We start from the raw sequence: 57,671 nt of genomic DNA, 5'->3' as shown, positions 1-57,671 counted from the left end.
AAACCACTGTGCCACCGATCATCACGCCGGTCTGCCACGACAACCAGGCGTACTTGTCGCCGGCGAACGAGATCCAGATCAGCAGCAACGAGGTGGCGGCGGCCACGAGCAGCGCTCCGAGCCAGTCCACTGACGTCTGCCGTTTGACCATCGGCAGATGCATCGTCTTCTGGAGTACGACCAATGCGACCGCCGCGATCGGGATGCCGATGAAGAAGCACCACCGCCAGCCCAGCCAGGAAGTATCCACAATGGCACCGCCCACGAGCGGTCCCACGACGGTGCCGACGGCGAAGAGACCGCTCATGTAACCGCCGTAGCGACCGCGTTCGCGGGGCGAGACCATGACCGCCATGATGGTCTGGGTCAGCGCCGTCATGCCGCCTGCGCCGACTCCCTGAATCGTCCGCGCCGCGATCAGCTGTCCCGCGTTGGCAGCCAGACCCGCGATGATCGAGCCCACGACGAAAATGACCAGGCTTATCTGCACGAGAAGTTTCTTGTCGACCAGATCCGACAGTTTCCCCCAGATCGGCGTGGTCACCGTCATCGCGAGCAGGGTCGCGGTGATCACCCAGCTGTAGGCGGTCTGGCCCGCATGCAGCTCGGAGATGATCGTGGGCAGCGCGTTCGCCACGATGGTCGAGGACAGGATCGCGACGAACATGCCGGTCAGCAGTCCGGTCAGCGTTTCCATGATCTGACGGTGTGTCATCGGAGCGCCGGGCTCGGCGTGCTTGTTCAGGTCCGGCGCGGAGTTCACCTGGTCGGCGTCCTGCAAATTCTGCGACAAGGCAGGCCTCACTCTCTCGTGGCGCTAGTGCACGCGGCACCGGATTGCCCGCTGAGTGGACCTCACCGCGGACCCCGTCGATAGTTGCTCGGGGCTACCATATCAGATTAGTTGCCCAAGGCAACTAGTCGAAGACGGGACGGCTACGACAGAAGACGTCCAGCCGCGTCGACGACAGGCGTTTCGGCAGCCGCACGCCCGGAGAAATTGTCCGCACCGTGCAGCCAAGGTTTGGTTGCGCTCAAGAAGATCGAGGTGTTGAGGACCACCAGCAGCAGACACAGCGGCGGAACCGCACCCATGATGGCTTTGGCGGTCAGCGAAAGCTCGCCGGGATCCGTTGCGTTGAACGCGTTTCCGAGGACGCCCGCGGCCACACCGCTCAGCAGGAGAACCCCGAAGTACAGTCGGATGATTCCAGTCCGATACGGCAACGTTCCGACCATCACGTAGCAGTACGCGATCTGAAAGACCGTGAGGCCCACCACGATCGGCCACAGCCACGCGATGGTCGATGGCGTTCCGGCCAACCGTGCCAGATGATGTGCGAACGCAAAGGATGCGACCGCCGCCACTGCAATCAGGACCGAGGCGGACACGACAGCGACTCTGTTGACCGAGAGCCGCTCAGTCCATGGGTTCATCCGTTTCCTCCGAGTTGAGAAAGCTCGAGAATGATTGGAATTCGTCGCCGCCGACATCAAACATGCAGCCAGGCAATAACTAACGATGGCGGCCGTGACCGACGCGTTGCCGCCCCGGTCGTGATGAATAGATCGAGATCAGATGGGGCAGTGGGTAATCCAGGTTTGTTGGATTTTCACTGCCGCTGCCGCCGCGCGGGTCTGGCGTAGTTCGGCGCGCGGTTCGGCAACTTCGGCAACACGAGCGACGATCGCACTGGTCACGACGGGCCCCTCCGGGTCTTGTCTCTCCTCGGTGCAGCTTTGGCTCGCCCAGTATGCCCTCTGTATCACACCGACACGCGGAATACCGACATTCGCCGGCTACCGAACTGGATCACGATCCATACCGTAGGTTGCGGCCTCGTGGCTCTGATAGCCTGGCCCGCAACCTATTCGGATGTTCGATCAGGACGTTCTGGCGAGTTCTCAGACCGAAGCACAACTGCCGCAACAGATTTCGCGGACCGGCGAAGTCGGCTCGCCCGTGAAGCCGCCCAGCTCCAGCATCGCGATATCACCCCGACCGTCCCCGATTTCCGGTGTTCGACGCAGGCCCGGGCACCGCGCCGCGCAATGATGGTCGCCGCGCGGGAGTTGTCCGAAAGCGACGGGTTCCGGTCGAGGACAGTGGCCGCGGTCGCCGACCGGGCAGGCGATGCTCACCGAGCCCGACGTGCGCGGCAAGATCGAGATGTTCATCCACGGGTCCGGCGCGGCGGCAAGCGCGGTTGAGACCGGTCGAATACACGACGAGATCGGTCTCGACGAGGGCGACGTCGGCTGTTTCAGGTGTGGTGGGCCGGGAACGCCCAATTCATGGAGGAAGTACTGGAACGTGAAAGCAAATGGGAGGTCGACGAGGTCTTTTCTCTTCCGGCATTGGACAACCTCGTCTCCGACAGTCGTATCGAAACGACGTCGGTCGAATTGACCAGCACCTATTTCGATACCCCCGAGCGAGATCTGCTCGCTCACAATCTCACCCTGCGCCGCCGGGAAGGTGCCGACGAATCCGGCTGGCAGTTGAAAGTTCCCCATCCGAACGGTCGCACCGAATTGCATGCCCCGCTCTCGGAGGAACTGCCGCCCGAGTTCGTCGAGGTAGTCATCGGCGCGGCGCTGGGTAAACCACTGCACGCGGTCACCACGATTCACACGCTGCGGAATCGCCACCGCGTACTCGGGCCGGACGGCGAATTGATAGTCGAAGTCGACGACGACATCGTCGATACGACACCGGCTGAGGGAAGTTCCGTCGCCTGGCACGAGATCGAGGTCGAACTCGGCCCACGGATCGACGCTGTACCCGAGGCGCTGATGGACAGTCTCGCCGAGGCGGGCGCACGCAGGTCGGAATTCCCCTCCAAGCTCTCGCACGTGCTGCCCGCGCAGCCCGGGCCGGTCACCGACACTGCGGCGGAGCGCGCCATCTATGAGTACATGACCGCGCAGATCGACATGATCTTCGCCGGTGACGTCGCTTTGCGCCGCGGCCAGGAACCGATCCACGACACCCGCGTCGCGACGCGGCGCCTGCGCAGCACCCTGCGCGTGTTCGGAAAGCTGTTGGACCGCTCCGCCATCGGTGCTGTCGAGGACGAATTGAAGTGGTATGCGGGGTTGCTCGGCGATGTGCGCGACTGCCACGTCCAACATCGTCGTCTGGCCGACCAGGTGCACAAGCTGCCGCCCGAACTCGTCCTCGGCCCGGTCGCCGCGCGCATCGACGCGACGATTCTGGCCCAACAGGTGCCCAGCCGCAACGCACTCACCGAGGCCATGGACTCGACTCGCTACCTGGAATTGCTCGCGACCCTGCATGCCTGGCAATCGCACCCGCCGTTCGACAGGCGACTTCGCAGACGTGAACTCGTGCAGCGGGCTCGCAAAGCCGCCCGCAAAGCCGATCACCGGCTCGCGACCGCCCTGCACGACCAACGACAGGCGTCATTGCACCGCGCCCGCAAGGCCGCCAAACGAGCCCGCTACGCCGCCGAACTACTCGAGCCCGCGGGAAAATACCCGCGCGCGAAGCCGAACATCAAGTACTACAAGAAGATTCAAAGCGTACTCGGCGACTACAACGACGGAATCGTATCTTCACGATTCCTGTGGCGCACCGCTACGACCGCGGGCACAGCAGGGGGCGAGAACGGCTTCACCTTCGGCCTGCTGTACGCAAACGAAATGCACGCCGCCGATGATGCCCGGCGTAAGGCCTCCAAAATCGCCACGGGGTAGCAAGCGGCAGGAGCGCGGGTCCAGCTGGCCTGTGCGGTCACGAAGTCTCTTGCCGGCCTTGGTCCACGATCCAGGCAGCGATCTGTGCGCGGGAGGTGAATCCGAGTTTGCTCAGGATGTGTTCGACATGCCCGTCCGCGGTGCGTTGCGAGATCACCAGTTTCGCCGCGATCTGCTTATTGGTGAGTCCCTGGGCCACAAGGTCTGCGACCTGCTGCTCGCGTTTGGTCAATGTCAGTTCCGAAGCTCGCGGGCTGGCGGTTATCGGCTCTCCCAGTGCGTAGGCGACTGCGGCGTCTATTCCCATGGCTTGGCCGCGCCGGAATGCCGCATCGAATCCTCGGTCACCGAGCGCACGACGCGCCGTGCGCTCACATTCGTCGTGAAATCTGGATAGCTCCGGGAAAAAAATCGACAAGCCGGCGGAGGCCCGCAACAGATTTTCCACGGCGCCCAGCAGAACGGCCGCGCGCTCACCATCGCGATCGGCGGCGATCCAGGCCAGCCCCTCGAGATCGACGGCCGTGACGAGAGGGCTGCGCGCGGACCGGCTGACTCGCAGCGATTCCTGCAGCAACTGGAGTGCGTGGGACCGCTCGCCCTGCTGCCATACGGCAATGCCCTTCGCCCCCAGGGCGGCCGAGCGAAACAACGATTCGCCACACGCTTCGGTGATGGAAACAATTTGATCGTGATACTCGATCGCCCGCCGTTTATCCCCCTGCAGAGCATGTGCCCAACCGAGCAACACCAACGTAGCGATATAGAGGTGTACCCGCTGGTTCGAGCGGAACACTTCGACGGCACGCTCGAGGCAGGAGATCGCGCGAGCAGGTTCATTTCCATACAGCGCCACGGTGCCCTCGGCCTTGGCGATCAGCGCCTGGTTCAAGGGAATGGGATCCTGTTCGGCCAGTGCGTGCCCTTCGTCCAGTAAGGCACCTGCTGACTGAAAGTCCCGCTGCATCGCGGCTGCGTTACTGGCGTCATGAAGCGCCCTGACACGGTCGGGTATCGACCGTGCGGCGGGGTTGGCAAGGGCGCGGCCGAGCCAGCGTCTGGCCTCCCCCCACAGGCCCCGAAAGCCCCAGAACACAGTAGCCAACACGGCCGAAATGCGTAGCCCAGCCGCGCCCGACTCCGCGCTGTCCTCGGACGTGCAGAACTCGAGCGCGTCCAGAAGGTTGGGTTGCTCGCGGTCGAGCCGGGCCATCCAGTAGGGCTGCCGATCGCTGATCCAGTCGGCCTCGGCATCCAGCGCCAGCCGCTCGTACCAGTCGCGGTGCCGTCGACGCAGATCGTGGTATTCGCCGGACTCTCGCAGCTTCTCCCGACCGTAGTCGCGAATCGTCTCGAGCATCCGGAAGCGCACGGCGTCCTCCAGCGTCTCCCGGTTTACGATCGACTTGTCTACCAGTGAGGACAACGCATCCAACAAACTCTCGAGCTCCAGGTCCGCACCGCACACCTGTTCGGCGGCGTCGAGTTCGAAGCCGCCGGTGAACACCGATAATCGGGCCCACAGCCGCTGCTCGTCCGGTGTGCACAATTGGTAGCTCCAGTCGATGCACCAGCGCAGCGTCTGTTGCCGCTTCGGCGCGGTGCGACTACTGCGGGTCAGCAGCGCGTACCGGTCGCTGAGCCGCGCCAGGATCTGCTCGGGCGACATGGCGCGCATCCGCGCCGCGGCGAGTTCGATCGCCAGCGGCAACCCGTCCAGCCGGGAACAGATACCGGCCACGGCGGCCTTGTTGTCGTCGGTGAGTTCGAAGCCCGGCACAACCGCCGCGGCACGCTCGGCGAACAACGTCAACGCGTCGTATCTGGGCAGTCCCCGCAGCGTCGGCGCACCGTCGTCACCTGGAACGGTCAGCGGCAGCACCCGCAGCACCGCTTCCCCGGCGATGTCCAGCGGCTCGCGGCTGGTGACCAGAATCCGCAGACTCGGACACGCCAGCAACAACGTTTCGACCAGCTCCGCCAACGCCTCCACAACCTGCTCGCCATTGTCCACAACGAGCAACGCTTCCCGGGAACCCAGGAACTCGACCAGCACGTGCTGCATCGGTCGGGCCGAATCGTCCCGCAGGCCCAGAGTGGACGCCACGACGCCGATCAGCAGTGCCGGGTCGCGCACGTCGCCCAGCTCGATCACCCACACCCCTTCGGCGAAATCGCGTCGAGCGTTCGACGCTGCCCGCAACGCCAGCCGGGTCTTGCCCACACCACCGATCCCCGCCAACGTCACCAACCGCGACACCGACAGCAGAGCCTTGATCTCCGCCACCTCGGCGCGGCGGTCGACGAAACTGGTCAACTCCAGCGGCAGCTCACCGGTGCTGCCGCGACCCTCTGTTGGCTGCGGCGTAGCCCATGCCTGCGACGCAGGCGTGTGCTCGCTGTTCGGTGTCCGCAGCGCCATCTCGCCCACCTGATATCCGTGACGGCGCTGTACCTGCCGGATGGCCTCACCTATCCCAGTCGCCGACGGCCGCCGCTGCGGATCCCGGCTCATCGCCGATTCCACCACCGCCGACAAGTCATCAGGAATACCGCTATCCCGCAGATCCGGCACCGGCTGGCTGGTGATCCGCAAAAACTGGGCCACCACCTGCTCACCGCTACGACGCTCGAACGCGGCATGCCCGGTCAGCGCGCAGAACAAGGTCGCACCCAGCCCATAGACATCCGCCGCTGGTGTCGCGGCCTCGCCACCGAGCACCTCCGGGGCGGTGAACGCCGGGGACCCGGTCAAGATGCCCGTCGCCGTCTGGAATCCGCCGGACATGCGCGCGATACCGAAATCGGTCAACGCCGGCTCCCCGTAATCGGTCAGCAGAATATTGCCCGGCTTCACATCCCGATGCACGATCCCGAGCCGATGCGCGCTCTCGAGCGCACCCGCGATCTTCACCCCGATCCACAACACCGTCTCCACCGGCACCCGGCCCTGCCGGCGAACCCACGCATCCAACGAATCCAACGGGTGATACGGCATCACCAGATACGGATGGCCGCTCGCGGTGACACCGACCTGCAGCACCGTGACGATATTCGGATGCCCGGTCAGTCGGCCCATCGCCTGCTGCTCGCGGAAGAACCGCTCCCGATTGTCTTCGTCCAGCTCATCGGTCAGCACCTTCACCGCAACCGTGCGGTCCAGCGCCACCTGCGTACAGCGATACACCACACCGAAACCACCGCGGCCGATCTCCGCGGCATCCTCGAACCCCGACGCACTCAACTCCATCGCGACGGGCATGCTCACGTCACGTTGGGTCCGCGGCGGATCATCGCCGACCATCAGCGGCGTGCGATCCACTCGGCATGTGCACCGAAACCGGGCACCATCTGCTCACCCTTCCGACAATGCCCAGCGTATCGCCAACAAAGGTGAACGGCCCGCAGGTCCGCGTCGCGACTTCCCGCGGGTTCGCCGAGACCGACGGTTCGAATATCGGTCGGTCGACCGTTGGCGGTCGAAGCGGTTGCGAGAATCAGGGCGGCCGAGGCCTGGTTCACCAAATGACGTCGGGGGTGGACAAATGGACACAAGGGCGAAAGGCTGTTGGTGAAGTGCCAGCTACTCGCCGGAGGGATCCGATCCTCTCGGTGCGGGGGCCGGGCTCGACCACTTCGAAGCGAGCGACGATGGATCACAACCTCGGAGCGAGCACACCCGGCGCCGGTGTCGCCCGCGCGACAGCAACGCAGACCGCGTTGACGACTCTGGTTGCCCAGTTCGCCGGGGACTGGAAAGCATCGAGTGAACCGCCCGATTTGTCGGCGCACCTGCCCGTCGAGCCCGCGCTGCGGCGGACCACGTTGATCGAGCTGATCAAAGTGGATCTGCACGAACGGTGGCAGCGCAGCGACGACGCGCTGCGCCTTGCCGACTATCGCGAGCAGTTCCCGGAATTGGGCACTGCCCCATTGCCGCCGGATCTCATCTACGAGGAGATCAGTGCCCGCAGCTGTCGCAACGACGTCGACCTCACCGAGTACGAGCACGACTATCCGACCCAAATGGCCCGCATCACAGAGACTTTCGACGTCGGCGGTCTGCGCAGCACGCTGCTGGCCGACCCCAGGGCGCTCGATGCCCTCGAGGCCATCGGTACGGGCGCCTCGGTCGACGATTTCGATCTGCTGCTGCCGCTGGGCCGCGGCGCCTTCGCGCGCGTATTCCTGGCCCGGCAGCGATCGATGGGCCGGCTGGTGGCAGTGAAGATCTCCCGCGACCGCGGCACCGAACCGCAGACGCTGGCCCAGCTCGACCACGACTACATCGTCCGCGTCTTCGACCAGCGTCAGCTCGCCGAACAGCATCTCAAGCTGATGTACATGCAGTACGTGCCCGGCGGCACCCTGCTCGGCGTGCTGCGGCAGCTGCACAGCACCCCACCGGTACGACGCAGCGGCAAGCTGCTGCTGCAGGCCATCGACGCCGCCACCACGAGCGGCGGTGTGCTCGAGCCGCAGCACTCGCCCGCGCGCGCGGAACTGGAACAGCTCACCTGGCCGGAAACCGTAGCCTGGTTGGGCGCCCGGCTGGCCACCGCGCTCGATTACGCCAATCGCCACGGTGTGCTGCACCGCGACATCAAACCGGCAAATGTGCTGCTGACCGCCGACGGCCAGCCCAAACTGGCCGACTTCAACATCAGCTTCAGCCGCCACCTGCCCGGCGCGAACCCCGTCGCCTACTTCGGCGGCTCCCTGGCCTACATGTCCCCCGAACAACTCGAGGCCTGCCACCCCACCCTGGCCACCACTGCCGCCGATCTCGATACCCGCAGCGACCTCTACTCGCTGGCTGTGGTCCTGTGGGAACTACTCACCGGACGGCGACCGTTCGACGACGGCTTCGGAGCAGGCGAATCCGAGCAATCGTTGCAGGCAATGGTCGATCGACGCCGCCGGATCGGCGATGCGAACCTGGAGGCCGACCTGCCCCCGGACTGCCCGGCCCTACTGCGTCATGCACTACTCACCTGCCTTGCGCCCGACCCCGCCGATCGCTACCCCGGCGGCGCCGAACTGGCCCAGCAGCTGGAATTGAGCCAGGACCGGGCCGCCCGCGACCTGGTCGACCCGCCCGCACACAGCCTGCGAGCACGGCTGCGCATGCGGCCGATCCCGGTGGTGATTCCGGCAAGCATGTTCGGCCAGGTCGCGGCGGGACTGTACCTGTCGGCGCACAACGTCCGCCTGATCCAACTCCAACTGGGCTCCGAGGCGGCCGGGCGGCTGACCCACCTCGGGTACGTGGTGATCGCGATCTCCTATCCGGTCGCCATCGCCGGCCTGCTGTACTGGTGCCGCAACGTCTTTCTGGTACCCGACGGCCTGCGCCGGGGCAAACAATTCGACGAGGCCACCCTCGCCCGGGCGCGCGCCGACACCCTGGCCTGCGGCGACCGAATCGCGGTAGTCGCGTTTATCGGATGGATCCTGGCCATGGGTATCTTCGCGGTGAAGCTGCTGTCGCTGGGGCCGATACCTGGCGGGCTGCTCGCGAATCTGATTGCCTCGAGCCTCGTCGCGGCCGCAGTGGCGGTCGTGTACACGTACTTTCCGGCCACCTTTTTCGTCTTGCGCTGGTACTACCCGGGTTTGGTCGCCGCCGGTCACATCTCCCCCGACGACGCCCCTCGGCTGCATCGGCTGATCCGGCGCAGCCGCGTGTATCTCGGTGTGGCAGCATCGGTTCCGCTGATCGGCGTGTCGTTGGGGCTGATATTCCTGACTCCGCATCAGCAGCACACGGTGATCGGCTCGATAGTAGCCCTCTGTATCGGTGGGCTCATCGCGTTCGCCGTCGCCCTGCGCACCTTCTACGCCCTGCAATCGGATCTGGCGGCCCTCGAGCGCATCGTGAACCCGCATTACCGTACCCACACCTGACCGCTGAACGACCTGCCATTGATCGCTGACACGACACCATGGGGTGATATTCATGCGAACGGACGGAGACAGCTGGGACATCGTGACGAGCGTGGGCCTGACCGCCCTGGGCGTCGCCACGTTTCGCGCACTCGAGACGCTCGATCCCGAGCCGTTGATCCACGACCACTACGCGGCGTGGTTCGTCGAGGCGGCGGGGGAACCGCACTTTCTGCAGATGCTGGACCAACCGGCGTCGGCGGGCTCGGTCGGATTGTTCGGCCGGTTCATGGGGATTCGGACAAAGTTCTTCGACGAGTTCTTCGCTGCGGCGTGGCAGCAGGGTATGCGGCAGGCAGTGATCCTGGCATCCGGTCTCGACGCGCGGGCCTATCGACTGGATTGGCCCGCGGGCACGGTCGTCTTCGAGATCGATCAGCCCCGTGTGCTGGAGTTCAAGGACCGGGTGCTCGCCGAGCACGGTGCCGTGGCCACGGCCGATCGGCGCGCGCTGGCGATCGATCTGCGCGACGACTGGCCCGCCGCGCTCACTGCTGCAGGTTTCGATCCGGGGCGGCCGGCGGCGTGGTCGGCCGAGGGGCTGTTGCCGTTCCTGCCGGGTTCGGCACACGACGCATTGTTCGAACGCATCGACGCCCTGTCCGCGCCCGCCAGTTGTGTGGCCGCCGACGACTTCGGCCGCGGCATGGACCAGCACCACTTCGACCTGGCGGAAAGGTTCTTCGGCAGCAACCCGTTCGGCAATCTGAACGTGCGCGACCTGTGGTACGACGACGACCGCGCCGATCCCGGGGACTGGCTGTCTCAGCACGATTGGTCGGTCCACCGCGTCACCCCCTTCGACCTGGCCGCCGACTACGGCCGCCCGATCACCGACCTGCCCACCGACCTGCCCACCGAACTGCTCGACCGGCTGCGGCAGGCGTCCTACATATCCGCCGAAAAGCGCCGGTGAACCGGGACCTGCGCGGCCCGCTCAGCCGTTGGCCAGCGCACGGTCGGCGAGTGCGGCGATGACCGGCCCGAGTGTTCTGGCGTAACTGACAGTGAGGTGATTGTCGTCGCGGTATACCAGGTTGTCACCGATGATGAGGGGGCAGCTGGCGGCGGTACAGAACAGCGAGGTCAGATCGGCGTACTGGCCGCCGCCGGTGGTAGCTGCCGCCTGCTCAGCCGCCATACCCGCGTCGTCGACGGCGTCCGGCCGCGCCGGTGTGCATACCGCGGCATTGTCGATATGTTCGGACAGGCACGCGGGCACGATGGTATGCGGATCGGGGATCGACCCGAGCACGAGGACCGCCGCTCCGGTCGCTCGCAGCTGGCCGACCAGGCGGTTCAGGCTGTCGATCCAGGCCTGGTCATAAGAGACGAAGCCGAAGTCGGCGCCGTAGCGCCGGGACATGCTCACCACGATCAGCCGGGGGCGTTCGGCCCGCAACCTGGTCAGGATCTGGTCACGCCACTGCTCGCATTCGGTGTACTCCCGGCCCAGATAAGGGCTGGTGATGGGCAAGCCGAGCAGCGGACAGGTGACCTTGGCCATGGTTTCCAGCCGCCAGTGCCGCTGCGCGGCGATCGACTCGAATGCCGGATGCCACATCGCGGCGTGTGAATCACCGACCAGGGCCACGGTCGTGGCCGAGTCCGGATCGCCGGAGGCGCACTCGGCCTGTCCCACGTCACGCCACGATCGCACGCAGCCGTCGACGAATACGCCCGCCTTGTCGCCGGGCGCGTCGGCCAGTGCGGGGGTGAGATTCGAAGGGACAGCGCGGATTTCGGCCGAGGCAGCGACTGCGGCCTGCGTCTGTGCGGTCAGCTGCCGGACTGCCTCGTCGCGCGCGACCGCGCTGAGGGTGGCCGGTGCGGCCGGCGTGGCGAGTGTGAGAGCCGCGGCGGCCGCGCCCCGGCCGACCGGGACGGGAATGAGCATGAGCAGCATCAGTGCCACACCACCGGCGACCGCGGTGATCGCGCCGCCACAGGCGAGGCTGCGTGCGGCCGACCCTCGCAGCGGGGCAGCGAAGCGAACCGGGTTCTCGACCAGCCACAACGTGAGCATGGCAAGTCCGCCTGCCATCATGACCGCGCCCATCGAGCCACTCCGTCCGAGTTGGTGACCGAGCACGCACGGCGCCAGCAGTAATACCGGCCAGTGCCACAGATACCAGGAGTACGACACGCGGCCGACCGCCCGCATCACCGGCACCCCCAGTCCGCGACCAACCCCGAATCGTGTTTCCACACAACCCGATACGATCACCAGTGCGGTACCGAGAACGGGCAGTAGGGCCGCAGTGCCCGGATACGGTGTCTTCCCGTTCAGCTGGGTACACGCAGCAACGATCAGGGTCAGACCGATCCATCCGGCAGGAGCGGCGACCGATTTCGGCAACCGGGACCACGCGCCCGCCGACAACGCGATCATGCCGCCTGCGCCCAGCTCCCAGGCCCGCGTCGGCAGCGAGAAGAACGCCCACGGTGGCAGCGTGCGGGTCCAGGTCAGCGAGAGGGCGAAGGAGAGCGCGGTGACAACCGCAAGAACGACCAGGTAAGGGGAGACAGCGGCCGATCCGACTCCGCGCCGTCGCGCGAACCAGGCCGTGCCTGCGATCAGCGCGGGCCACAACAAATAGAACTGCTCCTCCACGCCGAGCGACCAGAAGTGCTGAAACGGCGACGGAAGCGTGTCGCCGGCAAGGTAGTCGGTGCCGTGCAGCGCGAGCCGATAATTCCCGGCGTACAAGGCGCTGGCGATCCCATCGCCGAGGACCTGGAAAGCCTGCAGCGGCGGCAGCAGTACCGCCGTACCGATCGCGGTGGCGACCACCACGACACCCGCCGCGGGCAGTAGACGGCGGGCCCGCGCGCCGTAGAACCGGAGCAGCCCGACAGTGTCGGCGAAAGCCGCTTCCCGCCAAAGGATTCCGGTGACGAGGAAGCCGGAAATGACGAAAAAGACATCGACACCGACGAATGCGCCCCCGAGCCCGGGCGTGTTCGCATGAAAGAGCACAACGGCCAGCACGGCAACTGCTCGCAACCCCTCGATGTCGGGCCGAAATGTCCCGCGCGGTGTCGCACTGGGCGCCTGATCAGCCCGCCGATTTGCCAATCCGCCGCTCGCCGCCACCGTCATGCGCGGCATTGTTACCGATCACCCCAGTTAAGTCACGGCAACTCACCGCGCACCAAGCTGCCCGATCTCGATCTTTCGCCGCCACAGGCGGACGGGGTTCGAGATCGGGATTTCACTATGGGTCGAGACCACGGCGTGCATGTGCGCCGCGAAATGCGCACTCTCCGTGGCGGATCCGCACCTCACAAGTGGGCTACGCTGCCAAAGCGCGCGTGGGCGGGCTGGTGCTGATGCGGAATGGGCCTCGCCGGACTCGGCCTGAAACGAAACACCACCAGCGCACGCGCGATCGAGGAAGTCAAGGCCGACGACCGTGGTGCGGGAAGCGCGGTCCATCCCCGGAAGGCGGGAAGCAGCATGCCGCGAACGATTCTCTACCCATCCGACGAACTGATCCGCACCGTGACCGCCACCTTGCTCGGAGCCAACGAGCAGTCGGACTCGACTCCCCTCTTTTTCGGCCTCACCCTGGCGGGTCCGGATCAGATCGGCGTTCTCACGGCGCCGACGTCTGCTGATCCGCCGTTCCAGGATTTGGCGACGCTGGTTTTCTCGCGGGCGCCCCGTAAGACGCTGTGGGGTTTCGGATTCCACGCGGAAGCGGCTGTGATGCGGACCGCCGACGCACGGGGCAATCTCTGGTCGGCGTCCCGCGAGCACCCAGGTGCCGATGTCGTGGAAACATTCCGGTCGGCCGATCACGGTGTGCCGGACGATCCGATTGATCGAGAGCTGTGGGTCGCCGCGGTGGCTCTCGCAGCGCTCTGAGTGACTCCCCGCCGAATACGGAATCGCGGGACCGCTCCGCGTTCGGGTGGCTATCGATCCAGCAACCGGTGAGCGCCCCGCCCCGGATGTAACCCGTGTGACGTCATGACGTCGGTGCTTGTGATTTGATAGGGCACAAATACTCCAAAATCGATTCCTTCTCGCTTTGTTCGACACTGGTCCGCCAACGGTGTGCCGGGATCCGGCCGGGTTCGTTGGTTTCGGCAAAATCTGTGGGCTCGACGCGAGAGGACTGTAGTACTCGAATGGATAGGGTTCGTCGCACTGTTCGGGGTCGAATTCGCCGCAGATCGAGTAGCCCACTCTTCATGCAGTTGTTGGGGGCCGCGGTCGAATCCGCGGCCGACTCGATCGCGATCCGCTACAACCCGACCGGCGAACCCGCTGATCAGCGCGAACTCACCTACACGGAGCTGGACGAGTCGTCATCACGACTGGCACGGGAACTGATCGAGCGGGGCGTGGGCCCCGGCGACATCGTCGCCGTCGGCTTCACCCGCTCGATCGAATCCGTGCTGGCCGTATGGGCCGTCGCCAAGACCGGTGCGGCCTACGTGCCGGTCGACCCCACCCTTCCGCCGGAGCGCAGCGAATACATCGTCGCCGACTCTCAGGCGGTGCTGGGGCTCACCAACTCGACGCATCGCACGCGGTTCGGCACCGAGATCGACTGGCTCGACATCGATGATCCGCTGCACCGGGAACGCATCGCGGCCCGGCCCGCACATCCGATCTCCTACGTCGACCGGGTGGGCACACCGACCGAACAGCATCCGGCCTACGTCATCTACACCTCCGGCTCCACCGGTCGCCCGAAGGGCGTTGTGGTGACGCACGCAGGTATTGCGATGCTGGTCGACGCTCAACGAGAGCGCTACACGGTCGATGGCGATTCGCGGGTGCTGCACGTTTGTTCGCCGAACTTCGATGTATCGGTACTCGAGCTGCTGCTGGCCTTCAGTTCCGGCGCGACGCTCGTGGTGGCCCCGCCGACGGTGTTCGGCGGCGCCGAGCTCGCCGACCTGTTGCGCCGTGAACGTGTCACGCACATGCTGATCACGCCCGCGGCGCTGGAGTCGGTCGATCCGGTCGGACTCGACACGTTGCGGGTCGTGGTCGTCGCGGGTGATGCGTTCGGCCCCCGACTCGTCGAGCGGTGGGCGATCACCGGACGGTCTTTCTACAACGCTTACGGGCCCACCGAGGCCACCATTCTCGCCACTGGTAGTGCCGAGTTGGTACCCGGTCAGCCGATCACCATCGGTACCGCCCTGCCGGGTGTCGGCGCGGTGGTGCTCGATTCGCGGTTGCGGCCGGTACCCGCCGAAGTGACCGGCGAACTCTACCTTTCCGGTCCCGCGCTCGCGCAGGGCTACCTGGGGCGGGCGGCGCTCACGGCGGAACGATTCGTGGCGAATCCGTTCAGCGGGGCAGCCGGCAACCCTGGCGCACGGATGTATCGCACCGGCGATCTGGTGCGGCGCCGCATGGCCGATGGCGCGATCGAATATCTGGGACGCTCGGATTTCCAGGTCAAGATCCGCGGCTTCCGTATCGAGCCAGGTGAGATCGACGCCGCACTGACCAGTCACCCCGATATCGAATACGCCGCGACTCTCGGCAAGCTCGCGCCCTCCGGCGCGACCGTACTGGTCTCCTATGTGCTGGCGCGCAACGGCATTTCCATCGATACCGGAGAACTCCTGCGCTTCGCCGGAGCCGCATTGCCCGGCCATATGGTGCCGTCGGCGATCGTCGTGCTCGAGGCGATCCCCTTGTCCGCCAACGGAAAGCTCGATCGACAGGCGTTGCCCGAGCCGGTGTTCGAGGCGGCGGTGTCGCGTGCCCCCGTCGGCGCCGTCGAATCCCGGCTCGCCGAGTTGTATGCACAAGTGCTCGGTGTGCGGGTCGGGGCGGAGGACTCGTTCTTCGCCGCCGGTGGAGACAGCATCCTATCGATCCAGCTGGTCTCACGGGCCCGCGCGGCGGGGATAGTGTTCACCCCCCAGGATGTGTTCGAGCAGCGCACCGTGGCCGGGTTGGCGCGGGTCGCGGTTGTCGGTGCCGAACCCACGCCGAGGCTCGCGGAATTACCCGGCGGCGGTGTCGGGGAGATTCCGCTGACACCGGTGCTGGCCGCCCACCTCGTCGGGGGGAGGTCGTTCGGCCGGTTCACCCAGCACATGATGCTTGCGCTACCCGAGCACATCGACCGAGCGGGTTTGGTTGCCACGCTCGCCGCGGTGCTGGACCACCACGACATGCTGCGCGCACGGTTGCGGTCCGACGACGGGCGATGGCAGCTACACACGCTGCCGCCGGGTGCGGTGGACGTGGACGCCCTGCTCACTCGTGTCGACGTGCCGGTGGGACTGGACATCGATGAGTTATGCGGAACTGCCAGTGCGGCAATGGATTCCGCCCTCGATACGCTCGACCCGGCGGCGGCCAGGATGATCGCCTGCACCTGGCTGACTCGACCGGACGGCCGGGACGCGCTGATCATCGCCGCGCATCACTACGTGATCGATGGCGTGTCGTGGCGCATTCTGATCTCGGACTTGGTGACCGCGTGGGCGCAACGCGACGGTGGCCACCGGATCGCCCTGCCCGACGTCGGCACGTCGTTCCGGCGGTGGGCGCACGGTCTGGTCGAGGCGGCGACCGCCGCGGACCGTGCCGGCGAACTGCCGTACTGGCGGCAGGTTCTGACCGTCGCTGATCCGCTATTGGGCGCGCGGGCACTCGACCCGGTCGTCGACACAGCGGCAACGGTGCGGCATTTCACCATCACGGTGCCGGCCGAGATCACCCATGCGGTCTTGACCGAATTGCCGAGGCTGTATCGCAGCGGAGTCAACGACGGTCTACTCGCGGCGTTGACGCTCGCAGTGCGCTCGTGGCGGGCGAAAAGAGGGGTCGATGCCGCGACCACGCGAATCCGGCTCGAGGGACACGGTCGCGAGGAAACCACCGTCGCCGGTGCCGACCTGAACCGCACTGTCGGCTGGTTCACCAGCATGTATCCGGTGGTGCTCGATCTGTCCGGCATCGACGCCGATGCCGCGTGGAACACCGCCGACGCGACCGCGGCGATGCTCAAGACGGTGAAGGAACAGCTGCTCGCGGTGCCGGACAAAGGCATCGGTTTCGGCATGCTGCGTTATCTCGACACCGATATCGCGGGCGAGCTCGACGGTGCGCTCGGCCAGATCGGTTTCAATTATCTCGGTCGGATTTCCGCAGGCGACTTGCCGGAAGGGCTGACGGATCTCAGTTGGCTGCCGACCGCCGACTGGGGCGCCCCGGAAGCCGACCAGGATCGGGCGATGCCCGCGGCCGCCGTGGTGGATATCAACGCGATCGTTACCGATACCGACGCGGGCGCGCAGATGAGTGCGTCGTTCGCGTACGCGTCCGAGATCCTCGACGAGGCCTCCGTGCGAGAGCTGGCCGAGTACTGGGTGGCCGCATTGACCGTGCTCGCCGGACATGTACACGATCCGGCGGCCGGTGGCCTGACTCCGGCTGATGTCCCGCTAGTGCGGACCACCCAGGGTGAACTCGATATCTGGCAGCGGGAGCACCCGGGTCTGCTCGATGTCCTGCCGCTGTCGCCGCTGCAGCTCGGATTGCTTTTCCTGACACAGCTTTCCGACGATTCGGCAGATCCCTATCTGCTGCAGTTGGCGGTGGAGTTGTCCGGCGTGATCGATCTGGATCGCCTACGGCGGGCGGCGCAAGCGATGTTGGATCGGCATGCGATCCTGCGGGCCGCGTTCAGAACTTCGGTCGACGGCACCCCGGTCCAGATCGTCGCCGACGGTGTGACGGTCCCGTGGCGGATCGTCGACACCTCGGACACCGATCCGGCCTCGCTCCTGGCCGCCGAAGCACGCCTCGGGTTCGATCCGACAGTGGCGCCGCTGCTGCGATTCACGGTGTATCGCACGAACTCCGGCCGCGTACATCTGGTGCTGACCGCGCATCACATCCTGTTGGATGGCTGGTCGATGCCGTTGCTGATGAAGGAACTACTGGTTTCCTATGCGGCCGACGGTGATTCGACTCCGCTGCCGCGAGTCCAGCCGTATCGGGACTATCTCGCGTGGCTGGCGCGCTACGACCGCGACGCCACCGCTCAAACGTGGCGCGCGGCGCTGGCAGGTCTGACGCCGACTCGGCTGGCCACGACCCTGCCGCCGCCCGCGACGCCCGCCGACGGCCACGGGGTGTGCGCCGCCGACCTGTCACCTGCCGAGACAGCGGAGCTGCTGAGGTTCGCCGCGGCAACCGAAGTCACCGTCAATACGGTGGTCCAGGCGGCGTGGGGTCTGGTGCTCGCGGCCTGCGCCGGAAGCGATGATGTCGTGTTCGGCGCGGTGGTTTCCGGGCGGCCGCCGCAGGTCGACGGGGTCGACGAAATGGTCGGCCTGTTCGCGAATACCGTCCCGGTTCGGGTTCGGTTCGACTCCGATGCACCGGCACGGCAACTGCTGATTCGGCTACAGTCCGAACAGGTTTCGTTGCTCGACTCTCATCACATCGGGTTGGCCGATATTCAGCGCAGCGCTGGTGCGGGTGAGTTGTTCGATACTCTTGTGGCTTTCGAGTCGTATCCCATCGACACCGATGGTTTGCGGCAGGCCCACGCGACGATCGACGGGCTGGAAGTCGTCGATCTCCAAGGTCGCAACTTCACGCACTATCCGGTGGCTGTCGTGGTCGAGTTGGGCACTCGACTGCATATACAAGTGCAGTACCGGCGCGACATGATCACCACCGCCACCGCGCAGGCGCTCGCCGCGCGGTTGCGCGGGCTGATCGGCGAATTCGTTGCGACGCCGGAGCGCACGCCGGCGGAAATCAATCGGTTCTTCGATGATCGCGGCGATCTGATCGCGCAGACGCGCTACTGGCGCACCGCGCTCCAGGGGATGCCGGACGAGCTGAACCTGCCCATGGATCGCGCACGGCCTGCCGTCCCCTCTCATGCGGACTCGTGCGTCGAGTTCGAGATCGGTGCTGACCTGCAGCACCGGCTACATCAAGTCGCGCACGACACGACGGTGTTCACCGTTGTACACGCGACCTTCGCGGTACTGCTTGCGCGACTATCGGGGACCGATGACATCGCGATCGGCACCCCCGCCGAAACGGGCGGATCGGTCAACACGGTCGTACTGCGCACCAGGGTGCCGGGTGAAATCTCCTTCGACGATCTGCTCGCACAGGCGAAAGACATTGCCCTGCAGGCATTCACACGAGCAGACCTGCCCTTCGACGAGTTGGTTGCACTGCTGGATCCGGTTCGGTCGGACGCACGTCACCCGCTGGTGCAGGTGATGTTGTCCGCCGGTGACCGGACTCCCGTCGCACGCGGGCCATTCGATCTGTCCCTGCACGTCCGAGAGAACCGAGACAGCGCCCGCATCACCGCGAACCTGTCCTTCGCGCCCGATCTGTTCGACCGGCGCACCGTGGAGATTTTCGCCGAGCGATTCCTGCGGCTGCTGGCGGCCGCCGTGCACCGCCCCGCGGACCCGATCGGTGATCTGCCGTTGCTCGGCGACGACGAGCTGGCCCTGCTGACCCGGGTCCACGACGATGACATGCGGGCGCCCCGGTTGCTGCCTGATCTGCTGACCAGTGGACTTGCCTTGGGCCGGGACCGGGTGGCGGTGCGATACCAGGGCCGGTCGATCAGTTACGGCGAACTCGACGAACAGTCGTCGCGGTTGGCGAGAGTCCTGATCGATCGAGGTGTCGGTCCCGAACTGCCGGTCGCGGTGTCACTGCCCCGCTCCTACGAGATGGTGCTGGCAGCAGTCGCGATCGCCAAGGCCGGTGGTGCGCACCTGCCGGTCGACCCCGCTCACCCCGAGCATCGGGTGCGGCACATGCTGACCGATTCTGGTGCGGCCCTGGGCATTACCGGATCCGACTACGTCGATCGCCTACCCGATGCGGTGGATTGGCTGGTGCTCGATGCACCGGCGACGGCGGTGTTGTGCGCCGACAAGTCCGCCGACACGGTCACCGATGCCGAGCGGATTGCGCCGTTACGGACGCAACATCCGGCTTACGTGATCTACACCTCGGGCTCGACGGGCCTGCCCAAGGGGGTAGCCGTAACCCATGGCGGGTTGAGCGATCTGGTCGATCATTCGGTCGGCCAGTACTGTCTCGAGCCGCACCACCGGTACCTGCATATCTGTTCACCGAGTTTCGATCCGTCGGTGATGGAATGGATGTGCGCGTTCTCGGTGGGGGCGACGTTGGTGGTCGTGCCGTCGGATGTCATGGGCGGACCGGAACTCGGCGAGTTGCTGCGGACCGAGGAGGTGACGCACACGATCATCACGCCGGCGGTGCTCGGCACGGTCGATCCGGCCGGTGCGGACCGGATGGAAGTGCTGTTCGTGGGTGGGGATGTCCTGACCCCGGAGCTCTTGGCCAGGTGGCAGCCGGGCCGCCGGTTGTTCAACGCGTACGGTCCGACCGAGGCGACCGTCATGTCGTCGAATGTGGAACTGGTTGCGGGGCAGCACATCACGATCGGCAAGCCGATTCTGGGCAGCTCGGCGTTCGTGCTGGATTCGCGGTTGAATCCGGTACCACCCGGTGTTACGGGTGAGCTGTATCTGGCCGGCGCCGCGTTGGCTCGTGGCTACTGGAACCGTGCCGGGTTGTCCGCGGAACGGTTTGTCGCCAATCCCTGGGGTGGGCCGGGTTCGCGGATGTATCGCACCGGCGACCTCGTGCGCTGGTACGCGGCACCGGAGCAGCGGGCAGGGAATCTCGCCGTTCCGTCGACGGATTGGCAGCTCGACTATGTCGGTCGCGCTGATTTCCAGGTGAAGGTCCGTGGTTTCCGTATCGAGCTAGGCGAGATCGACACCGTGCTCGGCCGACATTCCGATATCGATTTCGCGGTCACGCTGGGGCGTGAAAGGCCCGGTGGTGCAACGGCATTGGTGTCATATGTGCTGGCGGCGCCGGGGCGGGTGGTGGATCCGGCGGTGCTGCGCGAGTATGCGGCGGGGATCCTGCCGTCGCATATGGTGCCCGCGGCGATTGTGGTGCTGGACCGGGTCCCGTTGACTTCGAATGGAAAGCTGGACCGTCGAGCGTTGCCGGAGCCGGTGTTCCCGACGGCGGTGTCGCGTGCTCCGGTCGGCGCGGTGGAGTCGCGGCTTGCCGAACTCTTCGCGCAGGTGCTGGGCGTGGCGCGGGTCGGGGTGGACGATTCGTTCTTCGCGGTCGGTGGTGACAGCATCATGTCGATCCAGTTGGTGTCGCGGGCCAAGGCGGCGGGGATGGTGTTCACCACGCGGGATGTGTTCGAGCAGAAGACAGCCGCGAGGTTGGCTCGGATTGCCGTGGTCGGCTCGGAGTCGGCGGCGGCGGTTTTGGCGGAGTTGCCCGGCGGTGGCGTCGGCGCGGTTCCGTTGACTCCGGTACTTGCCTGGTTCCTCGCCAACGGTTCGTTCGGTCGGTTCGCCCAGAGCATGGTGCTCGGATTGCCGGAGGGGATCGATCGCGCGGGTGTGGTGGCCACTGTCGGCGCGGCGCTCGACCATCATGATGTGCTGCGCTCGCGCGTGTGGCAGGCGGACGGCTCATGGCGGTTCGAGGTGTTGGGGCGTGGCGCCGTCGAGGCCGACGCGCTGGTCGCCGAGGTCGAGGTGGCCGCCGGTGTCGACGAGGCCGAGCTGAACCGAATTGCCAACGCGGCCATGGATTCCGCGTTGGCCACATTGGATCCCGCTGCGGGCCGGATGATCACCTTGACGTGGCTGCGCAGACCCGATGCGCGCGATGCTGTCGCCGTCGCGGTCCATCACTATGCGATCGATGGTGTGTCGTGGCGCATCCTTATCCCGGATCTGGTGCTGGCGTGGGCGCAGCGCAGCGCCGGGCAGCCGGTGGCTTTGCCCACCGTCGGCACCTCCTTCCGGCGCTGGGCGCACGCCTTGGTGGAAGCGGCTGCCACACCGGACCGTGTCGAGGAACTCGGCTATTGGCAGCGGGTGTTGGCCACGCCGGATCCGCTGTTAGGCGCGCGTGCCCTGGACCCGGTCGCCGATACCTTCCAGACCAGGGGCGTATTCGATATCCGGGTTCCGGTCGAGGTCGCCGACGCGGTACTCGCCAAGGTTCCCGCGCTGTACCAGGGCGGTGCCAACGACAGTCTGCTCGCCGCGCTCGCGATGGCGGTGCGTTCCTGGCGGGCGCGGCGCGGCGTCGATGCTCCGGTCACTCGGCTGCGGCTCGAGGGGCACGGTCGCGAGGAAGACGCGGTGCCCGGCGCTGATCTGACCCGCACCGTGGGTTGGTTCACCAGCATCAGTCCGGTGGCCATCGACCTGTCCGGAATCGACACCGAAGCCGCCCACGCCGGTGGCGAGGCAACCGGGGCGGTGCTGAAATCGGTGAAGGAGCAACTGCTTTCCGTGCCGGATCGAGGCATCGGTTTCGGCCTGCTGCGGCATCTGAATCCGGATACCGCCGACGCGCTGGCCGGTGATCTCGGGCAGATCAGCTTCAACTACCTCGGCCGTGTCTCGACGGGTGCGGTGCCCGATGGCCTCTCGGACTGGTTGCCGACCGGAGAACTGGGAGCTATTGCCGCAGAGCCGAATCCGGACCTCCCATTGTCCGCGGTGATCGACATCAACACGATCGTCAGCGATACCGCGGATGGCCCGCGGATGGTGGCGTCGTTCGCCTTTGCCGCCGCGATTCTCGACGAGGCGGCGGTACGGGAGTTGGCCGAGGACTGGCTGGCCGCGCTCACCGCGATTGCCGACCACTCGACGGATCCGGCTGCCGGTGGTCTGACTCCGTCGGATGTGCCGCTTGTGCGGGTCTCTCAGGTCGAGTTGGACCAGTGGCGGCGGAATCATCCTGGACTGTCGGATGTGCTGCCGCTGTCACCGCTGCAGAATTCGCTGCGGGTGCTCATCGAGCTGCTGGACGGTTCGGTCGACGCCTACATAATCCAGCTGGCGGCACGGCTGACGGGCGAGCTGGATATGGGCCGGTTGCGCCGAGCCGCGCAGACCATTCTGGACCGGCACGCGAACCTGCGGTCGGCCTTCGTACCCACGGTCGACGGGACATCGGTGCAGCTGGTGCTGGACGGGGTCGAGGTGCCGTGGCAGGTTGTCGACGGCGTGTCCGAGGCCGAGCTGCCCGAACTGCTGGTCGCCGAGCGGCGACGCGGATTCGATCCGGCGGTGGCGCCGCTGCTGCGATTCACGGTGTACACCAACGACTCCGGGCACCATGAACACACGGGGATGGCAGCCGACGGAGCTTGCGGAGTCGGCGGGGCGGGTAAACACAGCCACCTCGTGTTGACCGGACACCACATCCTGCTCGACGGCTGGTCGATGCCGCTGTTGATGAAGGAGCTCCTCGTCCTGTACGCGACCGGCGGCGACACGTCACTGCTCGCACCGGTCCGGCCCTACCGCGACTACCTGCGGTGGCTCGCGCAACAGGACCGGGAAGCCGCGGTACGCGCGTGGTCGGACGTGTTGACCGGCGCCACCGCGACCATGCTCGCCCCTGAACTGGTCTGGCCCACGGCGACCGGCGACGGGTTCGGCGTCTGTGAATTCGATCTGCCGACCGCACAGACCTCGGCGCTCACGGCGTTCGCGGCAACGGCCGAAGTCACCGCCAATACGGTGATACAGGCGGCATGGGGTCTGGTCATCGCCGGTAGCACCGGACGCGACGATGTCGTCTTCGGCGCGACCGTCTCCGGCAGACCGCCGCAACTCGACGGTATCGGCGACATGATCGGCCTGTTCGTGGATGCCATCCCGGTGCGGATCCGGTTCGATCGCGGCACAACGGTGCGGGCTCTGCTGGAGGGTTTGCAGGGCGAGCAAGCATCACTGTTGGACCATCACCACCTCGGACTCGGCGCCATCCAACGCGTCGCTGCCCGGCAGTGCCCACCCACCCCGCCGACTCCGCAAGCTCCGTCGGCTGCCATCCCCCAGTGCCCACCCACCCCGCCGACTCCGCAAGCTCCGTCGGCTGCCATCCCCCAGTGCCCACCCACCCCGCCGACTCCGCAAGCTCCGTCGGGTGCCATCCCCCGTGACGACCTCTTCGACACGATGCTGGTCTTCGAGTCCTACCCGGTCGACGCCGAGGGGCTGCAGCAGGCCGGCGGCGCCATCGACGGGTTGCGGATCGAGCAAATGCGCGGGGCCGACTTCACGCACTATCCGATCACGGTTGTGGTCTTCCTGGATACCCGGACGCTGGTGCAGGTGAAGTATCGGCGCGATATCGTCGCCGACGAGACGGCGCAGGCCGTGGCCGATCGGCTGCGCCGCGTGCTCAGCGATCTGCTCGCGACACCGGAGCGTGCCGCGGCCGATATCGCGCTGCTGTGCGACACCGAATCGGATGACCCGATCACCAGGTCTCGGTACTGGCGCACCGCACTGGCGGGCTTGCCCGATCGGCTGGAGCTGCCCACGGACCGGCCGCGCACGGCGGTGCGGTCCGATGTCCGTGGGCAGGTGGAGTTCTCGGTACCGGGCGAGGTAGACCTGGGTCTCCGACAGCTTGCGCGCACGGCGGGCGTGACATGGACCGCGGTGGTGCGCACGGCATTGGCGGTAGTGCTCGCGCGGCTGTCAGGCTCCGACGACATCGCGATCGGCACTCCGACGCCAGGCGGCCGCGGCGCCGAGCTGGTGCTGCGTACCCGCGTGGATCGGGCCGCGCGCTTCGCCGACCTTCTACCGGAGGCACACCGGTGTGAACTGCAAGGGTTCACGCACGCGGGCATTCCGTTCGACGAGTTGGTCGATCTGTTGGGAGCGCGACGTTCGCCGGATCGGCATCCCCTGTTCCAGGTGGCTCTGTCGTTCCAGAGTCCGCCGGGCGAGGTCGGGGATCTGGCGCTGGCGATGTCGGCCGCGGATGGCGACTCGGACCGGGTGCGCGGCGAGATGTCTTTCACGCGTGATCTTTTCGATGACGGTACGGCGGAGATGTTTGCCCGCCGGTTCGTCCGGGTGCTGGCGGCGGTCGTGGACGAGCCCGCGACGCGGGTGCGCGATCTGCCGCTGTTGGTCGACGACGAGTACGAGCGGCTGACCCGGATGGGCGGCGGCGCCCCCGCTACCGTCGGGATGCTGCCGGATCTGCTGGCCCGGGGCGTCGGTTTCGGGCGTGATCGAGTCGCGGTGCGCGACGCGGGGCGGACGTATACCTACGGTGAGCTCGACGAGCTGTCGTCGCGTGTGGCGCGCGAACTGATCGATCGAGGTGTCGCGCCGGAGACGGTGGTGGCGCTGGCGATGCGACGTTCGTACGAGATGATCGCCGCGGTATGGGCGGTCGCCAAGGCCGGTGGCGCGTATCTGCCGGTCGATCCGAGCTATCCGGTGGACCGGGTGCGGCACATGGTGGCCGATTCCGGTGCGGTGGTGGGCATTACGGTCGCTCAGCACGCGGATCTACCCGACACGGTGGATTGGCTGGTGTTCGACGATCCCGCGGTGCTCGCACGCTGCGCCGCCCACTCGGCTGCCGCCGTGACCGACGCAGACCGTCGTGCGCCGCTGCGCATGTCGCATCCGGCCTATGTCATCTACACGTCAGGGTCTACGGGATTGCCCAAGGGGGTCGCCGTCACCCACGCCGGGCTCGGTGGGCTCGTCGGCCACACTGTCGACATGCTCGGACTCGGGCCGCAACATCGGATGCTGCATGTGTGTTCGCCGAGTTTCGACCAATCGGTCGAGGAGTTCTCCAGCGCGTTCTACACCGGTGCCACCCTGGTGATCGCCGCACCGGATATCGTCGGCGGCACCGAACTGCACGACCTGCTGCGCGGCGAACGGGTTACACATACGATCATCACCCCTGCGCTGCTCGGCACCGTCGATCCCGCTGCCCTGGACGACTTGGCGGTGGTCTCCGCAGGGGGCGAAGCCACCACTCCCGAACTGCTTGCCAGGTGGCAGCCGGGTCGCCGCTTCATCAACGGATACGGCCCGACCGAGGCAACGATCGGCGCCACCTACACGACTCTGCTTGCGGGACAACGGATAACGATCGGCCGTCCGGTACCAGGCGGATGGGCGGCGGTGCTCGATGAGCGATTGCACCCGGTGCCCGCGGGTGTCACCGGTGAGCTGTATCTGGCGGGCCCGGCACTCGCCCGCGGCTATCACGGACGTTCCGGCTCGACGTCGGAACGTTTCGTCGCGAATCCGTGGGGTCCGCCGGGCGACCGGATGTACCGGACCGGCGATCTGGTCCGCTGGGTCGGGGTACCGAATGCCACGGCCACCGGTTGGGAGTTGGAGTACCTGGGCCGCACGGACTTCCAGGTGAAGATCCGTGGCTTCCGCATCGAGCTCGGGGAGATCGACGCGGTGCTCGCCGCGCACCCCGACGTGGACTACGCGGTAACCATCGGGCGCGAAAACCCCAGCGGGGCCACGATTCTGGTGTCGTATGTGCTGGGCCGGTCGCTGGATCCGGATCAACTGGCGCGGTGGGCTGCGCGAAGCCTGCCGTCGCATATGGTTCCCGCGTCGGTTGTGGTGCTCGACGAGATTCCATTGACCGCGGTCGGCAAACTCGACCGAAATGCCCTCCCCGAACCGCAGTTCGCGGCGCGCACCTACCGGGAACCGTCGACGGTAGCGGAACGCGCCGTAGCCCGTGTGTTCGCCGAGGTGCTCGGCATCGAGCGGATCGGCGCCGACGACAATTTCTTCGAGCTGGGCGGCAATTCGCTGCTCGCCACGCGGGTGACCGCTCGCCTCGGCATGGCACTGGATGCCCGGGTTCCGGTGCGTGTGCTGTTCGCCGCGCCCACCGTCGCGGGTTGTGCGCGGGAGGTGGCGAAGCTCACCGGTACCGGGAGTCGCCGCGCCCTGGTCGCGGGCCCACGGCCGGAGCGTATTCCGCTGTCGCCCGCACAGCAACGGATGTGGTTTCTCAACAGATTCGATACCGAGTCGACCGCATACAACATTCCTGTCGCGATCGGTTTGACCGGCGATCTGGATATCGCCGCGTTGGGGCAGGCCTTCACCGATGTCGTTGTGCGCCATGAGATCTTGCGAACCATATATCCGCAGCCAGGGGATCCAGCGGATCCGGTGCAGGTCATCCTGCCTCCCGGTCACTCCGAGGTGCCGCGGCTGGAGGTCCGGACCATCGGTGCCGCCGAGGTGGAATCGGCTGTGCTGGAACTGATTTCGACGACTTTCGACGTGACTTCCGAAGTGCCCGTCCGCGCCGTGCTGCTCCGGATCTCGGACGGCGAATTCGTGCTGGCCATGGTCGTCGACCACATCGCGGGTGACGGCTACTCCGGTGGCCCCCTAACTCGTGATCTGGCGTCGGCATACGCGGCTCGCGCGCTGGGCCGGGCACCGGATTGGTCGCCGCTGGCCGTGCAGTACGCGGATTACACGCTGTGGCAACGTGCGTTGCTCGGCAATGCGGACCAGCCCGGGTCGATGGCGGCCGAGCAGATCGCCTACTGGCGACGAGCCCTTGCCGACCTGCCGGATCAGTTGGAGTTGCCGAGAGATCGGCCGCGGCCGGCGGTGCAGTCCTTCGCAGGCGGCCGAGTGGAGTTGCACATCGATGCGCGTGCGCATGCGGCGTTGGCGGGGCTGGCACGGGCCGAGGGCGCGACACTGTTCATGGTTGTGCATACCGCACTGGCAGTGTTGCTGGCTCGCTTGTCGGGCACCGACGATATTGCGATCGGTACACCGATAGCGGGCCGGGGTGAGGCGGTGCTGGACGATCTGATCGGCATGTTCGTCAACACCCTGGTGTTCCGTACCCGGGTGGATGCGGGTGCGAGTTTCACGGATTTGCTTGCGCGGCAACGCGATATCGACGTGCAAGCGTTCGCCCATGCCGATGTGCCGTTCGAGCAATTGGTCGAAGTGCTGAATCCGGTGCGCTCGACGGCGCGGCATCCACTGTTCCAGGTGGGGTTGTCGTTCCAGAATCTGGCCCCGGCCAGGATGGAGTTGCCGGGCTTGACCGTCACGGCGTTGGAAACGGATCGACAGCTGTCGCAGTTCGATCTGCATGTGATCATGGCCGACAGCTACGACGAGGACGGTGTGCCGACGGGTATCGGCGGCTTCTTCACCTACGCCGCGGATCTGTTCGACGAGTCGACGGTGCGGAGTTTCGTGGACCGGTTCGTGCGGGTGCTCGATGCCGTGATCGCGGATCCGCAGGTGCCGGTCGGTGCTATCGATCTGCTCGCGACCGAAGAACACACACGAATCCGCACGGCGTGGAACGACACCGCGCACCAGGTGAATACGGCCACCACATTGGTGTCGCTGCTCGACGAGACTGTCGCTGCCACACCGGAGTCCACGGCGCTGGTCGCTGCCGATGGCACTCGAATCACCTACGGTGAGCTGGATGGACGCGTGAACAAGGTTGCGCGGTACTTGATTTCGTCGGGTGTGGGCCCGGAGTCACGGGTGGCGTTGGCTATTCGGCGTTCGGTGGATCTGGTCGTGGCGATGTATGCGGTGAGCAAGGCCGGCGGTGTGTACGTGCCGGTCGATCCGGATCAACCCGCGCAGCGGACCGACTACATGCTGGAGACGGCGGCACCGGTTTGTGTGCTGACGAATGCCGATGCTGGTTTCGAGACCACCGCCGCGCCGGTGGTGCTGATCGATCGACTTGACCTGTCCGCGGTGGACGCCGCGCCGATCGCCGACGCAGAGCGGATCGCGCCGTTGCGCGCCGAGCACACGGCCTATGTGATCTTCACGTCGGGTTCCACGGGTCGCCCGAAGGGGGTCGCGGTCACACACGGCGCGATCGTCAACCAGTTGGTCTGGAAGACAGCGCAATTCGGATTGACCGTCGATGACGCGGTGTTGTTGAAGACAGCGGCGACGTTCGATTTGTCCGTTTGGGAATTCTGGTCGGCCCCGGCCTGCGGCGGCCGCCTGGTAATCGCAGCGCCGGATGGCCACCGCGACCCGGCATACCTCAACGAGCTGATGACACGTGCGGGCGTGACCACGCTGCACGCGGTGCCATCGATGCTCGACGCATTGCTGACGGGTCGGCTGCCGGACTCGTTGCGCCAGGTGCTGGCGATCGGTGAGACGCTGCCTGCCGCGCTGGCGCGCCGATTCGCGACGGCGGCGCCTGATACGTCGCTGTACAACCTGTACGGCCCGACCGAGGCGGCGGTGTCGATCACCAGCCATCAGGTGCGCAGGTCCGATGAACTGGCCGTGCCGATCGGCAGACCGGCGTGGAACAGTCAGGTATACGTACTGGATTCGCGGTTGCGCCCGGTTCCGGTCGGCGTCGCGGGTGAGTTGTACTTGGCCGGAGTGCAGTTGGCGCGGGGCTACTTCGGCCGCGCTGACCTGACGGCGGATCGTTTCGTCGCCAACCCGTTCCAGCCTGGTGCCCGGATGTATCGCACCGGTGATCTGGTGGCATGGAATGCCGAGGGCGAACTCGACTATCGAGGCCGTACCGATTTCCAGGTGAAGATCCGTGGCTTCCGAATCGAACTCGGCGAGATCGACGCGGTGCTGGCCGCCCATGCGGAAGTGGATTTCGCCGTCACGGTCGGCAGGGAGAATTCCGCTGGGGCAACGGTTCTGGTGTCGTACGTGGTGGCCGCCCAGGACCGGGTGATCGATCCGGATCGGCTGATCCGCTGGGCCGCACGGACCCTGCCGTCGCATATGGTTCCCGCGGCGATCGTGGTCCTCGACGACGTCCCGTTGACCCAGGTCGGCAAACTCGACCGCGCTGCACTGCCGGAACCGGAGCTCGGGACCCGCGTTTTCCGCGCACCGACGACAGCGCTCGAGACCATGGTCTGCGAGATTTTCGCGGATGTACTGTGCCTGGATCGTATCGGATTGGATGACAACTTCTTCGAACTCGGCGGCAATTCACTGATCGCGACCAAGCTGACGGCTCGGTTGAGCGAAGCGATGGCCGAAACGATTCCGGTGATGTGGGTGTTCACCGCCCCCACCCCCGCGGGCATCGTCGCGGAGCTGCGTGCGCGCGGCACAGAGGGCGCCGGTGCCGACGCGGCATTCGATGTGCTGTTGCCGCTGCGGGTTTCGGGCACCGCCGAGCCGCTGTTCTGTATCCATCCGATCGGGGGCATCGCGTGGTCGTTCGCCGGGCTGGCCGCCCATCTCGATGCGGATCGGCCCATCTACGGACTCCAGTCACCCGCGCTGAGTTCAGCGGACCCACTGCCGGATTCGATCGAGGATTGGGCGCGGCACTACGTCAAACACGTTCGTGAGGTGCAACCGGAGGGTCCCTACCACCTGCTCGGCTGGTCACTCGGCGGTGTGCTCGCGCATGCCATGGCCGTCCAACTCCAGGACGAAGGCGCGCAGGTGGCGCTGCTGGGCATGATGGACAGTCGACTACTCGACATCGGCGCCGGATCCAAACTCGCGGGGATCGAGGTGACGGTGCCAGAACTTCTCGGTGGACTGCTCGGCGCTCGAGCCGCGGAATTCGGCCTGGACGAAACGGTGGAATTGTCTGAGCTGGCACAGCGATTGAGCACGCTCCCCGAGCCGTTCGCATCCTTCGGGGCCGCGCGGATCGAACGGGTCGTGGCCGCGGCGATCGATTCGGCGGCTCTCGACGCGGCATATCGTGCGCGGTCCTTCGACGGAGACCTCGTCTACTTCACCGCTACCCTCGACGATCCGACGGGTTCCGTCGGCGCCGCGACCTGGACGCCCGCGGTGGCCGGTTCCGTGCACAACCATCCGGTGGCCACCACACACTGGCGGATGACCACCGATGCGGCGCTCCGGCGTATCGCGGAAGTCCTGCACGAGTGGTTGTGACACGCTGCTGCGGCGTGATCAGTGTGTGATGAGGGCGTCGAGTTCATCGGCGAACAGTAGGGCCGGGTCGAATTCCATTCCGGTGAAATGTCCGGCGAGTTCGAGGGAGAGGACACCGTGCAGCCGGGTCCAGAAGGACACCGCTCGGTGCAGAGCTGTGGTTGGTACCGAGCGGTCGGCGGCCCATCGGCGATGGCGTTCGAGGTGGGTGTCGAACGGTGTCGCCGGTAAGTCCGCGGGCAGCGCGGAGAATGCCTCGATCAGCATCGTCATGATCTCGTTCGAAATCTCGGTGGTGTCGTCGGGTGCGTGGTACCCGGGGACGGGCGTGCCGTAGATGAGGAAGTATCGCTGGGGGTCGGCCAAGGCCCACTCCCGTAGCGCGTAGGCCAGTCCGGCCAGGTCGGCGCCGGATTCTCGGGCCGCGCGCAAGGTGTCGGCGAGGCTGCGGTAGGCGTCGCGAATGAGTTCGGTGATCAGTTCGTCGCGGCTGGCGAAGTACCGGTACAGAGCGGGGCCGCTCATGCCCACCTGTTTGGCGATGGCGTTCAGCGACAGCGCGGACGCCCCCGCCGTGGCGATCTGCTGCCAGGCGCATTGCTTGATTTCCGCCCGCATCTGCACTCGATAGCGCTCCCGCGGGGTCTTCGCACCTGGGTTTGCCATGGGCCGCTCCCTTTCCGGCTGTGCGTCACGATCTTCGGTTAGAAGGTATCACTTTTGCTCTTGCCTCTCACCAAGAAAGCGTTATACCATCTCACCATTGCAATAGATGCTCACAAACTTTTGTGTGAGCCCGTAGATGAGGAGCAGAACCATGAACGACACTCGCCTGTCCGCCACACCGAAGGCGCACGCGGAGTCCGGCACCATCCATCGCCGCGGGCGGGCCGCTCTGCTCGGGATCGCGCTGACCGCCGCATTCCTGGGCGCCACGGTCACCTCTGCGCATGCCGACGGCCCAGCCGACTCGGCTCCGCCGACTTGCGAGGGTGCGGGCATCGACACCGCCGCCCCGATTCACTACCGGACCGAGGCCGTGATCAAAGCACCGCTGGATGCCGTCTGGAATCTGCAGACCGACGTTGAACGCTGGCCGTCCTGGCAGAAGCCCGTCACCAGCATCGAACGTCTGGATTCGGGGCCGCTGCAGGCTGGTTCGCAATTCCGGTGGACCACACCCGCCCCCGCCACCGCCACGACCCCCGCGACCACCCTGACAATCACCTCCACCGTCCAGCAGCTGCAGCCCGCCCGGTGCATCCGCTGGAGCGGACCGGCGATCGGTGATGGGATGGGCATCGACGGCGGAATTCATGTCTGGACCTTCACCCCGGTGGACGGCGGCGTCCTGGTGCGCACCGAGGAGAACTGGAACGGAGCCCAGGTCGAAGCGGACGTGCCGACCTCCACCCACTTTCTCGGTGCGGGCCTCGAGGCCTGGCTGGCCGACCTGCGGACCGCCGCCGAAACACAGCACTGACAGGTTATTTCGCTGAGCTCATCGCCGACGCCACGAGGCCACCTTGCCGGAACAGCAAGTTGGCGTGCCGGATCGTGGTGAGCGTGGCAAGACTGGGCGCGTGCCGACCACAGGAGGCTTGATGAGTACCACCACGCGCCGCAGACGCCGCGGCGACACCCCACCGCCCCGGACCGGAAGCAGCGAGACCGAAATCCTGCGCGGATTCCTCGATTACCTCCGGGCCTCGATCGCCGCGAAGGTGGACGGTGCCCCCGAACCGCAGGTGCGAACAGCCGCGGTGCCGTCGGGCACGAACCTGCTCGGACTGCTCGAGCACCTGACTTTCGTCGAACGCTCGATGTTCCTCGGGGACAACGTCACCGACTGGCAGGCGACGTTTCAGGCATCACCAGCCGACAGCGTGGCCGATGTGGTCGCCCGCTACCGAGATGCGGTCGAGCGTGCCAACGAAATACTCGACGGCTGTACCGATCTCGGCGCACCGGTCCCTCGATCGCGGCCGGACCGTCCCGCTCCCAGCCTCCGCTGGGCACTCACCCACATGATCGAGGAGACCGGCCGCCACGCCGGCCACGCGGACATCCTGCGCGAACTGATCGACGGCACCACCGGGCGCTGACTTCTTCACATCGCCTCCAGCGCGGTGGTCATCGCGGTGACGACGGACTCGACCGTCGATTGATCGAAAAGCTCGGCGGCGGAGACCATCGAGCCGCGCAGGTGCGGTGGAAAGCCCAGTGCGCCTGGCGAATCCGATACCTCGGACAAGTGCGCCGCCGCCGACTTCAGTACGGGATGGGTTTGTTCTCCTTGGCCCAGGTCTGCTCGATATCGCCGCCGATCGGCGGCGGGAAGAGACCAGCGATCATCCAGGTGTCACGGGCGACCTCGTTGATATTGAATTCGAGGTGCAGGCCACGGTCGTGCGTATAGGGGGCCATGAGCGTGTCGAGGCCGCGCGTCATGCGCTTTCGCATTTCAGGGTCGTCGAGTTGCCGGGCGAGGTGGTCGATGGTGATGCGCACCGAGGCGGCGGTGGGTTTACCACCCACGTAGAAGGAGTCGGCGGGCAGTTCGTGGAAGAGGGCTACGGCGTAGAACTCCGGGAGGCCGACGCGGGCGTAGTAGGCGGTGATGTCCCGGGCGAAGCTTTGCTTGTCCTCGGGGGTGTAGGTGTTCGCGGGGTGGTAGATGTGCCAGAGCGGCATGGCGAATTCCTTTGGGTGAAGCGGTGTCTCAGCGACGGAAGGGAAGGACGAGGTTTTCGACGGGACCGGAGAGGGACGCCTTCACCTGCCGGGTGAACTCATCGACAAGAACTTCGTGCACACCCTGTTCCAGGCCGTCGGCGACCGCGGCGGCGACCGCGGCGGGGCTGAGCTTGACGACATCCATCCCCTTCACCATGTCGGTCTCGGCGAAGCCGAGGTGGATACCGACGACCTGGGTACCCTGCGCCGCCAGTTCGATGCGCAGGGAGTTGGTCAGAGACCACAGGGCTGCCTTCGACGCACCGTAGGCCGCCGCCCCTGAGCTCCAGGACAGCACGGAGTGGATATCCACCAGGGCGCCACCACCGTTGGCGGCGAGAATGGGGGCGAAGGCCTGGGCGATGCGCAGGGGGCCGAAGACGTTGGTCTCGAATGTTTCGACCACATCGGCCATTTCGGCATGCAGTAGCGGCGCCGGGCGCAGTACACCCGCGTTGTTGATGACGATGTTCACATCAGTGGCCCGATCCGCCACGGCCGCAACCGAATCCGGGTCGGTAACCTCCAATTCGAGCGGGACGATGCGAGAGTCGTCGTCCGCCTCGGGCTTGCGGGCGGTGGCGTAGACCTTGGCCGCGCCACGCGCCAGGAGCTCCTCGGCGAATGCTCGGCCGAGGCCGCGTTGCCCGCCGGTCACCAGGGCGATAGCACCTTCGATTCTGGTCATGTCTGCCTTCCTGATTCGTTCGCGTCTCAGCTGACTATATAAAACTATAGCCACCATGCCGCCGGGCCGACAACTGCGGACCTCCAGCACGGCATTCGACGCGGCGGGTCAGCAGCAGCGGGTGGCGCGGTCGCAGCTGGAGCATCCCTTGCCACGCCCTGATATCGAGGTGCCGAACCGGCTGACATGTTCCAACCCGCAGCTGGGCGGAGCCAGTCGGCGAGCGGATCTCAGCGCTCGTTCGGGCCCAGTTCCGGAAATCGGTCGAGCAACTGATCCAAGCAGCGGCGCACCTCGCGCATGTCCCGATCCAGCAACCGGGCCTCGGTGGTCGCCCGCGGTGCCCCGCGCCGGGTCAGCTGGGTTCGCAGCATCGCATCCAGGGCAGCGGCCTCGGCTTCGAGCAATCCGTAGAAGACGCGCGCCTGGGCCACATCGGATTCGTCATGCACTCGATGCTCGCGTCAGGCCGTCCGTCCCGACAGGCATCGAGCAATTCGACATTCGTACATCCGACAGTCACCCATGATTCATCTTGTCCGGTGTCTGCTCGCTGGTCAATCGGTCGACTCATGGCCGGCGATCAGGATCCGTCGATGGTGCCGAGAAAATCCCTTAGCAGTACCGTGATCGCCGTCGGCTGTTCCAAACTGCTGGTGTGGCCACAATCGGCGATGGTGTGCAGTCGAGCGGCCGGGATCAACTCGGCGATACGCTCGGATCGTGCAGGCGGCGTCGCTGTGTCGTCGGCGCCGACGACGACGAGCGTCGGCATCGTGATGGCGGTGATCTCATGCTCGACCGACGCACGATCGGCAACGCCGAGGACCGCCTTGCGCACGGCCGCACGATCGCAGCGCCCTAGGCGGGCGGCCCACTTGTCGATCGCGGGTCTGTTGGCGGGGTTCGCGAGGAAACTCGGACCGAATAGGTGGGGTTCGATCTTGCCGAGGATCGGTCGGGCGCCGAACAGTCGCAATGCGAGCGCCAGCCGCTTGTATTCGCCGATCTTGTTCGAATCTTCTGGCTCGGCGCTGCTGTCCAGCAACGTCAGTGTGCGCAGTAGCGCTCCGTGACGCGCCGCGATTCGCTGCCCGATGAAACCGCCCATGGACAGACCGACCCAGTGCACCGGAGCGACTTCGAGGCGGCGGATCACCGCGGCGGCGTCACCGGTGAGGGTGTCCATGTCGTAGCCGCGGGTGGTTGCCGGACTCGCGCCCTGTCCCCGCCAGTCGATCGTGATGCAGCGGTAGTGCTCACGCAGGACCTCGATCTGTGGCTGGAACATCCAGCCGCCGAACAGCAGTCCGTGACCGAACATCACGGTAGCCGCCTCCGGCCGGCCGGCCGGGGCTCCGGTGTCGGTGTAGGCGATCGGTGCGCCATCGATCGTGATTGTCGGCATGCCTCTGTCCGTCTCCCGAAAAACTATGTGCTACACCGAGATCGACAGTTCGGCGGGGCCACGCACATTGATCCGGCCGTTCCAGCGCAGTTCCTCGATGCCGGCGTCGGGGAAGCGCTGCACGAAGCGCGAGAAGGCGACTCGGGCCTCGAGCCGAACCAGCGCCGCACCCAGGCAGTGATGGATACCCGCGCCGAACGAGAGGTTCTGCTGCGCGTTCGGCCGGTCGAGGCGCAATTCGTCGCCGTCGGCGCCCCAGAATTCCGGATCACGATTGGCGGCGGCGACACAGGCGATCACCAAATTGCCGGGCGGAATCTCCGCGCCGCCGATGGCAACGGGTTCGACGGTGATTCGGCGCATCAGTTGCACCGGAGTGTCATATCTGAGCAGTTCCGCGACGGCGTTGTCGGCCAGTCCCAGGTCTTCTCGTAGCCGACGAGCCTGTTCGGGATGGCGTAGCAGGGCGAGGATCCCGCCCGCGAGATGATTCACGGTCGTTTCGTGGCCCGCGATGTAGAGCAGCATGACCTGGGCGACCAGTTCGTCCTCGCTCAAGACATCGCCCTCGTGTTCCGCGGTGATGAGCCTGGTCAGTAGGTCGTCCCCGGGAGTGGCGCGTTTCCAGCGGACCAGTTCGCCGACCATGGCGAACAGTTCCTGGTTGGCCGATCGGACCTTGGCCTGCAGGGCAGGATCGGGAAGGGGTTCCAATGCCAGCACCAGAATCGCGGTGAGTTCGCGCAGCCGGGTGTGCTCCACTACCGGGACACCCAGCATCTCCGAGATGATCCCGAACGGCACCGGAAATGCCAGTTCCGCAACGACATCCGCGGTGCCCGCCTCGGCGATGCGGTCCAGGGCGGCGTCGACGAGTGCCTCGACCCTGGACTGCAACGCCTCGATCGCGCGGGCTGTGAACGCCTTGGCGACGAGGCGGCGCAGGCGGGTGTGATCGGGCGGATCCCGGTCCAGCATGGATAGTCCGCGCATCATGCGGTTTTCTTTGCCGAGCCTGCTGCTGTCACTCTTCCACGACGGCAGCCGGGTCAAGTACTGCTCGTCGACGGACTGCGCCGACCGCTGCAGCCCGGCGACATCCTCGTACTTCGACACGATCCAGAACCCGAGTGGATGCTCGTGAGTGGGTGCGGTGGTGCGCAGCCGGGCATAGTGGGGATAAGGATCCGCGGCGAAGCCCGCGGCGAACGGGTCGAAGACGAATGCGTCGGAGGTCATTGCCGCTCCTCCCGGTCCGATTTGAACAGCTTCACATTTCGCATGGTCACAAGCGCTGTGGCACAGAGTGTTTCGCCGTCGCCGTCGACCGAGTAGACATCTGCCGCGGCGATCGTGATGAGCGCGCCGGGCTTGATCACCCGGCCGCGGGCGACGACCTTCGGGCCCTTCGCCGGGGCGAGGATCTTCACCGTGTAGTCGATCGTCATGTTCACCCATCCCGGCTGCAGCAGGGTCCCGGCCGCGGAACCGGCGGCGAAATCCGCCAGGGAGCCGAGCACGCCGCCCTGGAAGAACCCGTCGTGCTGGGTGAGTTCCTTGCGATGCGGCTGGACTATCTCGACTTCGCCGGGAGCCACCCGCCCGAATTCGAAACCCAAATGTTGGGCAGCCGGCATGCTGAGCACCGCGCCTGTCACGGCCGCTTCGAAATCGGGGTTTGCCGCTTGCCAGATCTGCATGTGCTCAGCTCCTTGCTCGAAGTTCTGCGGGTTCTTCGCCGCGCGGTGACCAGGTCCCGAATCCGCCTGCCAGATACCGTTTTCTGGCTGCTGAACGCATGATCTTTCCACTGCTGGTCTTCTGCACCTGGCCGGCCGGGGTCAGCACCACCTCGCCGATGGCCAGTTCGTGCTCCTGTACGACCGCCGTCCTGATCGCGCCCACGATGTCGATGACATCGGCCTCCAGCGTGTCACGCTTGACCTCTTGCACCACGACGAGCTTCGCGCCGTCACGCCCGGGCACCGAGAACGCCGCACCACCGCCGATCCGTAGCGCGGGATGCGCGGCCTGAACGGTGTGTTCGATGTCGTGCGGGTAATAATTCCGCCCGCGAACGATGATGAGGTCCTCGAGCCGGCCCACCACATACAGCTCACCGTCCACCACTACACCGAGGTCGCCGGTGCGCAGGTAGGTTCGTGCGGAATCGTCGGCGCATCGCGCGTGGAAGGTCTCGGCAGTCGCCTCGGGATTCTCCCAATAGCCCTGTGCGACATGTTCTCCCGACACCCAGATCTCACCGATCCGACCCGGCGGACAGACCTGCCCGGTATCGGGATCCACGATGCGCAGTTCTTGCTTCGCAAGCACGCGCCCCGAGCCGACAAGGGTGCGGGCCCGGTTCGCTGCGGCATCGGCGTAGCGCCCGCAGCCGAGCGCGTCGGGATCCACGTCGAGCGTCAGCGGACCGCGCGCCTTCCGGCTGCCCGCGACGAGCAGACTGGCCTCGGCGAGTCCATAGCACGGATACAGCGCCCGAGCATCGAACCCGTACGGCGCGAAGGCTTTCGCGAACCGGGACAACGTCTCGGCGCGGATCGGCTCGGCCCCGTTGAACGCTACCTTCCAGCTGCTCAGATCCAACTCGGGCACCTCTCCCCCGGCGCGCGCGACACAGGCGTCGAAAGCGAAGTTGGGGCCACCGCTGGTGTGCGCGCGATACCGGGAGATGGTCTCCAGCCACAGCAGCGGTTTGCGAATGAACGTTGTCGGCGACATCAGGATGCTGGTCGCCCCCACATACAGCGGCTGCAGCACGTTGCCGATCAAACCCTGGTCGTGGAAGAAGGGCGCCCACCCGACCACCGTCGAATCCCGGTCGTGGCCGAACGCCTGCCGAATCATCTCCTCGTTCGCCATCAAGTTCCGATGCGTGACCATGACCCCTTTGGGAGCCGCGGTGGAGCCGGACGTGTACTGCAGGAACGCGACAGCATCGAGCTCGGCGACGGTGGGTGTGACGCCCGTCCCCGCCACGGGCAGGTCGTCAACGGCAAGCCAATGCCGGACCGCGCAGATCGGCGCCAGTGTCGGCCGCAACGTCGCGATCATCGCACCGAGCGTCAGCACCGCGACGGCCCCGCAGTCGACGGTGATGGCTCGTGTCGCCTCCTGCACCTTGTCGCGGCGCGGCGGATTCACCGGCACCGCGATGACGCCTGCGTAGAGGCAACCGAAGTACGCGACGATGAAATCCAGGCTCTGCGGGAACACCAGCAGCGCGCGGTCCCCCGGCGCGCAGCGGGATCCGAGCGCCACCGCCACTGCGAGCGCCCGGTCGTGCAATTCGCGGTAGGTCAGTGCGGTTGTCTCCGAACCGTTCTCGTCCAAGAACACGTAGGCGGCCCGGTCCGGCTCGTCGGCGGCGCGACGCTGGAGGATGTCGGGAAGCAGAATGGTGTGCGGCACGTCGGTCCTCACTGCAATGCGGCCGTCATCGCCGCCGCGATGGCCACTCGATGCCGATGGTGGAAGAGGTGGTCGCCGGACAGATCCTCCCGGCCGGGGAGCTGGACCCGGACCGCGGCGATGTCCGGCGGGAACAGGCCGAGCCAACGGTTGAAAGATGACGCGCCCGCACCAGCGTGCGGTATGCAGACCAGCGGCACGGGCGCCTCGGCGCGGTCCTGCCGCAGCCACGTCCTCGTCGATCGCAGGACGGTCATCGAACGCTCCGGAGTGTGACCGGTAGATTTTTCAACCCACGAACAATGAAACTGTGGTCCTGCCACTCCAACTCGCCATCCGGTAGCTCCAGGTCCTGCGAGTGCCGGTACAAGTATTCGAAGGCGATCTCCGCCTGCAGTTCGGCGAGCAGCCCACCCAGGCAACCGTGCATTCCGTGGCCGAAGGCCAGATGATCCCCGGCGGTGCGGGTCAGATCGAACTCGTCGGGTCGGTCGAAGACGGCGGGGTCACGGTTGGCGGCGCCCAGGCACACCAGGACTTGGTCGCCGGCCGATATCCGATTCCCGTCGATATCGGCATCGCGGGTGGCCAGGCGCTTGGTCAGCTGCAGCGGACAGTCGTAGCGCAGCGACTCCACGACCGCGGCTCTGACCAATGCAGGCCTGCGCCGCAGCAGCGTGGCCTGATCCGGATGCCGCAGCAGTGCCAGCACACCGTTACCGATCAAGGATTTCGTGGTCTCGTTGCCCGCGACGAAGCACATGATGCAGACGAAGATCAGCTCCTCGTCGCTGAGCATGTCGCCACCCGTCGTGCGCGCGGCGAGCAGCCGACTGATCAGGTCGGCGCCGGGCCGGGACCGGCGTTCGGCGAGCACCCCGTCCAGGGCGGTAGCGAACTCTTCGACCACCGCACACACGCGCGCGAAGTCCTCGGCCTTCATCAACCCTGGTTCCAGCAGGAACCGAATGTCGTGGGTCCATGGGCCGACCCGTTCGCGCAACTCGCCGGGGAGGGCCATCCATTCGCACAGCACCGTGACCGGCAAGGGCGCAGCCAACTCCGTGATCACGTCCAAACCGCCCGCGTTCCAGGCTCGCCGCATCAGATCCTCGGCGACCCGTATGACCAGGGGGCGCAGGTCGGCGACCGCCCGGGCGGTGAACACCCGATTCACCAGTCCTCGCAGCCGCGCATGGTCAGGGTTGTCGGTGAATACCAACGACTTCCGGCCCAGCCGCTCGATCCGCGCGACATTGTGCTGCCCGAGTCGCTCGGCCTGCTCGCCGACCAGCCGCGGAATCAGTCCAGCACCGAACGAGCGGTCGTGCAGGACCCCGCGCACATCGCTGTGCCGAGTGAGCACCCACATCCCCAGTGTCTTGTGCACCGGCTGCGCCTCACGAAGCTGCCGGTAGAGAGGGTAGGGGTCGCGGCGGAACTCCGCGCTGAAGGGGTTGAACCGGACTCGTGTCCGAATCGTCTCGACCTGATCGTATGGTCGCACCGTCATCCGGCCCGCACTCCTCGGCCCGCGAAGAATCCGTCGCCGTAGGGTGTCAGCACCAGCCGCAGCAGGCCGATCTTGCCCATCCGGAAGCCGAGCGCGGAGAGCTTGAGGTAGCGCTCATAGCGAGCGACCATCTCGGTGCCGACCAACTCGGCGGCTTCCGCACGGTTCGCCCGAAGTCTTCGCGCCCATTCCTCGCAGGTCCACGCATAGTCGAGACGCCCATTGGTTAGCGAGCGGATCTCGAAGAGGCCTTCGGCCGCGGCCGCGATCTCGGCGAGCGTCGGCAGGTCCGCGTCGGGGAAGATCTCCCGCTGCATGAACGTGCTCGCCTGCTCGCGCTCCATGTTGGCGTAGACGATCGTCTGCAGCGACAGCACGCCGTCGTTGTTCAGCCAGCTGCGGCAGCGGGTGAAGAACTCCCGGTACACCCGGATCTTCTCGGTGGGCGAATCATCCGGCCGGGCAAAGTGTTCGAAGGCGCCGATCGAGATGATGCCGTCGAAACGGATGTCCGGCTCGTAGTGCGCCCAGTTCTCCAGCCGCACTTCGACGCCTGAAAAATCGCGCGACCGCACGAACTCGGCCTGCTCGGCGCTGAGGGTGAGCCCGACCGACCGCGCGACCGCGTGCTGCTCCGACAGGCGTCGCAGGATCGCGCCCCACCCACACCCGATGTCCAGCACCGCCGTTGCGCTGTCGGCGCCGACCGCGTCCAGATGGAACCGCAATTTCCGTTCCTGAGCGGCTTCCAAGGTGTCGGCGCCGTTCTCGCGCAACGCACAGGAGTAACTCAACGACGCATCGAGCCACAGCCGATAGAAGTCGTTGCCCGCGTCGTAGTGGTGCCGGATCGCGGCCGCGGCCGCATCAGCCCGATCGGCGCCGATCGTTGCGGACACGGCTACGCCACGCTCCGCCGGCTCTGCTCGTGCAGATAGCCGGCCACCGCGTTGATATTGGGGTTCTCGAAGAGATCCTCGGGCGCCAGATCGACGCCATACCGCGCCTCGACTTCGATCAGCAACGCAACCGCGAGGGCGGAGTCGACTCCCATGCGGTCGAAGTCCGCGGCCGGGTCCACCGCTTCCGCCGGAATCTCGAGCAGGTTTCCGAGATATTCCCTGCACCACAGGACGATGGCGTCTCTACTCGTGTCCACTTGTGCATTCCTCACGCTGCGTTACCGACGGGTTCAAAGTTTCCGGAAATACGTTTGGCGGCCATCCGCGGGGCGGACGGCATTTTCAGATCCGAAGCCAGACCGAAGATTTCGAGCAATTTGATGAGCCAGAAACCGGGATCGAGCCGGTACCAGTCCAAACCGAATGACGGCGACTCCGGGAATGCGTGATGGTTGTTGTGCCATGATTCCCCCAAAGTCACCAGGGCGAATATTCCGCCGTTGTGGCTGTTCTCCCGCGACGCATAGCGGCGGGTACCGAACATGTGCAGGAATGAATTGATTGCCCAGACGATGTGCTCGAGTACGAATATCCGCACCAGACCGCCCCACAGCAGACCGCTCACCGCTCCGGTCCAGCTCAGCGAAACCAGCCCGCCGATCACCGTAGGGATGAGCAGCCCGAGCCCCACCCAGTAGTAATAGAGGCGGGCTATCCGCACCAAGCCGCGATCCTTGATGAGGTCGGGTGCGTAGTGCACGACGTTCGGGTACTCATGGCGGCGCATCCACAGGAAATGCGAATGCGCGAGGCCGCGCAGCGTACCGAGTAGACCACCGCCGAAAAGATTGGGCGAGTGCGGATCCCCTTCGCGATCACTGTATTCGTGATGCCGTCGATGCAGCGCCACCCAGGACACCACGCCGCCCTGTCCGGCCATCGAGCCGAATATCGCCAGCAGCCCGGCGACCCACGGCACCGCCTTGAACGTGCGATGGGTGAACAGCCGGTGATAGCCGACGGTCACGCCGAGCCCGGTGACCAGCCACATCGAGAACAGCAGCACGAATTCGGTTATGCCGAACGGATGTACCGCGAGAAACGCGAATGCGCCGACGGTGCCGAGAATCGGCAGAACATCGAACAAAAGGAAATGCCGACGCTGCAGCCGATGTATGTAAGGACTGCTGATCGTCTTCCTACGCGGCTCTGGCAAGTCGCCATTCGGGTTACTATCTTCGGCCATCACTCGACTACACACCTCATCGGTCCGAGACCCGTTTCCGCCAGCTGGACTCCTCGACCGTAACCTCGGCGACAGGACCGCCATCGGAGGACCGAGACCTGCCGATCGCAGGATCGAAATCGCTGATCGCGCCCCGGTGTCGGTACCGAACTACTCCGCAGGCAGATCAATGCCACGACTGCGCCACAATATTCGCGCAACTGACGCGGGCTTCAGCAACTGCCGGTCCGAATGCGCGCCTGAACGTTGGGACCGCCGCGGCCGTACGGCCGCACTGGCTTTCCACTCCTGTGGCACTGCTTCCACGTCAGATGGCCTCGGCGCCGATCACCGTCGCGTCACAATCAACTGCACGGTGTCCTGGCCGGGGTTGGTGGTGAGTTGAAGTAGCCGGGCATCGGGTGCGGACACGACGTCGGCGCCCTGGATTTCGATCTGGTAGCCGTCGGGGTAGCCGCTCTGCGGCAGATACACCTCGGTGCGGGCTCCAGGTGCGAACGGCTGACCGGAATCTGCGCGGCGGGCGCTGAATTGGATGGTGAAGGTCCCGGTCGCGCTGTCGTAGTGCCACTGCTGCGGGGTGCCTGCGATTGCACGCGGATATGGCCGGACGAGCGCCGGGTCCATCAGGTTGGGGCCGGTCGGCGGCTCCTGGGTATGACCGGGTGTCTGGTCCTGCGGTTGGGACCAGAACAGCCAGGAAGCCATGTTGTCGTCGAATGTATCGGCGAGACGAGTCAGCTTCGCCCGATCTTTGGTCGCGCCGAACTCGGTCACCAGCCCGACAACGCCGTCGGCATCGGCGCGATCCAATCCGTTGCGCACGCAGGTGTCGATCGGGCCGAAACAGTAGTCGTGAAAGCTCAACCCCGCGTTCGGATCGCCGGTGGGATTCGGCATCCAGTCCGGCGTACCGAGGTCGTTGGTGACGGACGGTTCGTAGAACAGCAGGTGCTTCGGGTCGACTCGGCGGATGGCGTTCATCGCTTTTGCTTCGAGCGTCGCGAGCGCACCGCGCTCGAACTGGGGGCAGCCCTGCGGAAAGCAAGTCGGGTATTCCCAACCGGGCCACGGCTCGTTGATCAGGTCGTAGCCCAGCACGTACGGCTCGTCTGCGAAGTGTTGCGCGACATGCGCCCACATGGCCGCATAGTGGTCCTGCAGTCCGACACCATCGGGCGCGGCGCGGTTGTGCCAGAAGTTCGCCCACGTTTGGTTTTGCGCGGGGCTCGTGAAGTAGACCAACGGAAAGCCGGGATCGGGCTGCAATGGAAACCCGTCGGTGATCGTCGCCCACTCGGGGAACCCGCTCCAACTCGCGCCGACCGATTGGTTGAACGCATCCTGATGGGAATCGACAAGGCTGTAGATGTTGTACCGGGCCAGCAATTGCTGGGTCTGCTCGAGCTGCGCGATGTAGTCATCGTCGTAAACTCCGGGCTGCGGCTCGACCGCGTTCCATGCGAAACCCAGCCGCACCGCGTTGAAACCGTTCTCCGCCAGGAACTGGGCGTCGTTCTCGCCGAAACCTCCCGCTGCGGGGAAGTACGGCGGGTACTTGTAGACCAGATTCACGCCGTGCAAGGTGACCACCCGGCCCTGGTCGTCGGTGAGCCAGCGGCCCGAGTGCCCCAGTTCGGGAGCCGTCGGCAGCGCCGCGGCCGGTGCAGTTGGTCCCAGCAGCAACATCACCAACCCGAGACACCGCGCAGTCGAGGACATGATGGTCATCACGCAAACCTTTCGACGAGTGTGCGCCTACGTAGTGCAGGCCGAATCCTGGTTCGGCTTTGCACCGGAGGCGGTATCGGGGTCGTGATCGCCTCGGCGGGAGCGTCGCGATGCTGATCCGCCGAGCCGGTTCAGCTAAGTTATGCTGAGAATTCGCGGGCTATCATCTCGGCGTCTTATCGACTCCTTGGCAGTAACTGACCACATCGTGATGGCAAACGAATGGGGTTCAGATTAGCTGGTGATCGGGTTTTACACGGCAGCGCGCCTGCCGAGCTCCGAAACCCGTTCGAGCATAGCCACAAGTTTGCGAAACGGCCGATACCGGCCGATCAAGGACGCAATGTGAGCAAGAACCCGGATGGCAATCGCTAGGCAACGTCTTCGCGCTCGGCGCTTTGCTATCCGGGGACGCACCCCGGCACTAGATCGTCAACCTCACAACCATTAGGAGACCATCCATGCTGCTGTCCAGTTTTCGCCGCGCGTTCACCATTCCGGTGACTTGCGTCCTCGCAGCGACCGGCACTTACCTGGCTGCCGGCTGTGGCAACCAGCCCGGCACCGACAGCACAGCAGACAACCACGCTTCGGCTTCGACACCTGCGTCGCCGCAACGGCAGGCCTTCACCTTCGGCGCCGGCTACGGGACAACCGTTCCTGCCGACCAGGCCGGACATCAATGGGCGCCCGCCGCCTCCGCCGCAATCACCCCCGGGATACAGACCTACACCCACGGCGCGGTCCAATGCACGGCGAATTACGTCTTCGTCGATGACACCGGCCATGTATACATCGGCCAGGCGGCCCACTGTGCCACCACGGGACAGGTCACCGATACCGATGGGTGCACCGCCAGTAGCCTTCCCCTGGGAACCGCCGTGAGTCTCAACCGCAACGGCTCGCTGGTTTCCGGCGCGACGACCACCGCCGCCGGGCAGCTCGCGTACAGCAGCTGGCTGACCATGCAGGAAACCGGCGAGAAGGATCAAAATACCTGCGCCTACAATGACTTTGCGCTGGTGAAGCTCGCCCCGGAGGACATCGGGAAAGTCAATCCGAGCCTGCCGTACTGGGGCGGCCCGGTCGGCATCAACACCAGCGGCACAAATGCCGGCGACCGCCTCTACAGCTACTGGAACTCCATTCTCCGTGGCGGAATCGCCACCCTGTCCCCCCAGGTCGGTGAAAGCAAGATCGACGATATCGCTGCCAGTGGCTGGACCCACGCATTCGTCGCGCCCATCCCCGGCATCCCGGGCGACAGTGGCAGCGCCTTCCTCGATCGTGATGGCTATGCGCTCGGCACTCTGTCAACGCTCGCCATTGCGCTTCCCATCGTCAACAACGTCGGTGACATCGGTCGCGAACTTGCCTACGCCCGAACGCATTCCGGTATCTCGGGTCTGCGCCTGGTGCTCGGGACCGAACCGTTCACGCCGAACCGTTGACAGCTGTGCCGGAGAAGCCCGGGCATCGTCGACGTCGTGTGTGGCGCGTAGCGGGCGCACTCTTCGGCAACGGTGACCTTCGGCGGAGTTCGTCGAATTCACTCGGATCGGCCTACCGGCATATCCTGCCGCGGAATTCGCTCTAGAATTGCTGAATATTCGACCCGCCTACCTGTTCGAAGGCGATGTGCACCCGTTGTTTCGAGGGTGCCGCGATCGTGCGCTGGTCGTACGGCGGCCGTGCGCAGAACTGCGATACGAGGACGGCTCGCCATGACAGATGTCGACTATTGCGTAATCGGCGCAGGCTTCGCAGGATTGACGGCCGCGCTGCGGCTGAAACAGGCCGGTCGATCAGTAGCGGTGCTCGAAGCCCGCGACCGGCTTGGCGGGCGCACGTTCACCGAAGTGCGTGCCGACGGGTCGTGGATCGATCGCGGTGGCGCGTGGGTAGGACCGGGGCAGGACCGGATCCACGCACTGATGGACGAGTTCGGGGTACCGAGTTACCAGCAGTACACCGATGGTGAGGCCATGATGGTGGTCGACGGCAAGCAGCACCGCTACACGGGCACGATTCCGTGGACGATGAGCCCGTGGGCGGCGTTGAACCTCGGTGCGGCACTGTTCGAGCTGGGACATATGTGCGAATCGGTTCCCCTCGATGCGCCGTGGGCATCGAAGCATGCCGGCCGATTGGACCAGCTCAGCCTCGCGCAGTGGCTGGATGACAACGTGTTGTCCAGGCCCGCCCATGATCTGCTCGAGACCGCCGTCGCCGGCTGCTACACCTCGGCTGCCTCGGAGGTGTCATTACTGTTCGTGCTGTACCAGATGGCATCGGCGGGAGGGCCGAACTTCGTCCTCGGTGTCAAGGACGGCGCGCAGGATGCTCGGCCGGTCGGCGGTATGGGTGCGATCTACCGGCCGATGGCGGCCGAGATCGGCGACTCGATCCACCTGTCGCAGCCGGTTCGTCGGATAGAGCAGGACACCGCCGGTGTCACGGTGCGCACGGAGCAGCTGACGGTGCGCGCACGTCGGGCGATCGTGGCGGTTCCCCTGGCCATCGCGAGTCACATTCTGTACGAGCCCATGCTGCCGGTCGATCGATCGTTTCTCCATCAGCGGATGCCGAGCGGCTCGATCATCAAGATTGCCGCCGTATACGACGAGCCGTTCTGGCGGCGCGACGGGCTGTCCGGGCAGTCGGCCGCACCGGGGTCACCCGCGACCATCACCATCGATGCCTGCACGGATACCGGGCGACCCGGGATCCTATGCGTCATCGTCGAGGGACCTATCGCGCGGCAGGTCGGACAACTCGACGAGGCCGAACGAAGGAAGACGGTTCTCGGTGCGCTGGTCGAGCGGTTCGGCGACACGGCCGGCTCCCCTGTCGACTACGTCGAGCACAACTGGACTGTCGAGCGCTACTCCGGCGGCGGGATGCTCAGTCACGCACCCACCGGTGTCCTCACCCAGTTCGGCCACGCTCTGCGTGAGCCGTGCGGCCGCATCCATTGGGCCGGCACCGAGAGCTCTGCCGTCATGTGCGGCTGGGTCGACGGAGCCGTTCGCTCGGGAGAACGAGCGGCAAGTGAAGTGCTCGAGCACGAGACCGCGACCGCGGTCTGAGGATGAGACGCGAAAGTCTCACTCCGGGTTGCCGTCGGCTGCCAGCGGACCCAGCGGTGGCGATCGGATCAGAGCGCAAACGCGATCCAGGGGTCAGTAGTAATGGCGTCGGCCGCCGACGGCGCGGCCCGTCGACCCCAACAGGAACAACACGAGCCCGATGATGAGAACCACGATCCCGATGGTCCAGAGGATCGGGATGCTGAATATGAACCCGACAACAAGAAGAATGACTCCGAGAACGATCATGGCCAGCTACCTCGTTTCGCTGCTGTAATCGAAGGGTTCATCGACGAAGGATCATGCGTCAGGGCGTGGAATATCACCACGCCACGCGCCCGTTTCATGCTGCCGGCCTTCGATGAAGTGCTTGAAGCGCTGCATGTCGCCATTGACGCGGTGTTTCAGCACGCCGAGCTTATCGGCGGCGCTCTCCACGAATCCCTCCGGATCGATCTCCATTTGCGCGGTGATCCGGGTGTGGGTGTCGTCCAGACGATGAAAAGTGATCACGCCCGCATGATCGGGACCGCTGTCGGACTTCCACGCGACACGTTCGTCGGGATGCTGCTCGGTGATGGTCGCGTCGAATTCCCGGGTCGCGGGTCCAACGTGGATACGCCAGTGGGTGTGCTTGTCGTCGAGCTGGTCTACCGCTTCCACACCGACCATGAACTCCGGGAATGTCTCGAACTGTGTCCACTGGTTGTAGTCGGTGCGAACCGGTACTTCGACATCGACGGTCGCGGCCACGGTGCTCATATCAGCTCCTTTTCAGGCTCTTCCCGATGCCGCCGCGTATGCGAGCGGCCGGGGTCGAACGTGCGCTCATGGACAAGTCAGTCGCGAAAGGCGTCCCTATTCCTTGCCTTGTCTACAGCGCCCATGATTGCGACCCCTTTTGTTCGGTACCCGGCCTGCTGGTTCCTGCCGGTCTTCTGGCGGATAACCCGCATTCCGACAGTCAAACAGCGCTGCTGGAGAGACTTGTCGCGAGTCAGGACTAGCTGTCCTCATATGCGAGTACCGGACTATGCGACCGCACCAGTCCGATTACGGTTGGTCAGTCGGCACGGGGTCTGGCGGCAAATACCTCGTGTATTTCGGTTCCGATCAAACGGGGATCCTGCTGAGTCTGCGCGGACATGCCCTGCCGACCGAGCAGCTCGCAGACTTCTCCCAGGCGGCCGTCGCGATCATGGACTTCGGCGACGACGGCGTGGATTCCACGCCAGTCCGCTTCGGTAATGCCATGCAAGACATCCAATTCGGCACGCTCGACATCGACTTTGAGCAACCCGATCTCACTGTCGCGGCAGTGTTCGTCCAGTATCGCCGAAACAGTGGTGACCTCGACCTCCAGTGGTACGCCGTCGTGCAGGCCGGTGGTGATGAGCGCGATGGCCTTGTCGTCCAAGCCGCTGTTGCGCAGATAGATCTTGGTGGCTTCGTCGTCTGCCTCGCGATCGGCGAAGAAACCCGAGTTCGCCGATGCGCGCGGATACCAGGTGAACGGGCGCGTGCCCGGTGTGGCGCCGACGGCGATCTGGAGAGATATCCCGTTCGGAACGTGCGCTGCGATATTGCGGTTCAGGCAACGAAAGGTCATCGGTACGGGCTCGACCGCGATGACCTGAATTCCGGGGCAGGTGTCGGCGAACATCATCGCGGTGAGTCCGATGTTGGCGCCGATGTCGAGGGCAACGTCTCCAGGGCGAAGGCGCGCGGCGGCATGCCGGTAGAACCCGTGCGTCGCGGTCGTCTCGCCCCACAGCATCCGGGCTTCGGCCGGACTCGTGCAGGTCACCGTTCTGCCGTCGTCGAGACGCAGTTGCTGCAAAGTGGTCAGCATTTTTCCATGATCCTTTCGAGGGTAGGGCCGACGATGGCCAGCGCATGTGGATGGCTCAACTCGAGGTGGCGGGCGTCGACGACGACGTTGTGAATGTCGCCGCTCACATAAGGCCGCCACGTGCGCGCGAGCGCATCATGCTCGGCGTGGTCTTTTCCGGCGGTGAAGAAGACCAGGTCGCCGTCGAAGACATCCGGCCGATAACCGGCGGCGAGATCGCTCGCGGTTCGGAAGCTCTCCATCACCCGAGCCGTCTGTTCGGCGGTGAACATTCCGGTTGCGATCACCTGGTCCCGGATGACATTCCACGCTTGCTCGTGGGTGGTCGCCTGCAGTTCGTCGCCGAGGTCGAACAGCTCCCGCCAGCCACCGAGCAGATCGGCCATCAGCTGTCCCGGTGCGGGTTGGCCTGCGAGGGATGTGGCCGGTTGCGATGGTGCACCTGCTGCGCTGTCCAGCAGGGCCACGATGCCGACCCGACCACCGTCGCGCTGCAGTTGTACCGCCATCGCGTGCGCTATCTGTCCGCCCAACGACCAGCCGAGCAGGTGATACGGACCTGTAGGCTGCACTCGGCGAATTTCGGCCACATAGCGTGCGGCCAGTTCGTCGATCGACTCGGCACGTGGTTCGCCGGACACGACGTGCGGATCCTGCAACCCGTACACCGGCCGATCCGGATGCAGATGTTCGATGATGCCGCCGTAGAACCACGCCAGACCGCCCGCGGGGTGCACGGCGAAGACCGCCGGCTCGGATCCGCTCGCGCGCAGCGCCAGCAGTACCTTCAGGCCGGAGTCGCCGTCCGAGTCGTCGGCCCTGCGCGCCAACGCCTGCGGAGTGGCATCCTCGAACATCCAGGGCAATTCGATCGTCACACCACGAGTCCGCAACTCTGTTATCGCCATGGTGGCCAGCAATGAGTTGCCCCCCAGGTCGAAGAATCCGTCGGTCACCCCGACCCGGGGGGTTCCCAAAACCTGCGCGTACACATCGCTGATCACTTTCTCGGCGTGAGTCCGTGGTGCGACGAACCGATACGCTGCTCCGTCGAAATCGGGAGCGGGCAATGCTTTTCGATCCAGCTTTCCGTTGATGGTCAACGGCAGATCGGGCAGAACCATGACCATCGAGGGCACCATGTAGCTCGTCAGCACCTCAGCGGCGGCCGCCCGGACCTGGCGCGGATCGATCCGCTGCCCATCGGTGCCGACGACGTAACCAATCAGCTGATCGATGTCGCGCTCGTGGCGGTGCACCGCCACGGCTGCCCGCGACACCGACGGATGCCGTAGCAGCGCCGACTCCACCTCGCCCAGCTCGATCCGGTACCCGCGCAACTGAACTTGTGCGTCGCCCCGGCCGGCGTAGGTCAACTCCAGCCCGCTGCCGGTCTTGCGCCAGCGGCCGACATCGCCCGTCCGATACAACCGGCCGCCGTTCGGATCCAACGGGTTCGCCACGAAGCGACCCGCCGTCAACGCCGGAGCCCACAGGTAACCACGCGCGAGTTGCCTTCCGGCGATATAGATCTCGCCGCGGACACCGATCGGCACCGGCTGTAGCCGGTCGTCGAGCACATACACCCGCAGCCCCGGCAGCGGTGATCCGATCCCGGCCGCGCCCGGGTCATCGACCTCGGCGAATGTCACATGCACGGTCGTCTCGGTGATCCCGTACATGTTGACCAATTGCGGCGATCCAGGTTCGTGCGCGGCGAACCAGCCGGTCAACCGCGCCGCATCCAATGCCTCGCCACCGAAGACGACATACCGGAGCACGAGATCGCCGCAGCCGCCACCGGATTCCTGATATCGGCGCTCCGCGTCGACGAATCCGTAGAAGGCCGAAGGGGTTTGGCTCAACACCGTGACGCGCTCGCGCGCCACCAGTTCCACCAACGCCTCCGGCGACCGGGAGGTGTCGTAGTCGACGACGACCAGCCTGCCTCCGGTCAGCAGAGCACCCCACATTTCCCACACCGCGAAATCGAAAGCGTACGAATGGAACATCGTCCACACGTCGTCGGGGTGGAAGTCGAATCGTTCGGCGGCGTGGGTCAACAATGTGACGGCTTCGCGATGGCTGACGGCCACGCCCTTCGGGGTGCCGGTCGACCCGGAGGTGTAGATCACGTAGGCGAGGTTGTCCGGTCGCGCGGCCGAGGGCACCGGACAGTCCGGGACCGCGGCCCGGGATTCTTCGATCAGTAACGTCGGTGCCGCGTATCCCGTTACGTCCTTCGCCATTTCGACAGAGGTCAACACAGCGGCCGGACGCGCGTCGTCCAGGATGAAGCGCAATCGCTGCGGCGGGTTCGCCATATCCAGCGGCAGATATCCGGCGCCTGCGCGCACGACCGCGAGCAGGCCGACGACCAGGTCGACCGAACGCGACAACGCCACTGCCACCAGGGTTTCCGGCCCCACACCGCGCTCGGTGAGCCGAGCGGCGAGCTCGGTGGCGCGCCGATCCAGCTCCGCATAGGTCAGCTGCGACACACCATCGGTCACCGCGACCGCATCCGGCTGCGCCGCGACGCGGGAGGTGAACAGGTCGGCCAGGGTCACATCCGCGACCGCGACACCGTCGACTCCGGCAGCGACCAGCACCTCGCGCCGCTGGTCGGGATCCACGATGTCGATATCGCCCACGGCGACAGCCGGATTCACGGTCCCCTGCTCCAGGATCCGGGTATACGCGTGCGCGAACCGAGCCATCGTCTGGTCGATGTACAGATCGGTGGCGAAGGTCAGTCGTCCGACCATGCCGTCCGGACGACCCCCTGTTCCGAACCGTTCGACGAGCTTGACGTTCAGATCCGCACGGGCCTGGTCGAAGCCGTTCTCGATCGGTTCGACGGTGAGCCCCGCCAGCTCCAACGCGGCGGCGCTGAGATCCTGGACGTCGAGCGTCACCTGATAGAGCGGCATGTGCGCGGTCGACCGCCGCGGATTGAGCGCCTCCACGACCTCCTCGAAGGGCACATCGGCATGGGCGAACGCGGCGAGATCCGTCTCGCGGGTGGCCGCGAGCAGGTCTGCGAACGGCTGCCGCGACGACACCCGCGACCGCAATACCAGCGTGTTGACGAACATGCCGATCAGATCGTCGAGTGCGCGGTCGCCGCGGCCGGCCACCGGTGTGCCGATCGCGACATCGTCGACGTCGGCCAGCCTGGACAGCAGCACGGTCAAGGCGGCGTGCAGGACCATGAAGACCGTCGCGTTGGCCTCGCGGGCGAGGGCAACGATGCGCGCGTGCAACTCGGCGGACAGCTCGAAATCGACCGCGCGGCCGCACATGGACGGCACCGGCGGCCGGGGCAGGTCGGTCGGCAGCTCGAGCAGTTCGGGCAGCCCGGTGAGGCTGTCGGTCCAGAATCGCAGCTGCCGGGAGACGAGCGAGTCCGGATCGTGTTCGTCGCCGAGCACCTCACGCTGCCACAGCGCGTAGTCGGCGTACTGGATCGGAAGGGGAGGCCAGTTCGGTTGTGTCCCTTGCCTACTCGCCTCGTAGGCCACCGCAACGTCCCGCGCGAGCGGCATCATCGACTGTCCGTCGGCGCAGATGTGATGCACGCAGATCACCAGCACGTGATCACGGTCGCCGAGGGTGAACAATTCGGCTCGCACCGGAGATACTCGGGTCACATCGAAGCCCGCGGAGACCACCGCCGTCGCCCGCTCCAGCACATGTTCTTCGTCGACCCGGATCGGAATCAGAGCCGGTACGACCTCGTCGACGCCGACCATGACCTGACATGGCGTCCCGTTGCTCAACGGGAACTTGGTTCGCAGCGACTCGTGCCGGTCGATGACCAGCTCGCACGCGTGTCGCAGCGCATCGATATCGAGCTCGCCACGCAGCCGGATCACCAGCGGAATGTTGTACGCGCCGACCGAGGTGTCGAATTGATTGAGGAACCACATCCGCTGCTGTGCTGGGGACAGCGGTACGAGGGCCGGGCGGGTTCGCGGTGCCAGCGGCACCCGGACGTTCCGATCGGCAGTAACCGAACGCGCGGCCAGCTCGGCGACAGTCGATGCTTCGAACAGGTCCTGGATACCCACGCTCACTCCGAGTGTCGTGCGCAATCGCGCGACCACCCGTGTTGCCGACAGCGAATTGCCGCCGAGGTCGAAGAAGCTGTCCGTTGCCCCCACGCTGCCGACGTCCAAGACGGCGCCGAATACCTCCGCCACACACCGTTCGGTGTCGGTTCGCGGGGCGACCCATTCCCGATCGTCCGCGAATTCCGGCGCGGGTAGCGCCGCCCGATCGAGCTTGCCGGTTGCGGTGAGCGGGAGTTCGGCGAGCGGCACCAGCACGTCGGGCACCATGTGCGCCGGCAGGCGCCGCCGGGCTGCAGACCTGACGGCGCTCGGATCTGTGCGCCCGTCGCCGAGCAGGTAGCCGACGAGACGGTCGGTGCCACGCTCGTCTTTCCGCAACACGACAGCCGCGCGGTCGATCCCGGGGTGCTCGGACAGCACGGTTTCGATCTCACCGAGTTCGATGCGTTGACCGCGGATCTTGACCTGGAAATCGCGGCGTCCGAGGTACTCCACGGTGTGTTCCGATGTCCAGCGGGCCAGATCGCCGGTGCGGTACATGCGCGAGCCCGCCACGCCGAAGGGATTCGCCACGAATGCACCCGCGGTGGCAGCGGCCCGGCTCACATACCCGCGTGCCAGCTGCATTCCCGCGAGATACAGCTCCCCCACCACCCCGACTGGCACCGGCCGCAACCACCCATCCAGCACAACGGCCTCGACGCCACGGTTCGGTCCGCCGATCGTCACCGCGTCGCCTGGGCACAGCGAACCGCTTATCCCGGACAAAATCGTCGTTTCGGTCGGTCCGTACCCGTTGAACAGCTGCCTGCCGGGCGCCCACACCGAAACCGTTTCCGGTGACACCGCCTCTCCGCCGGCGATCAGCACCTGCAACGAATCCAAACCGGTCGGTGACATGGTGGCCAGCACACTCGGTGTGAGGAACGCATGCGAAACCCGCTGCGTCCGAATCAAATCCGCCAGCTCGTCACCGGCGAACACATCCGGTGCCGGCACCACCAGCAACGCGCCGTTCGTGTGCGCCAGCAGCACTTCGAGAACCATCGCATCGAAACCGGGAGCGGCGGCCTGCAGCACTCGCGCCCCAGCGTCCACGTCGAAGCGGTCACGCTCTACAGCGGCGAAATTCGCCAGCCCCTCATGGGTGACCGCGACGCCCTTCGGGAGCCCGGTCGACCCCGAGGTGTAGATCACGTATGCCACATCCCGGACCTGTGGCGTATGTATGCGAACGGCGTCGGTGACGGCGGCCGTGGACTTCGCCGCGATAGCGGACAAGATTTCCGGATCGTCGAGTACCAGCGGGCGCACCGCGTCGGGAAGCAGATCCCGTGATGCCTCGACGGTGACCGCCACCCGCACATCGGAGTCCGCGACCATGTGTGCCACGCGCTCGGCCGGATTGCGTGGATCGACCGGTACGAACGCCGCGCCCGTCTTGGTCACCGCCCACAGACCGATAACGAACTCCACTGACCGCGGCATCGCCAGCGCGACCTGATCGCCGGGGCCGATACCCCACTCGATCAACTGCCGCGCCAGTTGGTTCGACCGGGCATCCAACTCGGCGTAGGAGACGTTGCGCAGGCCTGAAGCCAACGCTGCCGCATCGGGATTCACGACGACGCCCGCGGCCAGCAACTCCGCCAACAGGTGTGGCGCCGCGGCGCTGCCACCCGTGGCAGGTACCAACCCGTCCCGCTCTGCTGTCGACAGCAGATCCAGCGAATCGAGCCGCGCGTGTGGATCGGTTGTGATTGCGCGCAACACGATTTCGAGCCGGGCGGCGAGACCCGCCGCCATCTCGTCCTCGATGCGGGCCCGCTGGTAGCGCACTCGGACGTGCAACTCGTCGGTGTGGTGCGCCTGAACGGTGATCGGGTAATGCGCGGCGTCGCGGCCTTGCGCCGAGACCACCCGCATACCGTCGATGTCGGCGTCGCCGAGGCCGCTGCCGTCGACCGGGTACGACTCGAACACCACCAGCGTGTCGAACAAGGAAACGGTGCCCGTGGCCGCCGAGATCTGTGGCAGTTCGAGGTAGTGATGGTCGAGCAGACGGGTGTTGGCCGCCTGCAGCCGATTCAGCGCGTCCTCGATGGTCCGGTCCCGGCGAGTATCGACCGCGACCGGAATCGTATTGATGAACAGGCCGATCATCGACTCGACGCCGGGCACTTCGGCGGGACGGCCGGAGACCGTGCTGCCGAAAACCACGCGGTCGACGTCGAGTAGGTTGCTCAGTACCATCGCCCAGGCGAACTGGACGATCGTCGCCATCGTCACCGCGTATGCGCGGGCGAATTCCACCAACTCCGCGGTCGCGGCACGATCGAGGACGATAGGACAATCGATCGGAATCTCCGCGCTCGTAGCCGTGTGTGATCCGGCGGCCAACGTGGGCTCGGTGATATCGCGCAGCGCGTCTCGCCATACCTCGATGCTTCTGCCGCGGTCGCGGCGGTCCAGCCATTCCAAGTAATCGCGGTAGGACGCGGCAGCGGGCAACAGCTCTGGCTGTGCGTCCGCCGCGTACAAGCCGATCAGTTCACGCCACAGCAGCGGCAGCGACCAGCCGTCGAGCAGAAGGTGATGGGCCGTCAATATCAGCCGGAAGTCTTGCGGTCCCACTGTAACGAGCACGAACCGCAGCAGCGGCGGATCGGCCGGATCGAATCCGGCCGCCCGCTCTGCGTCGATCACCTGGTTGAGGTCCGGTGTGTCGCCGGATAGCGTGATACTGCGCCACGGCACCGCGGTATTCGTTGAAATCACTTGCACAGCAACGCCTTCCGCGGTTCGAGTGAAGGCAGCCCGCAAGTTGGGGTGGCGGGCGAGCAGGGCCTGCGCGGCGCGCTCGAGCCGGTCCTCGTCCACCACACCGGTCAGGGTGAGCGCCGATTGCGCGAGGTAGACGTCGAGCCCGCCCGCGGCGATCTCGGCGTGGAACAGCAGCCCAGCCTGCAGCGGTGCCAACGGCCACACCTCGCTCAGCGGTCCGTACCGGTCGGCGAACTCGTCCAGATTGCGCTGGGTGAGGTCGACGAGCGGAACGTCGGCCCGCGACAGCCCCCAGTCCTCGGTCGGGAGGGCCGCGATCGCGGTCAGGGCATCGACCCATTCGTCGGCTAGTTCGGCCACGTCATCGTGGTCGAGCAGCCGTGAGGCGTAGCCGAGGTAGGCCGAGAGCTGCGGTCCGGCCGCGGCGTCGAAGATGTTCACATCGATCGTGAGCACCGCCGCCGCCGGCATATCCGGATCGAAGGGGGCCCGGCGGTCGAAGGGGTCGCCGGTGGGTACCCACGGCAGATCCGACAGTGTCGCGAGATCGACGCCCACACCGCCGAGATAGTTGACACTGATCTGCGGCTCGGGCAGCGCGGCGAGCGGGTCGGCCGTGCCGGGGTTCAGATAGCGCAGCAGGCCGTAGCCGATGCCCTTGTCCGGGATGGCGCGCAGCTGGTCCTTGACCGACTTCACCGCTGCGCGCAGGTCCGCTGGATCGATGCCGCTCAGATCGAGCGCAGCCGGATAGCGGCTGGTGAACCAGCCGACGGTTCGGGAGATGTCGGCGCCCGCGGCGATCTGCTCCTCGCGGCCGTGCCCTTCTATGAGAACCTTCATGCCCGCGTGCGCGACGCCGCGACGCCTGCGCCAGCGAGTCAGCGCCACGGTGAGCGCGGCCAGCAGCACATCGTCGACGCTGCCGTGCACGGCGTGGGGCACCTGGTCGAGCAACGCCGAGGTCACCTCGGCCGGGAGCGACACGGTCAGCTCACGCACAGTCGCCTGGGTGTCCCGCGCGGGATCCAGCTCGGCACGCCCGAGCAGCGGATCCGGTGCCGAACCGATCCGCTGCCACAGCTCGACTTCCCCAGCGCGCTCGGCTGCCGCGCCGACCAACGCGTGCGCCCACCGACGCATGGAGGTGCCCGATGCGGCCAGCTCGACTGCTCGGCCGCTGATGACCTGCTGCCAGGCAGTCACGAAGTCCGGCACCAGAATTCGCCACGACACCGCATCGACGGCCAAGTGATGGATCACGATCAGTCCCCGGCCCTCGGCGTCTACACCGGATTCGGGCAGCAGGCACACGACATGCACCAGCCTGGCCGCGGCCGGATCGAGCCGGTCGTACGCCGCGGCGGACGCCGCTTCCACCACGGCAGTGAAACCGGCGCTGCCCGGAGTCTCGTCGGCGCCGAAGGTCCGCACGGAGACCGAACCGGTGGCTTCGGCGGCGGTCGGTGGCAAGACCTCCCAGCGTTGCCTGTCGAGCCGCGAGCGCAGCACGTCATGGTGTTCGACGATCGCCCGCACGGTCGAGACCACGTCGTCGACGCGCGCGTCACGCGGCAAACGCACCAGCATCGACTGCGCGAACCGAGCCGGAGCCCCTAGTCGCTCGACGAACCAGGACACGATCGGCGTGCCCGGAATCTCGCCAACACCACCGTTGGGCAGCTCGGCAAGCGTGGCCCGTTCGCCGGCCTGCGCGATCTGCGCCAGGCCGCGAACCGTTTTGTGCTCGAAGATGTC

33 protein-coding genes (1 of these 33 running past the window's edge) are annotated in these 57,671 nt (G+C 66.0%); 9 read left to right on the top strand and 24 right to left on the bottom strand.

Annotated elements, in window-relative coordinates:
- The 3 genes from ON44_RS28895 to ON44_RS53525 all read right to left on the bottom strand — a co-directional run.
- Positions 1-793, bottom strand: partial view of an MDR family MFS transporter gene (locus ON44_RS28895; RefSeq protein WP_245567373.1) — the 5' portion only. 839 nt of this gene lie to the left of the window's left edge; only the first 793 of its 1,632 coding nucleotides appear in the window; it begins with the start codon at positions 791-793; its stop codon lies beyond the left edge, outside the window.
- A 143-nt stretch (positions 794-936) separates the two neighbouring features.
- Positions 937-1,392, bottom strand: a complete 456-nt coding sequence (locus ON44_RS28890; RefSeq protein ID WP_040695627.1) for a hypothetical protein — start codon at positions 1,390-1,392, stop codon at positions 937-939.
- A 183-nt stretch (positions 1,393-1,575) separates the two neighbouring features.
- Entirely contained in the window at positions 1,576-1,701 is a 126-nt protein-coding gene (locus ON44_RS53525) for a hypothetical protein (protein WP_281005303.1), read from the bottom strand.
- 594 nt (positions 1,702-2,295) lie between these two features.
- Here ON44_RS53525 and ON44_RS28880 point away from each other — a divergent pair.
- On the top strand, positions 2,296-3,720 hold the full coding sequence (locus ON44_RS28880) for a CYTH and CHAD domain-containing protein (RefSeq protein WP_040695668.1): 1,425 nt from the start codon (positions 2,296-2,298) through the stop codon (positions 3,718-3,720).
- A gap of 37 nt (positions 3,721-3,757) precedes the next feature.
- Here ON44_RS28880 and ON44_RS28875 read toward each other — a convergent pair whose 3' ends face one another.
- Positions 3,758-7,042 carry a protein kinase domain-containing protein gene (locus ON44_RS28875; RefSeq protein WP_306306528.1) on the bottom strand — a complete coding sequence of 1,095 codons (3,285 nt, stop codon included), beginning with the start codon at positions 7,040-7,042 and terminating at the stop codon, positions 3,758-3,760.
- Between the two features lie 329 nt (positions 7,043-7,371).
- On the opposite strand from ON44_RS28875, the gene ON44_RS28865 reads away from it, so the two are divergent.
- Positions 7,372-9,627: a serine/threonine-protein kinase gene (locus ON44_RS28865; RefSeq protein ID WP_051182554.1), complete on the top strand. Its 2,256-nt coding sequence runs from the start codon at positions 7,372-7,374 to the stop codon at positions 9,625-9,627.
- 52 nt (positions 9,628-9,679) lie between these two features.
- On the top strand, positions 9,680-10,582 hold the full coding sequence (locus ON44_RS28860) for a class I SAM-dependent methyltransferase (RefSeq protein WP_040695664.1): 903 nt from the start codon (positions 9,680-9,682) through the stop codon (positions 10,580-10,582).
- A 21-nt stretch (positions 10,583-10,603) separates the two neighbouring features.
- Here the strand turns inward: ON44_RS28860 and ON44_RS28855 are convergent, their stop codons facing one another.
- Positions 10,604-12,769, bottom strand: a complete 2,166-nt coding sequence (locus tag ON44_RS28855) for an acyltransferase family protein (protein ID WP_040695620.1) — start codon at positions 12,767-12,769, stop codon at positions 10,604-10,606.
- Positions 12,770-13,126: 357 nt separating this feature from the next.
- On the opposite strand from ON44_RS28855, the gene ON44_RS28850 reads away from it, so the two are divergent.
- Both ON44_RS28850 and ON44_RS52845 read left to right on the top strand, forming a co-directional pair.
- Positions 13,127-13,537, top strand: coding sequence for a hypothetical protein (locus ON44_RS28850; protein ID WP_157187343.1), 411 nt, complete (start codon positions 13,127-13,129; stop codon positions 13,535-13,537).
- Positions 13,538-13,866: 329 nt separating this feature from the next.
- Positions 13,867-30,456, top strand: a complete 16,590-nt coding sequence (locus tag ON44_RS52845; protein ID WP_040695618.1) for a non-ribosomal peptide synthetase — start codon at positions 13,867-13,869, stop codon at positions 30,454-30,456.
- Positions 30,457-30,474: 18 nt separating this feature from the next.
- Here ON44_RS52845 and ON44_RS28840 read toward each other — a convergent pair whose 3' ends face one another.
- Positions 30,475-31,122 (bottom strand): TetR/AcrR family transcriptional regulator, encoded by a 648-nt coding sequence (locus tag ON44_RS28840; RefSeq protein ID WP_040695617.1) that lies wholly within the window; start codon positions 31,120-31,122, stop codon positions 30,475-30,477.
- 151 nt (positions 31,123-31,273) lie between these two features.
- On the opposite strand from ON44_RS28840, the gene ON44_RS28835 reads away from it, so the two are divergent.
- Both ON44_RS28835 and ON44_RS28830 read left to right on the top strand, forming a co-directional pair.
- A complete protein-coding gene (locus tag ON44_RS28835; protein WP_083898207.1) occupies positions 31,274-31,939 on the top strand; it encodes an SRPBCC family protein in 666 nt (221 codons plus the stop codon).
- Between the two features lie 121 nt (positions 31,940-32,060).
- Complete coding sequence (locus tag ON44_RS28830; protein ID WP_040695616.1) at positions 32,061-32,561, top strand: DinB family protein; 501 nt, start codon at positions 32,061-32,063, stop codon at positions 32,559-32,561.
- A gap of 5 nt (positions 32,562-32,566) precedes the next feature.
- Here the strand turns inward: ON44_RS28830 and ON44_RS50530 are convergent, their stop codons facing one another.
- From ON44_RS50530 to ON44_RS28765, 14 genes are all read right to left on the bottom strand, one after another.
- On the bottom strand, positions 32,567-32,710 hold the full coding sequence (locus ON44_RS50530) for a hypothetical protein (protein ID WP_157187342.1): 144 nt from the start codon (positions 32,708-32,710) through the stop codon (positions 32,567-32,569).
- A 17-nt stretch (positions 32,711-32,727) separates the two neighbouring features.
- A complete protein-coding gene (locus tag ON44_RS28825) occupies positions 32,728-33,150 on the bottom strand; it encodes a tautomerase family protein (protein WP_040695614.1) in 423 nt (140 codons plus the stop codon).
- A 28-nt stretch (positions 33,151-33,178) separates the two neighbouring features.
- Positions 33,179-33,880, bottom strand: coding sequence for an SDR family oxidoreductase (locus tag ON44_RS28820; protein ID WP_040695613.1), 702 nt, complete (start codon positions 33,878-33,880; stop codon positions 33,179-33,181).
- Between the two features lie 230 nt (positions 33,881-34,110).
- Positions 34,111-34,332: a hypothetical protein gene (locus ON44_RS28815; protein ID WP_040695612.1), complete on the bottom strand. Its 222-nt coding sequence runs from the start codon at positions 34,330-34,332 to the stop codon at positions 34,111-34,113.
- Positions 34,333-34,463: 131 nt separating this feature from the next.
- Positions 34,464-35,288, bottom strand: coding sequence for an alpha/beta fold hydrolase (locus ON44_RS28810; protein ID WP_040695611.1), 825 nt, complete (start codon positions 35,286-35,288; stop codon positions 34,464-34,466).
- A 30-nt stretch (positions 35,289-35,318) separates the two neighbouring features.
- Positions 35,319-36,527 carry a cytochrome P450 gene (locus tag ON44_RS28805; RefSeq protein WP_040695610.1) on the bottom strand — a complete coding sequence of 403 codons (1,209 nt, stop codon included), beginning with the start codon at positions 36,525-36,527 and terminating at the stop codon, positions 35,319-35,321.
- Positions 36,524-36,988: a PaaI family thioesterase gene (locus tag ON44_RS28800; RefSeq protein ID WP_051182553.1), complete on the bottom strand. Its 465-nt coding sequence runs from the start codon at positions 36,986-36,988 to the stop codon at positions 36,524-36,526. Before ON44_RS28800 ends, ON44_RS28805 begins: the two co-directional genes overlap by 4 nt.
- 4 nt (positions 36,989-36,992) lie before the next feature.
- Positions 36,993-38,720, bottom strand: a complete 1,728-nt coding sequence (locus ON44_RS28795; protein WP_040695659.1) for a fatty acyl-AMP ligase — start codon at positions 38,718-38,720, stop codon at positions 36,993-36,995.
- An 8-nt stretch (positions 38,721-38,728) separates the two neighbouring features.
- Positions 38,729-38,977 (bottom strand): thioesterase domain-containing protein, encoded by a 249-nt coding sequence (locus tag ON44_RS51695; RefSeq protein ID WP_040695608.1) that lies wholly within the window; start codon positions 38,975-38,977, stop codon positions 38,729-38,731.
- Positions 38,974-40,233: a cytochrome P450 gene (locus ON44_RS28785; protein ID WP_051182552.1), complete on the bottom strand. Its 1,260-nt coding sequence runs from the start codon at positions 40,231-40,233 to the stop codon at positions 38,974-38,976. Before ON44_RS28785 ends, ON44_RS51695 begins: the two co-directional genes overlap by 4 nt.
- Complete coding sequence (locus ON44_RS28780) at positions 40,230-41,132, bottom strand: SAM-dependent methyltransferase (RefSeq protein ID WP_040695607.1); 903 nt, start codon at positions 41,130-41,132, stop codon at positions 40,230-40,232. The genes ON44_RS28785 and ON44_RS28780 overlap by 4 nt, the downstream gene beginning before the upstream one ends.
- 2 nt (positions 41,133-41,134) lie before the next feature.
- Positions 41,135-41,392: an acyl carrier protein gene (locus ON44_RS28775; protein WP_051182551.1), complete on the bottom strand. Its 258-nt coding sequence runs from the start codon at positions 41,390-41,392 to the stop codon at positions 41,135-41,137.
- 11 nt (positions 41,393-41,403) lie between these two features.
- On the bottom strand, positions 41,404-42,282 hold the full coding sequence (locus ON44_RS28770; RefSeq protein WP_245567372.1) for an acyl-CoA desaturase: 879 nt from the start codon (positions 42,280-42,282) through the stop codon (positions 41,404-41,406).
- A 426-nt stretch (positions 42,283-42,708) separates the two neighbouring features.
- Positions 42,709-44,112: a cellulase family glycosylhydrolase gene (locus ON44_RS28765; protein WP_040695603.1), complete on the bottom strand. Its 1,404-nt coding sequence runs from the start codon at positions 44,110-44,112 to the stop codon at positions 42,709-42,711.
- 461 nt (positions 44,113-44,573) lie between these two features.
- Here ON44_RS28765 and ON44_RS28760 point away from each other — a divergent pair, with 461 nt between their 5' ends.
- On the top strand, positions 44,574-45,563 hold the full coding sequence (locus ON44_RS28760; RefSeq protein WP_245567371.1) for a hypothetical protein: 990 nt from the start codon (positions 44,574-44,576) through the stop codon (positions 45,561-45,563).
- A gap of 273 nt (positions 45,564-45,836) precedes the next feature.
- Entirely contained in the window at positions 45,837-47,201 is a 1,365-nt protein-coding gene (locus ON44_RS28755) for a flavin monoamine oxidase family protein (protein ID WP_040695601.1), read from the top strand.
- A 93-nt stretch (positions 47,202-47,294) separates the two neighbouring features.
- Here the strand turns inward: ON44_RS28755 and ON44_RS51380 are convergent, their stop codons facing one another.
- From ON44_RS51380 to ON44_RS28740, 4 genes are all read right to left on the bottom strand, one after another.
- Positions 47,295-47,450, bottom strand: a complete 156-nt coding sequence (locus ON44_RS51380) for a DUF6131 family protein (protein WP_085998636.1) — start codon at positions 47,448-47,450, stop codon at positions 47,295-47,297.
- 51 nt (positions 47,451-47,501) lie between these two features.
- On the bottom strand, positions 47,502-47,963 hold the full coding sequence (locus tag ON44_RS28750) for an SRPBCC family protein (RefSeq protein WP_040695599.1): 462 nt from the start codon (positions 47,961-47,963) through the stop codon (positions 47,502-47,504).
- A 301-nt stretch (positions 47,964-48,264) separates the two neighbouring features.
- On the bottom strand, positions 48,265-49,053 hold the full coding sequence (locus ON44_RS28745) for an FkbM family methyltransferase (RefSeq protein WP_040695598.1): 789 nt from the start codon (positions 49,051-49,053) through the stop codon (positions 48,265-48,267).
- Positions 49,047-57,554 carry a non-ribosomal peptide synthetase gene (locus ON44_RS28740; RefSeq protein WP_218007649.1) on the bottom strand — a complete coding sequence of 2,836 codons (8,508 nt, stop codon included), beginning with the start codon at positions 57,552-57,554 and terminating at the stop codon, positions 49,047-49,049. Before ON44_RS28740 ends, ON44_RS28745 begins: the two co-directional genes overlap by 7 nt.
- Positions 57,555-57,671 lie beyond the last annotated feature (117 nt).

It is taken from the genome of Nocardia vinacea NBRC 16497 (assembly GCF_000308835.1).
Taxonomy (GTDB): domain Bacteria; phylum Actinomycetota; class Actinomycetes; order Mycobacteriales; family Mycobacteriaceae; genus Nocardia; species Nocardia vinacea.
Note: the sequence above shows the minus strand (reverse complement) of the source record. Positions and strands in the feature narration are given on the sequence as shown.

Excerpts from the sequence above, each read along its gene's own strand:
- ON44_RS28880 (WP_040695668.1), top strand. The coding sequence starts at position 2,296 with ATGGAGGAAGTACTGGAACGTGAAAGCAAATGGGAGGTCGACGAGGTC.
- ON44_RS28865 (WP_051182554.1), top strand. The coding sequence starts at position 7,372 with ATGGATCACAACCTCGGAGCGAGCACACCCGGCGCCGGTGTCGCCCGC.
- ON44_RS28860 (WP_040695664.1), top strand. The coding sequence starts at position 9,680 with ATGCGAACGGACGGAGACAGCTGGGACATCGTGACGAGCGTGGGCCTG.
- ON44_RS28855 (WP_040695620.1), bottom strand. The coding sequence starts at position 12,769 with ATGACGGTGGCGGCGAGCGGCGGATTGGCAAATCGGCGGGCTGATCAG.
- ON44_RS28850 (WP_157187343.1), top strand. The coding sequence starts at position 13,127 with ATGCCGCGAACGATTCTCTACCCATCCGACGAACTGATCCGCACCGTG.
- ON44_RS52845 (WP_040695618.1), top strand. The coding sequence starts at position 13,867 with ATGCAGTTGTTGGGGGCCGCGGTCGAATCCGCGGCCGACTCGATCGCG.
- ON44_RS28840 (WP_040695617.1), bottom strand. The coding sequence starts at position 31,122 with ATGGCAAACCCAGGTGCGAAGACCCCGCGGGAGCGCTATCGAGTGCAG.
- ON44_RS28835 (WP_083898207.1), top strand. The coding sequence starts at position 31,274 with ATGAACGACACTCGCCTGTCCGCCACACCGAAGGCGCACGCGGAGTCC.
- ON44_RS28830 (WP_040695616.1), top strand. The coding sequence starts at position 32,061 with ATGAGTACCACCACGCGCCGCAGACGCCGCGGCGACACCCCACCGCCC.
- ON44_RS28825 (WP_040695614.1), bottom strand. The coding sequence starts at position 33,150 with ATGCCGCTCTGGCACATCTACCACCCCGCGAACACCTACACCCCCGAG.
- ON44_RS28820 (WP_040695613.1), bottom strand. The coding sequence starts at position 33,880 with ATGACCAGAATCGAAGGTGCTATCGCCCTGGTGACCGGCGGGCAACGC.
- ON44_RS28810 (WP_040695611.1), bottom strand. The coding sequence starts at position 35,288 with ATGCCGACAATCACGATCGATGGCGCACCGATCGCCTACACCGACACC.
- ON44_RS28805 (WP_040695610.1), bottom strand. The coding sequence starts at position 36,527 with ATGACCTCCGACGCATTCGTCTTCGACCCGTTCGCCGCGGGCTTCGCC.
- ON44_RS28800 (WP_051182553.1), bottom strand. The coding sequence starts at position 36,988 with ATGCAGATCTGGCAAGCGGCAAACCCCGATTTCGAAGCGGCCGTGACA.
- ON44_RS51695 (WP_040695608.1), bottom strand. The coding sequence starts at position 38,977 with ATGACCGTCCTGCGATCGACGAGGACGTGGCTGCGGCAGGACCGCGCC.
- ON44_RS28785 (WP_051182552.1), bottom strand. The coding sequence starts at position 40,233 with ATGACGGTGCGACCATACGATCAGGTCGAGACGATTCGGACACGAGTC.
- ON44_RS28765 (WP_040695603.1), bottom strand. The coding sequence starts at position 44,112 with ATGACCATCATGTCCTCGACTGCGCGGTGTCTCGGGTTGGTGATGTTG.
- ON44_RS28760 (WP_245567371.1), top strand. The coding sequence starts at position 44,574 with ATGCTGCTGTCCAGTTTTCGCCGCGCGTTCACCATTCCGGTGACTTGC.
- ON44_RS28755 (WP_040695601.1), top strand. The coding sequence starts at position 45,837 with ATGACAGATGTCGACTATTGCGTAATCGGCGCAGGCTTCGCAGGATTG.
- ON44_RS51380 (WP_085998636.1), bottom strand. The coding sequence starts at position 47,450 with ATGATCGTTCTCGGAGTCATTCTTCTTGTTGTCGGGTTCATATTCAGC.
- ON44_RS28750 (WP_040695599.1), bottom strand. The coding sequence starts at position 47,963 with ATGAGCACCGTGGCCGCGACCGTCGATGTCGAAGTACCGGTTCGCACC.
- ON44_RS28745 (WP_040695598.1), bottom strand. The coding sequence starts at position 49,053 with ATGCTGACCACTTTGCAGCAACTGCGTCTCGACGACGGCAGAACGGTG.